The organism is Mycobacterium sp. GA-1199 (assembly GCF_001500045.1).
Taxonomy (GTDB): Bacteria; Actinomycetota; Actinomycetes; order Mycobacteriales; family Mycobacteriaceae; genus Mycobacterium.
Genome location: NZ_LQIX01000007.1, coordinates 57,672 through 114,686 on the forward strand (window position 1 = coordinate 57,672; position 57,015 = coordinate 114,686).

The window sequence follows — 57,015 nt, forward strand, 5'->3', positions numbered from 1 at the left end:
AGAATGCGCCTCCGTTGCCGGGCACCCGCGCCTTGTTGACCCCCATCACGACCGCATGAACGTACTGCGGGATCTGGAGATTCTCGGTACCGCTCGCCGGGTCGGTGTCGAACGGGCACTGCGCCTTCTTGCAAACCTGCATGGTGTTGTAGGTCGGGCTCTTCATGTCGCCGTCCCACCAGTGGTCCGGCCCGACCTGCACGTACGGTAGGCCTCCGCCGGGGTTGGGCGCCGTGCCGAAGGCGAAGTCGAGCGTGAAAACACCCATCGGCGTTTTCATTTCGCCGTCGTGGCTCTGCGGAGTCATACCGTTGGCGCCGATCCAGGCCGGTATGCCCGCAGCGACCGGTTGCCAGCCCGCCCCGGTCCGCTGGTAGACGTCCACCTTGGCCTTCGAACCACCCACGCCGACAACGGAAATCACCTGAGTGGCCGAACCCACCGACCTTGCGAACCACGGAACGGTCTGCGCCTGGCCGACGGGGGCGACCACGAGAGCCATCAGGCCCACGCACAGCAGGGTCAGCAGTCGGCGCACCGACACATGCTAGGTCGCGGCTCGCTGTGATCCCCGTATGCCACGCGGCCCCGTGACCGATCTGCGATGACACGATTATTTTCCGACGCCGGTGGATACGTTGGGGAGATGGATGTTGCGCAGGTGGTCGGCCGGCCCGCAGGTCTACGGCGAATCACGCACGGTCTCGGTGCGCTGGATCGGGAGATCTTCGAGGCGATCGCCGAGTCGCCGACCCCGCTGCTCGACACCGTGATGCCGCCGCTGACCCGCGCGGCCGACCACTCCAAACTGTGGTTTGCGATCGCCGCTGCCCTGGCCGCCACCGGTAAGCCCAGCGCGCGCCGCGGCGCGGTCCGCGGGGTGCTCACGCTGGCGGCGACGAGCCTGATCACCAACCAGGGCGCCAAACGCATCCGGCGACGGCCCCGCCCGCTGTTCGACTCCGTACCCCTGGTGCGCCGCACGCGCCGCCGACCCACGTCCAACTCACTTCCGTCCGGGCACTCCGCCAGCGCCGCCGCCTTCGCGGTGGCCGTCGGCCTGGAGAGCGCTTCGCTCGGACTCCCCTTGGCGCTTCTGGCTGGCCTCGTCGGGTTGTCCCGCGTGGCCGTCGGCGCGCATTACCCCGGGGACGTGATCGCCGGTTTCGGCCTGGGCGCGGCGGTCGCGGTGCTGGGCGGGCGGGTGGTGCCTCCACTGGCGCCGACGAGGCTTCCGACCGCCGACCCGCTGCGGGTGGAAACCCCGCCGCGGCCGGACGGAGCCGGTGTGGTGCTGGTCGTCAACCCTGCGTCCGGCAGCGGAACCGGAGCAGACATCATCGAAGAGGTCCGAGAGGCGTTGCCACGTGCCGAGATAGTCGAGCTCTCCGATGACGATGACTTCGACGCGGCGTTGCGCTCGGCGGCTCAGCGCGCGGAGGTTCTGGCGATCGGCGGCGGAGACGGAACGGTGTCGTGCGCGGCGGCCGCGGCAATCGAGGCGGGTGTGCCGCTGGCGGTGTTCCCGGGGGGTACCTTCAACCACTTCGCGAAGGACATCGGTTGCGACACGGTGGAAAAGACCATCGACACGATTCGGCGGGGCAGTGTCGCCTGCGTCGACATGGTGTGCCTGAACGAGAAGCAGATGGTGGTCAACACCGCGAGTATCGGGGCATACCCGGCGTTCGTCCGCACACGAGAGAAGTACGAACGCAAGATCGGCAAGCCGCTGGCCGGGCTCTACGCGATGTATCACACCTTGCGTCACGAGGATCCGGTCCGCATCCGTTACGACAACAAGACGTTGCAGACGTTCCTGTTCTTCCTCGGCAATTCGGCTTATCTGCCTTCGGGATTCGCGCCGTCGCGGCGGGACCGGATGGACGACGGCCTGATGGACGTCCGGATCCTCGAGACGGGTCACCGGTTCAGCAAGCTACGCATCCTGGTCGACGTCGCACTCGGCAGGCTCGAGCGCAGCCCGTTCTACCACGAGATGCGGGTACCCGAGTTCGAGTTCACCGCGGTCGACGGTCCGACACTGTTGGCGCACGACGGTGAGATCGGAACCGAGTGCGAAACGGCCAGCTTCAGCGTGCGATACCGGGCGCTTCCGGTGTTTCGTCCGCTTCCGTGACCCGCGGCGACGGCCGCACGGTCAGCAGGCAGAGCACGAAATAGGCGTAGCCCAAAGCCCATCCGGCCACGACGTCGGTCGGATGGTGGACGTTGAGCACTACACGCCCGACGCCGATGAGGACGACGACGCCGATGCCCGCGACGATGAGCCACGCGCGGGCGGGTGGACGCACGGCAGGCAGAGCGACTGTCAGCAGAGCGAGAACCGCGACGAGCACCCCGAGGGCATGGCCGGAGGGAAACGCTGTTCCCAGCGCGTCGACGAACGCGGTATCCGGGCGCGGACGATCGGCGGCTCCCTTCGCGATCTCGGTGACGAGTCCGGCCAGTTCCACCGTCACGATCAGGAATATCGCGATGCGGATCCGGCGGCGCACGAACGCGACAATGATGAGGACAACGGTCATCACGCGGAACATCCCGGGCCCCAGAACGGTGCAGAAGGCATCCCATCCCAGCACCCACCCCGGATGGTCTGCGCCCAGCGGGTAGAAAGCGTCGAGCGCCGCCGAATCGATGTCGGCCAGCCATGCCCACTGCTGCGCGGAACCGATCCACAGCAGGGCATACACCGCGACCGCGGCCAGCGCCGACACCACCAGCCGAGGCGTGTGTGATGCCATCGTCCACCTCTACCACGCGGGTCGCCGGGCCGTTAGGGTGGCTGCTCATGGCCGTGTTCCTGCGCAAGCTGCTCCGTATCGGCGGTATGCCAGACGATTTGCGGGCCGAGGTGGAAGCCGAGGGTGTGCTCTTCCTCGCCGAGTACATCGCGGTGACCCGACGGTTCAGCGGCAAGATCCCGGGGCGACGTGCGAACGCGAACGTAACCAGTTACGTGGGCTCGCTGGCGCTGACCAACCAACGCGTACTCGCCACGCTGTCGACCGTGCCGAAACTGGCCGGCCGCACTATCGATCAACGATGGGACGCTACGCAGTCCGGAACCGTCACCGCCCAGCTCTCGGAGACCGGCGTACAGCTCGATGTCGACATCGCCGGTGTCGATTCGCGCTTCACCGGCGAACTTTCGATGCATTACAAGGTCTCCATTCCCGAGGACGTCCTCTCGCGCCTCCCCCGGCGATCGGTGTCCTTCGATGTCCCGCCTGAATACGTGTTCCGGGCCGTGGGAGTGCCCTACGACCCGTAGGTGGCTGCTGCAACTATCGCCCGTCGCTCTTAGAAGGGTGGGGTTTGTTGCGTTCGGCGAGTTGTGCGTCGACGATCGGTTGGTTGTGGCGGCGTTCGTCGTTGATGGCTTGGGTTCGGGCTTGGGCTCGGGTTTGTTTGCGGCGCGGCATTTTCAGGGTGCGCGCGTCGTCGGATGCGGTGTCGATGTTGGGGTCGATCAACGCTGGGGCGGTGGGGCGGCACAGTTCGGGAAACAGCAGCCGGCTGCCAGGGTGGGTGATGTAGGTCTGGCCGTGTCGCGAGGTCCATTCGATCATGCCGTCGCGGTGCTGTACTTCGCGCCAGCCGGCGAAGGTTTTGAGCAGGTGGTGGTGTCGGCACAGGCATTTGAGGTTGGAGGCTTGGGTGGGCCCGACCGGATAGGCCACGCTGTGGTCGATGTCGCAGTCGGTGGCCGGGACATCACAGCCGGGGAACCGGCACGTCATGTCGCGGCAGCGCACAAACCACGCCAGCGGCTCTGAGGGGCGGTAGCGCGGTTCAGGCCCGGCGTCCCCGGGATGAATGACGGGTTGGATCGTGGCGGTGCCGGCCAGCTTGGCTGCCAGCAGCGGGGCCGGTAGCAGGCCCTTGCCCATCAAATAGCCCGGGTCGGTGCCCGCCGGAGCGGACGGTGGCTCCTCCTCGCTGGAGGGCACGCGCCCTTCCAACGTGGCCGGGGTGTCATCGGTCAGTGACTCTTCGCGCGCGATCATGTGCATGACCACCGCACTCGGTGTCGGCGCCGCGGCGCCGCAGTCGGGGCGTCCACAGCCACAGGCCAGGCGGTCGGCGCCCTGGCCGAGGGCGCCCAACGCGTCAGAGCGGCGTTGGTCAACGGTACGTGGGTCGTGGGCACATACCGCGGCGGCCATCGCATCCAGGCGGGTGTCGAGGGCTTGGCCGTCGGTGGCCAACAATGTGGCTTCCAGCGCGACGGTGCCCGACCCGTCGCGGGGGTCGTGGATATCGACATGGCGCCCGCGTGCGGCGTATTCGGTGCGCCGCACCGCGGCGGGGTCATAGCGGTCCACGCAGGTGTCGATGGCGGTGTGCAACCGCTCGGTGGACAGGGTGCCCCACTGGGTCAGCTGGGCGGCCAGCTCGGCGTCGAGTTTGGCCAGGGCGCCCGCATCGCGCACCAGGCGGCTGCGGTGTGCCACTGCGGCCACGGTGCGGTAGGAGATCGCCCCGGTGGCGAACACCGCGCTCACCGCCGGCAGGCGCCGGCGCAGGTCATCGGCGAGCAGCAACTGGTGGGAGGCCACCCCCAGCGAGACGCCTTGGGCGGCGGCGACCTCGGCGGCCGCGATCGCCCAGTTGTCGATGCACCACTGCTCACGATCGACGGACCCGGCTTCACTGATCAGGCGATCGAGCACGTCAGCGGCGGCCGCCAGCCGGTATGCGCTGGCGGCGTTTTCCACCCGCGCCCACGCCCCGACCGCACCCGCACCCCGGGCACTGCCGGCCGCGGCCACCAATTCATCGAACATGTGCTCGAACCTTTCGACCCGCTGGTGGTGTGACCAGCGGTCAACACCCATCTGTGGATGAATCCCAACTTGGGGATAACGCGCCGACCGAGCCGAAGGCTTGCCCGATCGGCCCCCGCACGCTGGAGTGGGGATGTCGACGACGAAAGGATCCGCAGTGACAGACCGGCGCCGAGACAACGTGCTGATCGTTCACTGGCACGACCTCGGCCGCTATCTCGGCGCCTACGGCCACCACGATGTGTCGAGTCCGCGTCTCGACGAACTCGCCGCCGAAGGCATTCTGTTCACCCGCGCGCACGCGACTGCGCCACTCTGCTCGCCATCGCGGGGATCGTTGTTCACGGGCCGCTATCCCCAGAGCAACGGACTCGTCGGCCTGGCCCACCACGGATGGGAATATCGCGCGGGCGTCCGTACGCTGCCGCAGATTCTGTCCGAATCTGGTTGGCACACCGCGTTGTTCGGTATGCAGCACGAAACCTCATACCCCGCCAGGCTTGGCTTCGATGAGTACGACGTCTCGAATTCCTACTGTGAATACGTCGTCGAACACGCGACGCGGTGGCTGACCGAGCCGCCCGAGAAGCCGTTCCTGTTGACGGCGGGCTTCTTCGAGACACATCGACCGTACCCGCGCGACAGGTATGAACCGGCCGATGCCACCGGCGTCGACGTCCCCGAATATCTGCCCGACACTGCGGAGGTCAGGCAGGACCTCGCCGAGTTCTACGGATCGATATCGGTGGCCGACGCCGCGGTCGGCCGTCTGCTCGACACCCTCTCGGCGACCGGCCTCGACCGCACCACCTGGGTCGTGTTCATGACCGACCACGGCCCAGCACTTCCCCGCGCCAAATCGACGCTGTACGACGCGGGTACGGGGATCGCGATGATCGTGCGCCCACCGCGCGACGCAACCATCCACCCAAAGGTCTACGACGAGTTGTTCAGCGGCGTGGACCTGCTTCCCACACTGCTCGAAGTCCTCGGTGTCGAGGTACCAGCCGGCGTCGAGGGACTCTCGCACAAGGCCGCTTTGCTGGCCTCCCCCGAGCCGCCCGTGCGCACCGAGGTGTACACCACGAAGACCTACCACGACTCCTTCGACCCCATCCGCGCGATCCGAACCAAGGAATACAGCTACATCGAGAACTACGCGTCGCGCCCGCTTCTCGATCTACCGTTGGATATCGCCGACAGTGCGCCCGGGCGAATCGTCACCCCCCTCACCCGTACAGAGCGGCCGCAACGAGAGCTCTACGACCTGCGCGCGGACCCCAACGAGTCGAACAACCTTCTGGCCCAACGCGGCTCGGACGTGGCGGAATCCATCGCCGACGATCTGGCCCTGCTGCTCAACGACTGGCGCGTCAAGACCAACGATGTGATCCCGTCGGAGTTCGCAGGCACCCGGATATCGGAGCGCTACACCGAAACATATCTGCGTATTCAAGGTCAGCTGCCGAGCCGCTCCGCACTCGCGGCCGAACGCGGCGTCACGGACGACCACAGCGACCAATAGTTTCGCTCAACATGAACGAAAACTCCTGGGGTGTCGGATGTTTGCCCTGCGGGTAAGCTGCGCGCATGTCAGCCTCGAGGGCCTATCTCGTCCTGGCCTCCCAGCGCAGCGGCAGCACCCTGCTGGTGGAGTCCTTGCGCGCGACGGGTGTCGCCGGAGAACCCGGCGAGTTCTTTCAGTACCTGCCGAGCACCAGCCAGTCACCACAGCCCAGGCAGTGGTTCGAGGGTGTGACCGACGAGTCGATCCTGCGCCTCCTCGACCCGCTTGACGAGGGCAAACCCGACCTCGCTCCCCCGGAGATCTGGCGTGATTACATCCGCACGGTCGGCCGCACCCCCAACGGCATCTGGGGCGGCAAGCTGATGTGGAACCAGACTCCGCTGCTGCTCGATCGGGCCGGCGGGCTGCCCGACCGCTCCGGTACCGGCCTGTTGTCGGCCATCCGGGACGTCATCGGTAGCGACCCGTTCCTCATCCATGTCTTCCGTCCTGACGTGGTCTCACAGGCGGTTTCGTTCTGGCGGGCGGTGCAGACCCGGGTATGGCGGGGCCGGCCCGATCCGGCGCGCGATGCCCGGGCCCAATACCACGCCGGCGCCATCGCCCACGTCGTGACGATGCTGCGGGCCCAGGAAGAGGGCTGGCGCAACTGGTTCGCCGAGGAGGGAGTCGCGCCGATGGAAGTGCCGTACCCGGTGTTGTGGCGCAATCTCTCCCAGATTGTGGGCGATGTGCTCGAAGCGCTCGGACAGGACCGGCGGCTCGCGCCGGAACCGGTTCTCGAGCGGCAGGCCGACCAACGCTCAGATGCGTGGGTCGACCGGTACCGGGCAGACGCCGAAAGGGAAGGGCTTCCTACATGACAGTGGACACCCTGCACGTCGACGAGCTTCGACTGTTGGAGGCCGAGGCGGTGCACATCATCCGCGAGGTCGTCGCCGAACTGGAACGGCCGGTTCTGCTGTTCTCGGCGGGCAAGGACTCGATCGTACTTCTTCGCCTCGCGGAGAAGGCCTTTCGCCCGTCACCGCTGCCATTCCCGGTCCTGCACGTCGACACCGGCCACAATTTCGACGAGGTCATCGAGTTCCGTGACCGCCGAGTCACGGGCGAGGGGCACAAGTTGATGGTGGCGTCGGTGCAGGAGTCGATCGACAAGGGCCGCGTGCCTGATCCCGGCCCGGGGGCGTCGCGCAACCGTCAGCAGACCCGTACCCTGCTCGACGCGCTCGAAGAAGGGCGTTTTGACGCGGCGTTCGGCGGAGCCCGCCGCGACGAGGAGCGCGCCCGCGCGAAGGAGCGGATCCTGTCCTTCCGAGACGAGTTCGGCCAGTGGGATCCGCGGGCCCAGCGGCCGGAGCCGTGGTCGCTGTACAACGGACGCATCAGGAAGGGCGAACAGGTCAGGGTCTTCCCTCTGAGCAACTGGACCGAACTCGACGTGTGGCGCTATATCGAGTTGGAAAACCTCGAGCTGCCGTCGATCTACTTCGCCCACGAACGTGAGGTTTTCGAGCGCGACGGCATCCTTCTCGCGGTGTCCGAGTACTCCAAACCCGTCGACGGCGAGACAGCGTCCGTCGAAAGGGTCCGCTACCGGACTGTGGGCGACCTGACCATCACGGGTGCGGTGCGCTCCCGAGCCGTCGACATCGAGGGCGTCATCGCCGAGATCTCAGCTGCCACGGTGTCGGAGCGCGGCGAGACGCGAGCCGACGACCGCACCTCGGCAGCCGCCATGGAAGACCGCAAGCGCGAAGGGTATTTCTGATGAGCGAACGCGCGAAGAAGCAAGGAAACCGTCGATGACGCGCCAACTCCTCCGCATCACCACCGCCGGCTCGGTCGACGATGGTAAGAGCACGCTGATCGGTCGCCTGTTGCACGACACCGACAGCCTGCCGACCGACCACCTCGACGCCGTCACCGACGAGGAGGGCATTGCCGACCTGGCGGCCTTGTCCGACGGTTTGCGCGCCGAACGCGAACAGGGCATCACGATCGACGTGGCCTACCGGTTCTTCTCGACGGAGACTCGAAGCTACATCCTTGCCGACACCCCGGGGCATGAGCGCTATACCCGCAATATGTTCACGGGTGCCTCGAACGCCCATGTCGCCGTCCTGCTCGTCGACGCCCGCGCAGGCGTGCTGCGTCAAACCAACCGGCACGCCCGCATCGCGAAGTTGTTGGGAATCAAGCACTTCGTCGCAACGGTCAACAAGATCGACCTCGTCGAGTTCGACCAGTCGCGGTTCGCCGAAGTGCATACGCAGCTTCAACAGCTCTCCGCACGCCTCGGCAACATCGACATCGCGGTGGTCCCGATCGCGGCCAAGCACGGCGACAACGTGGTCCGCCGATCCCGCAACACACCGTGGTACGACGGGCCGACGTTGCTTGAATACCTCGAGAGCATCGAACTGAGCGCACCGCAGGCGCAATCGAGCAAGTTGCGCCTTCCCGTGCAGTGGGTGTCCCGCCCCACTGCCGACCAACGTCGCCGCTACACCGGAAGGCTCTCCGGTGGAACGCTCCAGGCGGGGGATCCGGTCGTCATCCTGCCTGCCGGTACCCGATCCACCGTGACACTCGTCGACACTCTCGATGACGAGCGCACCGTTGCTGTTGCGCCGCTGTCTGTTTCGGTGGAGCTGGCCGACGACATCGATGTCGGTCGCGGAGACGTCCTCGTCAGCGGATCCGATGACGCCGTCCTGCCCGTCCTTGCCCGCGAGCTCGATGCGACGGTGTGCTGGTTCCGAGAAGCTCCGTTGCGGGCGGGTGACCGGCTGGCACTCAAACAAGGTACGAAGACGGTCCGCGCAACCGTTCAGTCGCTGCACAGCCGCCTAGATCCCGAGACGCTCGATGACCTGGACAACCCTGTCGAGCTGGTGCTCAACGACGTCGGTGACGTCACACTTCGCACGAGCTCGGTCGTGATCGCCGACCCCTACGCCGACAACAAGGACAGCGGCGCTTTCATCCTCATCGACGAGGCCACCAACGACACCGTCGGCGCGGGCACGATCATCGAACTGCGCGAGGTCAAGCCCGGCGAGCAGACACGCAACGACATCCGGTGGCACCCTTCCTCCCTCGACCGGGACTACCGGTGGTCGTCGACCGGTCAACGCGGGGCGACGATCTGGTTCACCGGCCTTCCCGCCTCGGGCAAGTCGACGATCGCGGTCGCCGTCGAACGCGCGCTCGTCGAATCCGGCGACGTGGCATACCTTCTCGACGGTGACAACATCCGACACGGGCTCTCCGACGACCTCGGGTTCTCGGCCGGTGACCGTGCCGAAAACATTCGCCGGGTCGGCCATCTCACGAGACTGTTCGCCGACGCCGGTGTGGTGGCGCTGGCGTCGTTGGTGTCGCCGTTGAAGTCGGATCGCGACACCGCCCGCGCCCTCAACGATGCCGCCAAACTGCCCTTTATCGAGGTGCACGTGGCCACCCCGGTCGGCGAGTGCGAACGTCGCGATCCCAAGGGCCTGTATGCCCGCGCCCGCGCGGGTGAGCTGAAGGGCCTGACGGGCATCGACGCACCGTACGAACCACCCGAGAATCCCGATCTGGTGCTTGACACCACCGAAGCGAATGTCGACGATCTGGTCAAGCAGGTGATCGATCTGCTCAAGGCCAGGCGGGACGCTCAGTTCACCTGAGCCACCGCGAAAATGCGCCGGAACGGGAAGAACGTCCTGCCATCCTTCCGCTTCGGATACGCCGCGTTCAGCAACGGGGTCAACTCGTTGCGGAACTCGTTCCACTCGGTGTCGGTGAGCCTATCGCGCACCGGGCGTAGCGCGGTTCCCGCGATCCAGTCCAGCACCGGGTCCTCACCGGTCAACACGTGCACATAGGTGGTCTCCCACGCGTCGACCCTGCAACCGGCGTCGGCGAGCAGGTCTGCATATTCGACCGGATCCTTCACCGGTGAGCCACGAAATGGAAAGTCGTGCAGTCGTTCCGCCCACCGGTCCCTTGAGACGAGTTCACCTACCGTGCGATGTGAGGGCGCGTCGAAGTTTCCCGGTACCTGCATCGCGATCCACGACCGCGCCGGCAACTGTGCGGCCCACCTCACGAGTAAGCGTGGATGGTCGGGCACCCAGTGCAGGGTGGCGTTGCTGATCACCACGTCGGTATCGGATCTCGGCACCCAGTCGCCGACGTCACCGATGTTCGCGTCGATTCCCCTGCCCCGCGCGGCCCGCACCATTTCCGGCGAGCTGTCCAACGCCTCGATGCTTGCCTGCGGCCAGCGTTGGGACAATGAGGCCGTCAGATTGCCCGGCCCACAACCCAGGTCCGCAACTCGCCGCGGCGCATCGGCGCCGATCCTCGACACCAGATCGAAGTACGGGCGTCCACGCTCGTCGGCGAACGTCAGATATGTGTCGGGGTTCCACATACCGACAGTTTGACATCGCCCGATCGGGATACCATGCGGAAGTGAGTCATACGGAGGCAAACCCGGTTGATCCGCCGATACCTGTTCCGGATGTTCCCGGAGCAGATGCCAGCGCAGGTCTGCCGCGGCGCGCCGACCTGACGCTGCGCCAGCGCTTCATCGTCGACTCGTCGGCCGTGGCGGATCTCGCCTTGCGCACCGCGATCGCATCGCTACTCGCGACGACGATGTTGCCGACGCTGGCCGGCGGCCTGCGCCGGTCGCAATCGCGCGCGGAACGCGAACAGCTGCAGTTCTACGCCGAATTGGCCTCGGCGAAGGATCCAGCGCAGTCGTTTCCCGCGCCCACTTCACCGCCCCGGGTCGCATCACGGGCAGCCAACCCGCTGGCCGAGTGGATCGCGAAGGGTCAGGTTCAGAACATTCGCTTCGAGAGCAGTTTCGAAGCGATCAACCCGGCCTTGCGCGCGCAGTGCAGCGGCTTGGAACGCAACAACGTCGTTCACGCCCAGCACTGGCGCCACGACGACGGGCCGCACCCGACCCTGTGCCTGATCCACGGGTTCATGGGTTCGCCGTATCTGTTCAACGGCCTGTTCTTCTCGCTACCGTGGTTCTTTCGTTCCGGTTACGACGTTCTGTTGTACACCATGCCCTTTCACGGTCCCCGCGCGGAAAGAGGCTCTCCTTTCAGCGGCTACGGGTTCTTCGCCAACGGATTCTCGGGCTTCGCCGAGGCGATGGCCCAGGCGGTGCACGACTTCCGCTCGGTCATCGACTATCTGGAGTTCACCGGCGTCGATCGCATCGCGTTGACCGGTATGTCGCTCGGCGGGTACACGTCGGCGCTGATCGCAGCCGTCGACGACCGGATCCAGGCCGTGATCCCCAATGTCCCTGTCGTCGCACCCGATCAGACGGTGGACGAATGGTTTCCCGCCAACAAGGTGGTCGGGCTGCGAAACCTGCTGACCGGAACCGACGCGAAACTCACCGGGGGCGCCACCTTGTTCTCCTCACCGCTCAACTACGCCCCGCTGGTCCCCAAGGACCGCCGATTGATCATCACAGGTCTCGGCGACCGGTTGGCTCCGCCGGAACAGGCCGAGATGCTCTGGGAACACTGGGACCGCTGCGCGTTCCACTGGTTCCCGGGCAACCACATCCTGCATGTCAGCCAGCCGGACTACCTGCGCAGGATGACCCGCTTCATGAAGGATTTCATGTTCGGCTGAGCTCGGCCTGATTTCCCGCGGGCCAGTCGATCCGAGACAACAGATCAACGGCAACCGGCTTAGCCGGAACTTCGAATGTGCCAACGGCTTTGGGATCCAACGCCGTCAGTAACCGCCGCTGAACCCCGCGATGCGGTGCCAGTCCCGGCACCGGGACCCCGCGTACCGGGTCGGGTGTCCGGAACGCGCACACCGCCGCGACGGTCGGGTGCGCCGCCGTACCGCTGAACTCGACGGCGGTCCACGTCTCCGACGACTGGGACCGCACCTCGTCGAGGCGTTCACCCAGCCGCTCGTCGACCGGAATCCCGTATGCCGACACGAATCCGTCTTCGTCGTGGACACCGCGCCACTTCTCGCGGCCCTTTCCGATCAGCGGCGCGTCCGCGTCGTCGACGGGCACCGCATCGAGACCCGCCTCCCGCAGGTGATCGGCTAGCCGACGACCGGCGATCTCGGCGGTCTCGCGCAGGGGCAGCTCGGGTGAACGGGCCTGCAGAGCAACCAGATTCGCCTCGGCATCCAGGGTCAGGCTCATCCAGGTGGTACGGACACCGTCCATATCGCGGTTGGTCACGCGAACCTTCTCGCTGCGGACGCCGAACCGCTCGACGTAGCTCGCCACCAGGGCCAACGGCACACCGAGTCCCGACGGGTCCTCGACCCGCAACACCACGGTGGTCTGCTTCGCACTCTGCGGCTTAGGCTTTGAGTGGTTGCGTCGAAACACCGCCAACCGCCGGCCGAACATGTTCGTCACGAACTGGCCCCGCCACCATGCGAACACGACGACGACCACGGCGACTGCGATGCCGAAGATCCACCAGTCCGTGGTCGTCTCCCACGGGTACGCCATGGCCGCCAGGACGACGGCCAACGACGCCAGCGCAATTCGAACGGTCACGATGCCTCCGCTTGGTTGTCTAGGTTCCTTCGCCGGTGGACCGCGACCGCGGCGGTGACGGCTGCGATCAGCGCCAGCACACCGGTTCCCACGAACGCGACCACCTTCGGGGTCTCATCAGGGGCGGCCGGTTGCGGCGGTGCGGCGACGGGCTGGGGCTCGAGCTCCCCGTGACCGGCGACGGCCGCCGTCACGTCCCATGTCAGGGCGGCGACGGGGTCGACGAGTCCGGCGCCGGTCAGGTTCGACGGCGCTCTCGCCGCCCCCTGCGCGCCGGCCGTGAGCCGATCCCTGACCTGTTCGGCGGTCAGCTCGGGAAACCGGCTGCGCACCAACGCCGCAACGCCGGACACGTAAGCGGCCGCGAAGCTCGATCCGTTCAGCGGATACAGCCGGCCCCTCTCATCGGGCAGCGCGTTGGCGAGGCCGCCGCCGTCACCGTTGCTCACCGAGGCGATGTCCTGCCCGGGTGCGGCGATTCCCACCCACGGGCCCGCCATCGTGAAATCCGATGGCCGCCCGGCCGTGTCGAGCGAACCCACCGAAAGCACATACGGCTGCCAGGACGACGGTATCGACACCGACGTCACCCCGGCCCAGTTGCGAGGGTCCTCCGGGCGGCCGGGATCCGACAACGGGTTCGACGGACATGCCGACCCCGGGTTCAGTCCCATCTTGTTGTTGCCCGCGGCCGCGACGATCACCGCATCCTTGTCCACGGCGGCATACCGCAAGGCCGCCCCGAGTTCGTTCTGGTCGAGGTTCTCCGTGGCGGGCAGACAAGTGACAGCGGAGATGTTGATGACCCGCGCACCCAGGTCCGCCGCACGGACAACCGCACGGGCCAGGGTGGCCACGTCGAGCGCGACACGTGCCGTCGCCGGATCCCCGCCGGTCTCGCGCGGGGAGAACCGCGACGACGTCGACCGGATAGCCAGCACGCGCGCACCGGGCGCCACCCCGGAGAACCCGTCGGCCCCCGGCTGGCCCGCGATCAGCCCGGCCACCAGCGTCCCGTGGCCGTCGCAATCGCTCAGCCCATCGGTCGACTCGACGAAATCTCCGCCGGGATCCACGTTCGGCAGCCGGGGCCCGGGTGTGACGCCGGTGTCGATGACCGCCACGAGCTGTCCGTCCCCGCGGCTGTACTCCCACGCGCCCTCGAGGTTGAGCAGTTGTTGATTGGGGCTGGGCGAACCGGGGTCGCTACCGGGCAACACACCCGCACTGACACACGGTCCGCGTTGTGACTGCGGCTGGACGGGCCCGGCGGCACCCGACGGGGGTGGCACCGCCGGATCCACCTGAGGTGGCGTCATCGCCTGTGCGACCGGGGAACTCATACCCACGACGGCCACCGAGGCCGTGGCGGCGAGTACAGTGCGCAACCGGTCGCGCATCACCGATGCCTCATCGGTTGAGCACCCAGGCGAACAGCCCGACGAGATAGGCCAGCACCGGGATCAGCGACGCGTCGACGCCGGAGGCCAGGAACCCGACCAGGCGACGCATGGGCAGCGAGTAGGTGTCCGGGGAGGCGACCCGCGGGAACGCCGCGACGATCACCCACACCACCGTCAAGCCGACGAGCGCCACCAGTGCCCACCATGCGGCGCTGATGCGGTCCTCGACGCTGAACACGACCATGAACGAGATCGCCAGCAGGAAAGGCTGGCTCAGCAACCACGCCTTGCACGGAGCGGAATCCCACACACGTGCCCGCAGCACCGATCCGAGTGCCACGGCAGCCACGACGTACCACGCCCACGGCGACACACCTTGGGGCGCAGCCAGTGTCAACGCCCCTGCGGTGGACAGCAACACACCGCCGGCGATGAAGCCGGTCTGATGCGAATCGCTGATCCGGACTCGGCGCGGCAGATCGGCGAGCACCTTCATCGGGTGCGGCGCCGGGGTTGGGTCGCCCGGAGCCGGAATGACCGGCATCGGCAGCCGCGCCCACAATGCCGAGAGTTGGGCCGCCTGGACCGTGACCACCAGCGCAAGCACCACAAGCACGGACCCGACGACGAGATGGTTCAGATGCCAGATCGTCGCGGCCCCCGCCGTGATCAGGGCACCGGCACCGACGACGGTGGCGGCCGTGAACACCGCGATGGCCCGTTGGGCGACAACGATGCTGACGATCGACCAGGCGGTCACGCCCGCGGCGGCGAGCAGCACATGTGACGGCCCGAACTCGCCGGGCACGCCGAGCGCGAGAGAAACCGCGATGGGCGCGAGCGCCGTCACGGCCAACGCCGTGCCGAGCCGGGGTGAACGGCCCCACGTCAGCAGGGCCGCCAGCACCGTGAGCGCCGCCGCGCCGCTTGCCACGGCGAGACCGGCGAAGCCACCGACGATTTCGCTGTGCACCGCGGCAAACCCAGTGGCGATCACGATGAGCGTGATCACCGCCGCGGCCGCACCACGCGCGATATGCGCCGCGCCCCAGGGCTTCTCGCGGGCAGCCGAGAAGATGACGGCCGCGTCGCCGATGTCCTCAACGATCCGCGGTGCCGCCGGGCCGGCCGGAAGCGGCTGCAGCGCCAAAAGATCACCGTCGACGACACCCACGGTGTCCAACGTCGCGTCGAGGCTGAACGGCGCACCGCCGACCGGTGCCAGTGACAGCACCACCGGGGTGGCATCGCCGTACTCCTCGTCGGCGGGCATCGCCATCCGCCGCACGGCGGGCAGGATCTCGCGCAGTGGGAGCTCGGTCGGTAACGCCATGTCGGTGACTCGACCGCCCGCCTCGCCCGCGGCGAGCACCGCGACGCGAACGATCGGCATCGACCGGGACGGGGCCGGGTCCGCCAACGACGCCGTCGCGCCGCTCAAACTGTCTGCCATTGGTGTTCCGTTCTCTGGTGGGAGTCGAAGTCTCGGGTCAATCTCAGGTCGGGGAACCACGCCCCGTCGGGCAGCGTTGCGGTGAGCCGCTCGACCGCGGTGGCGATGGCCATCGGCGTGCCGGGCGTAAAGGTCGAGACCCATTCGCCGTCGAACGCCTTCACCGGGTAGACGAGAACCCTGCCCTCGCGGGTGTCGACGACGCTGACGCCGACCTCGGTGCTCACGCGGTGGCCGTCTCGGTGGTCACCGGCCACGATCTCCACATAACTGCGGTCCGTCGCGTAGGCCGCCTCGACGACCGCACGTGCGCTCGGCGGGACGCCGAGGAACTCGATCACGTCGTCCAGCGTCGCGCCGTTGCGCAGCTGTTCGTCCGCGCGCGCGCCGATGCGCGCGGGAATCGCGAACTCGTCGAATCGGGCCGGCGGACGCCCCGACAGACCGGCGGTCAGGATGGGAACCAAGGCCTGCGGATGGTCCACCTCCAACGCGCTGAGGGTGACGAGGCCGCCGCCGCGCAGCGCGACGACGGTTTCGTCGCCGCGGCGCGCGACATGCCCGCGCAGCATCTTGCCCGAGCCGCGCACAAACCGGAGTTCGAGCCACCGCCGGGGCCGGCATGTCGCCGTAACCCATTGCCGAACATGGGGTTCGACGGCGCCGTCGGCCGTCATCACGCCCATCTCGACCAGTTCGGCCGACAACCTGTCCTCGAATGCCGCCCGCTGCGCGTGGTCGCTGTAGGGCGAGGTGATGGCCAGCACCCAGGGGTAACTTCCCGCCCCCGACGCGTCGGCGACGAACCAGGCCTGCTCCGCGGTCAGCTCGACTGCGTTAACTGCCACCGTCGGTTAGCCACCCCATTTGGCGCCTTCGGCCTGGTCCCGGGCGCTCATCGTCATGGTGTTCTGCTCGTGGGTGGCGGCCATCGCGCGGTATGCGCGCACCAGCTCCTCGAGGGCAAGGTTCCACTGCGCCTGCCACGCCTGATAGGTCGTGCCGGTGTCACCCTGCCAGGCCCCGGCCAAAGCAGCCTGCTCGCTGGCGATGTCGGCGCCGACGGCGTGCAGTGCGCCCGCATATCCGGCCATCTCACCCGAATGGGCCAGCATCGCCGGGTAGTTGTACATGATCTGAGACATCAGGTTCTCCCTTTAGGTCTAGGTCAGTTCGAAGTTCAGATACCGGTGTAGGTGCTGGCCGCCGCGGCGTCCTGCGCCACGTAGGTACCCGCCGCGTCGCCCAGGTTGGCCTGCGCGATGTCGAGCAGCATGTTGACCTTCGCGGAGACCTCGAGGAAGCGCGCGTGCGCTGCCTGGAAGGCCGCGGAGGATTCGCCCATGTGGAATGCCTGTGCAGACTGCGCTGCCTGCTCGGCCTGCGCCATGGTGCTGCGCATCAGCGCGGCCTTCGCCGAGAACGCCGCCTCGGATGACACGAGCTGTGGGATGTGAGCGTCCAGGAGGCTCATGGATGTTCCTTTCGGATTATGTTTTGCCGGAATGGGTTTCGGTCAGCTCGGTTCAGTCGTTTTCTCCCCCCTTGTGATCCCAGTCGCTGGGCAGCATGGGTTCGGTGGGTCCGCCGCCGAAGGAGTCGCCGGCTAGCTCGGTCAGCCCACTGGCCTGCTCGGCCTCGGACTTGGTCGCTGCGCCGGTGAAACCCACTGCGCCCGCGCCCTTTTCCGATGCTGCGACATGCGGGCGCCGGACCGTTTCGCGCGGCGGGGCCGCGTCCTCCGGCTCGTCGGGTTCGTAATCCATGTAGGCATCGGCGTACTGGCGTTGATGGACCGGCTCCGGTCGCTTGCGGCGCGCCTTGCGTTTGGCCAGCGACGACGCGGCGGCAGCGGCGGCGGCCGACGCCGCGATGTCCGATGCCGGCGCCTTCAAGCCGGTGCCCTCGCGGAAGGTCGGGGAGACACCGTCTTCGGGGTCCGGGCCGGCAACCGCGTACGGAACCACCGGAGCCGCAGCGGGCGCCGGGGCGGCACCCGCGGGAGCCGCGCCCGCAGCCACCGAAGCCGCGGGAGCAGCCGGAGCGGCCGGAACCGTCGGCGCCACGGCGGCTACCGGCGGAAGCGATTCCGCGCGCGGCTCCGCGACGGGCCGGATGGGCGCAGGGGCGGGGGCAGGCGCAGGCTCGGGTGCGGCGGCCGGAACCGGCTCCGGTGTCTGCGACTGGACGATGAGACCGATCAACAGCGGCAACCAGATCGGCGCGCTGAAGATCATCGACCACGTGGCCCAGCCGAGCGGCTGCGTGATCGCCTGATAGAGGACGAACAACAGGATCAGTCCCGACGACGGGTTGAAGAGCCACCCGAAGAAGCCGTTCAGGAAGTCGCTGAGGAAATCCAGGACGTTGCCGAAGAACTGTCGCGCGAAGTTGAGGATCGATTCGAAGAAGTCCTCGAAGAATCTCATGATCTCGCGCAACAGGTCCGCGATGGAGTCGGCGATGTTTCGTGCGCCACCGGAGTCGGCGGCGGTGGCCAGTGCCGCGGCCTGCTGCACGTCGGCGGCGGCGGACCCCGCCTCACCCATGCCCGGCTTCAACACGAAAGGCGCCGGCGACGTCATCGGCGTCGCCGCCACCGCTGCACCCGACACCGCCTGATAGGTGCTCATCGTCGTCGCGGCCTGAATCCACATCCGCACGTAGTCGGCCTCGTTCAACGCGATCGGAATCGTATTGATGCCCAAGAAGTTCGTGGCCAGCAATACGGCGTGGGTGGACTTGTTGAGCGTCAGCTCGGCCATCGTCGGCATGGTGGCCACCGCGGTGGTGTAAGCCGCGGCGGCGGCCCCGTGCTGCGCCGCGGCGGCCGCGCTGTTCGCGCTGGCCTGTGCCAACCACGCGAGGTACGGCGTATGCGCGGCCACATACTGGGCGGCGCTGGGCCCTTCCCATGCGCCGCCCTGGACCGAACCCAGCACAGCGGTCAACTCGGCTGCTGCAGAGGAGTATTCAGCCGCCAGCGACTGCCACGCCCCCGCCGCCGACAGCAGCGACCCCGGACCGGGTCCGCTGCTCAGCATCGCCGAGTGGACCTCCGGAGGGAGAGCCATCCAGATGGGAGCCGTCACGGTCAGCCTCCGGCGACCAGGTAACTCGCTGCGGCGGCCGCGTCACCGGTGGCGTAGCTCGTACCGGACTGGCCGACGCCGACTCCGGAACGACCCAGTTCCTCCACCCCCAGTGCGGCCATCGTGTTGTGCTGCGTGCCGTGAGCGCTCAAGCTCACGGCGGTCTGGATCGACACCGCGTCAACGGCGGGCGGAATTACGGCGGTGACCGCGGGTGCGGCGGCGGCGTGGGCCGCTGCCAACCGGGCCGTCAACGCCTCGACGGCGGACGCCGCCGCGGCGAGGCCTTCGGGAACCACGCGAAGAGTCATCAGTTGAACTCCCTTCCACTGTTGCCGTTGTTTCCGGTATATCCCGCGACCGCGTCCGCGAACGGGTTGACGAGTTGCACGAACGTGGGGGCATCGCCATCGTCCAGCAGCATCGCGCGGCCCGCAGGCAGACGACGGAAGCGATGTCCCCGGATCTTTCCGCTGTCCTGCGGATTGCCCGACAGCATGAGGATCGACGCCTGCAGCTCATTGAGCCGGCGCAGCAGGGGCGCGGTCATCAGCGCGTGTGCCGAACCGGTGGCCCGCGCGGTCACGACGACGCGCAGGCCCAGCTCGCTTGCCTGCGACAGCAATCCGATGATGCCGGTCCACGGCCGCTGGCCGACGAACGGTCCACTGACCGCGGGCGCGTCCGGGATCTGGTCGACGTCGTCGATGATCAGGTAGTGGGTGTGGCCGTCCTCGCCGGATCGGTAGTTCCACCTGCTCAGCTCCTGCGGTGTCAGGCCGGCAGGCGGGCGGCGCTTCTCGAGCAGGGCTGTCAGCCCCAGCATCGCCGGGGTGATCCGGTCGATGTTCGGGGTGTACTCGTTGTCCGGAAACAGCGGCTCGTCGACCAGATGCAGACGCCGGTCGATCACCGTGAACGCGACGCGGTCAGGAGTGGAGTTCTCCCGGATCGTGCGAATCACGTGACGCAGCAGCGTCGTCTTGCCCGACTTGGCATCTCCGAACACCATCAACAACGGGTTCTGGTCGAACGCCATCGCCACGGACGCGAGGTCCTCCTCGCGTTGGCCGATGACCACCTGCTCCGGCGCCGGATACAGGGGGGCCACAGCGCTGGGAGCCAGATCGTGGGGCAACAACCGCACCGGCGGTGCGGTGACACCCCGATGGCGGGCGTTGATCACCCTGATATCACGTAGCGCCGGCTCGGCGAACAAGAAGTGCTCGGCGGCCATGGTCAGACCGCGGCCGGGCTGTTCGGCGGGCACCGCTTCGGCGGGACGGCGCAACGCACCGGTGACCCGCACATTGCTGTCGCGCGGGTCCGACAGCTTCAGTTCGAGGCGCAGGCCCAGACCGTCGCGCATGGCCAACGGAACCTCGAGCCAGTTCGGTGTCGTGATGACGACATGGATGCCGTAGGACATACCGGTGTTCACCAACTCGGTTACCTTCGACAGCAACGGGTTCCGGGTGTTGAAGGTGTCGGTGTTGTCCCGGCTGAACGCGTAGAGGTTGTCGATGACCAGGAAAGTCTCGCCGTACTCGTCGCGTTGCCCGTTACCCGAGTGCCCCCGCGCCTGGCGGGAACGGAGCAACTGCTCGAGCTCACCGAAGGTGCGGCGGATGCGCTCGGGCTCCAGCGGAGAGGCAACGCTGCCGACATGGGCCAGGTCTTCAAGCGGGCGCAGTTGGCCGCCGCCGTAATCCAGGCAGTAGAACGTCACATCACGCGGCGAGTGCAAAGCGGCCGCGGACAGGATGAACGTCTGCAGCGCCGTGGTCTTGCCCGACTTCGGTCCACCGTGGATCAACAGATTGGCACCGGCGGACCTGGCGTCGAAGATCAACGGATCGCGGCGCATCGAGAACGGGCGGTCGATCTCGCCGAGCGGCCAACGCCATTCGCGCTCGGCCACATCGGCACGGGCGAGCAATTCGTCGAGCGGAATCGGCTCGTCCAGCGGAGGCAGCCACAGCGGTGGCGCCTTCGGACCGTAGTGGGACAGCTGATCGCCGATGGTGGCGACGAGTTTGCGCGGTGGACGCTCCTCGTGAGCGGCGGGATCGGAAACGACGACCGTGTCGGCGGGCGCTTCCACGTGACCCGCGGTGAACGGCTGCGGCACCGGAACCGACTGCACCACAACCGACCTCTCCGCCCGCGGCGGATCGTAGATGCCGTCGACGTAGGTGCTGCGGAACTTGACGGGCATCGCGCCCGGCGCAGGCACCAGGAATCCCTCCCCCTTGTGCTCGGGGCCGGCCTCGATGTGGAACGCGTCCTCCACACCGATGATCTGGCGACTGATGGCCGGGCTGGCCACCTTGAGCCCGATCCGGTACGAGGTGTTCTTGTCGATGTCCTTGATCCGGCCGACATCCAGCGTCTGCGAGGCGAACAGAATATGGATGCGGAACGAACGGCCCTTGCGCGCAACATAATCGAACAAGTCGGCGTACTCGGGATGATCGGAAAGCATCAGCGAGAACTCGTCGGCGACCACGAGCAGTGTGGGCAGCGGCGGCAGGTCGTGACCGGCCGCGATGGCCACCTCGTATTCGAGCACCGAGTTGAACGCACTGCCCTGGACCCGGCGGCCGGCCTCCATCAGCAGTTGCTCGCGTCGTGCCACCTCGCCGCGCAGCGTGTCGGCGAATCGGTCGGCAAGCGAACGCTTCTCGGCCATGTTCGAGATGACGGCGACCACCTGCGGGAAGTCCCGGAAGATGTCGGCTCCGGCCTCACCCTTGAAGTCCGCGTAGATCACGATCAGCCGGTCGGCGGAGTGAGTCGTCAACAGCGACAACAGGATCGACATCAACGTCTGCGACTTGCCCGAGCCGGTCATACCGATCATCAGGCCGTGCGGACCCATACCGCCTTCGGCCTCGTCCTTGAGGTCGAAGATCAGCGGCTCACCGGTGGCGGTGACGCCGATGGGCACGCGCAGCTCATCGGCGCGCGCCCGCGGCGCCCACAGGCTCGCCACGTCCAGCGCCGCGGCGTCCGGAATGCCGAGCAGCGTGGAGAAAGTCGCGACACCTGTGCTGCCGGTGCGCGCGTGGCTCGGGTTCGAATCCCACTTCGACAACCGGCGGGCGATGTGCCGCGCGGTCGCGACGTCGAGCTGATCGGCGGCGTCGACATAGGGCTGCCAGCCTCCGGTCTGCCAGCGCTGCAGTTTTCCGTCGGTCAGCTGCAGGATCGGCCGTTCCGGATCGGGGTACTGCTCGCGGTGCGGCGGCTCGGCGACGCGTTGGACCAGCGTCACACCGGCCAGCCCGCCGCGCGGGACCAGCGCCGTGGTGTCCACGTCGGGATCGTCGACGATGATGAGCAGGTGCTTGACCTCGGTGTCGTCGTCGCTGCCGAACGGGGACCGGTCATCGAGCGCGGAGGTGAGCTGCGCGCGCAGTTCGACGATGTCCGACGACAGGTAGCGGGCGGGGCCGGCACCGTCGACCGCACCGGGAATGTCGTTGTGGGGCAGCCACTTCAGCCACGACCAGTCGTCGCTCTCGATGTCGGGCGCCAGCAGAGCGACGCCGAGCACTGCGGGGTCGTGCCAGGTGACGGCCTGGGTGATCCAGGCGCGTAGCGCCCCGCGGACCTGGTCGGGCTCGCCGAGCACCGTGATCCGCGAGACCTTGCCGAGGTCGATACCGGTCGGCGCGGCCCGTACCGTCCGCTGCACGTCGAGCAGGGCGCGTAACGCGCTGTGCGACACCGGCTCCAGGTCGACCTCGTCGGCGCTGTCCTTCACCCGCAGCGCGGCGTTCAGCGGGGCGTCGTGCAATCCGGTGCGCACCACCAGGAAGTCGGGGTCGTGCGGATCGCGCTCCCACTGCCTGCGGGTTCCGGGGACGTCGATGAGCAGGCCCGGGTCCGGATGCGACCACTCCAGCGCCGCGCGCTGCTCGGCGGCATGTGCGCGCACGTTGTCTCGGACCACCGACAGGTAGCGCAGATAGTCGGCCCGCTCGGCGTCGACCTCCTCGGTGCGCATCTTGTTGTCGGTACCGCGGTAGAGCGCGGTCGCGGCGAGCAGCAGAACGAACGGAAAGAACAGCGTCGTCGGCGAGATCAAACGCATGCCGGTGGCGAACAGCGCCACGATCATGCCGACGATCAGGATGACGATCAGGAACGGCAGCACCCGCCGCAGCAGTGACGGCGGAATCACCCGCGGCAGCTCCGGTGGCGGTTCGATCGTGATGGTGCCTTTGCGTGTCGTCGGCACCGGGATGCGGCGACGCGCCTCGAATATGAGCCGACTCATTACGGCGTCTCCCTCACGACAGCGGGGCGGGGGTCGGCGGCCAGCGCGTCATGGGCCAGCAACGCATCGCCTCGCGACAGCGTCGGGCCGGGCGCGAACTGGCTCAGCATCGACCAGGGAATCGGTAGCGCGGGCGGGGTGAGGCCCAGCGCGGAGATGGCGTTCTCGTCACCGTCGACGTCGAGGCCGTAGCGGACCCCGACATCGCTGAGCCAGAAGGCTGCGCCGCCGACGGGTGACGTCGACGCGCCCCCGCCGTCCTGACCGACCGTCTGGACCAGGTAGCCGCGCCCCGGATTCAGCACGACCTGGTTTGCGGTCGTTCCGGATCCCGCACCGACGAGCGGCACGGGGCGCAGGTGATCGGACACCGGCAACGTGACACCGGAACGCAGGTCCAGTGAGGCGCTCGTGGCATCGGCGGGCCGCTTCCACTGGGCGCACGTCAACGGCGCGTCGGCGGAGTCGACGAGCGAAATCGGTTCGGCGGGATAGGCATCGGTGTCGATGACGTCCGCGACGGGCAGGCGTGCGATGTCGTCGGCGCCCAACCGCGGCGGCTGGTCGAGTCCGTACGAGTTCGCATTACGCATGATCGCGGCGACGACCGGTGAAATCGGTTGCAGCCCTTCGCCCAGCACCGCGTAATGACGCAGGGTGTTGTCGGTGGCGAAGGCCGTGACCACCGCGCCGACCGGCGCAGGCACGGGCAACGGGTATCGCGGCGGTTCCCCGGCGCCGGGGATGACCGGGGGAATCAACGCGGGAGCTTCCGGCACCGCATTGAACAAGCCGGGGGCGATGGGGCGCGCGTCGGCGCCTGCGGTACCCAGACCAAGTGCACTGGTGACCGCGCGGTCGTTCATGTCGATCGAGCTTCGGCGCCCGTTCCACAACAGCCAGGTGCCGGCATTGGGACCGCTCGGGTTGGAGACCAGGATGGCCTTGTCGTCGGGCAGCTGCGCCGCGCGTTCACCGCCGTCGGTCAGGGGACCCGCGATCATCGTGACACCGACGGCTGGCCCCGAAACCCCGTCGCACACCGTCCAATCGGCGTCACGGGCGGTGTTCTGCACCATGCGTTCGGGTGCACCCGGGATACCGATGAGATTGCCACGGGGGAACTGGTCGATCTCGCTGGTCTTGACCTGCGACGGGTTGTCCGGTCGGCCCGCGATCAGGCGCGCGGACGTCAGGTTCAGCACCGGGTGCAACTGCTCACCTAGGCGGACGTAGAGCGCGGAGGTGGTGCGGTCGGCCAGGATCGCGTCATTGCCCGCGACGCCACCTGGCCGGATGAGCGAGAACACGAAACACCCTGCCATCACGGTGATCAGCACCAGCGCGCCGACGAGCACCGAACGGGCTTGGGTGCGGAGCGGATCGACGAGCATGCGGGTGTCGTGCAGCGCGACACCGGATGCGATGCGCCGCATGATGAAGCGCCATCCGGTCACCTGGTGGCGGGTGACGAACCCGCGGCGGTACACGACCCGGTCAGGGTTCTCGTTGTCCGGTGTGCGCGAGGCGAACGCGCGGCGATCCGAATCGTCCGGGGTGCTCATTCGGACACCGTCAGACCGAGGCCACGCAGCAGCGGTATGGCGGATTTGGTGACGTCTTCATCGGTGATGGTCATCAGCTCGTCATCTGTGAAGTCTTCGCTATCGGAGTGATCGAGTCGGTACTCGCGCTCCTCCTCGGAACGCTCGACCAGGTTGCGGACGAAACGGCCGTTGCCGGCGATGTCGAGGTTGCGCCTCTCCACGCCGGTGGCGTCCGGCGTCGTCGCCGCCGCCAACTGCCCGAACAGCGATTCCATGTGGGCGAGCGCCGCCGGTTCGAATACGCTGTCGCGCTTCTCGGCCATCCGGACCGCGATCTCGACAAGCTCATGCGGTGTGTACGAGGGGAATTCGATGCTTCGGGTGAAGCGGGACCGCAGGCCTTCGTTGGTGTCGAGGAACGCGTCGAGGTCCTTGCGGTAACCGGCGACGATGACGACCAACCGCTCGCGGTCGTTTTCCATGCGTGCCAGCAGCGTGTCGATCGCGACCAGGCCGAAGTCGTTCTTGGCGCCGGTCGACACCAGCGCGTAGGCCTCGTCGAGGAACAGCACACCGTCGAGCGCGCTGTCGATGATCGCGTTGGTCTTGGCCTCGGTCTCACCGATGTGCTGACCGATCAGGTCGGCTCGGTGCACCTCGCGGACCGTCTCCTTCTTGAGAATGCCCAGGCCGCAGTAGATTTTGGCCACGACGCGCGCGATGGTCGTCTTACCGGTGCCGGGCGGGCCGGCGAACACCAGATGGTTGGTGCGCTGCGCCACGGTCAGGCCGCGCTCCTGGCGGCGGATCGCCATCGCGACCGAACTCTTCAGCCGCGCAACCTGATACTTGACCTCTTCCAGGCCGATGAACTCGGCGAGTTCGGCCTCGGCCTCGATCAGCAGGTGTGCCTTGCGTTCCTTGGCGCCGGGGTCGACGAACTCGGATTCGCTGGGCTCTGTGGCCGGATCCCACGGATCGGAGCGGCCCTCGATGCGCGCGGCCGTCGTTGTCACGATGCCGTACGAGGTGTCCGACAGCGCGATCTCGACCTGCTCGTTTTCCGGATTGGCGGCGTAGAGCTCGGCGAGTACGTCGGCCGCGTCGAGCTCCTCACCCTGCGCGCGGAGGCACAGCGCCTTGACGAGCGTGCCGTCCACGGTGGCGACATCGACTGGGCCGGAGGGGTCTTCGAGGTACGACAGCGCGGGCGCGTACATGCCCAGGCGGGCGAGCGACGTGCCGAGCGCGACGCGTGCCGCGTGTGCGTAGGTCTCGTCCAGCCGCGTGTCGTTGACGATCGGGGTGATCAGCCGGACGACGTCCGACCAGCGCTCGGCGCGGTAGTACATCGCGATCCGCACCCACCGCGCATCCAGCCAGCTAGGGCGCCGGTCGATCAAGGGCTCGACGAGCTTGTCCGCCTCTGCATAGTCACCGGCGTCGCACAGCGTGACCGCGTAGGCCAGCTGGAAGTCGTCGGGTGTCGCGGCCGAGAACTTGAGGTAGAGCCCGGCGTCGTAGGTGAACGCCAGGTCGCCCTCGCCGAGCTGTACGTGGCGCTGCAGCACACCCGCGGTGGGAACCGTCTGCCAGACGGCTTCGAGCACCCTGGGACTGGTGTCGCCCGCTGCCGCCAGTCCCGTCCACGCATCGCACTGTTCGCGGGCGATGCGGGTGAGCTCGGTGAAACCGGACAGGGCCGCGGCCGGATCCGGCGGACGCCGACGGTCGTGCACCGACAGCCCGAGGGCCCGGCAACACGTGGCGAACCGACTCACCACGTCGTGGTCGACGCGCGAAGTCGCAGCAAAATCGGTCTGTAGCGGCACGCGCCGTGATCTCCCCGTAGTTATGGCAGGCTAACTTTCCGCCCGAAGTTAGCATTGACTAAGCTAACTTGTACAGACGCACGTCGCCCCCTCACGGGGTGAACAAGCTCACGCCTTGACGGCGCTCACCAGGCTTATAGTCCCCGTCATCGTGGCCGCTTCCGATCCCCGCTCGGGCACCGGTCGGCCGTTTTCCCGCAACCAGTCCTCGAGGGTTATGGCCTCGGCGCGCCATCCGCGGGTGCCGAACCACTGGGCGGCGGGCGCGTGTTGTTCGTTGTAGACGAGGTTGAAGAAGGTGTCCTCGTCCCCGGAGGACCGCTCTTCTTCCCTCTTCGCCTCGAAGGCAGCCGCGTCCATGGGTGCCGCCTCCTCCACGGCGGCGTGGCTGCCGGCGGCGGCCAGCGCGTCGATTCCGGTGAACAGCTCGCGCTGGGCATCGGCCGGCAGGTAGATCAGTAGGCCCTCGGCGATCCAGGCCGATCGCTCGTTCGGGTTGAACCCGTGGGCGCACAATGCTTGGGACCAGTCGTCACGCAGATCGACCGGGACCTCGCGACGTTCTGCCCGCGGGGTGTGGCCTTCGAGGGCCTGCCGTTTGAACTCGAGCACGCCCGGCTGGTCCAACTCGAACGCCACGGTGCCGCCGGGCCAGTTCAGGCGGTACGCGCGCGAATCCAGGCCCGCGGCCAGCAGCACGATCTGCCGGACTCCGGCGCGGGTGGCGGCGCGGAAGTAGTCGTCGAAGTACTTCGTGCGGACGGCCTGGAAGTCGACGAAGGCCGAGCCGAAGTCGTCGGTTCGCAGGGGATGGTCGGGCGCTCCCCCGTCGAGCAGATCCGACCAGTCACCGCCCACCGCGCGGCAGAAGGTCTCGGCGAAGGGGTCGACGGCGATCGGGTCGGGCTTCTGCGCCTCCAGCGCACGGGCAGCGGCGACGAACAACGCGGTCGAACCGACGCTGGTGGTGATGTCCCAGGTGTCGTCGTCGCTACGCATGTACCTTTTGTACGCCGCGATTCTGACAGCACGCTGACAGGCCAGGTGCCACCATATTGACGTGGCCGACGGCCGGGTGCAGTACGCGCGCAACGGTGATGTCCGTCTCGCGTATCGAGTGTTCGGAGAATCGGGACCGGTGATTGTCTGGTCCGCGGGGTGGGCCGTGACCAATGTTGACTCCTTCGATGAGCCGGGCAGCCCGTATATGCGCATCATCGACATCGTCTCCCCCTCGTGTCAGTTCGTGGTGTGGGACAGACGTGGTACCGGTTTGTCCGACCCGGCCGGCGACATACTCACTTTCGACGAGCGGGTCGACGATTTGCGAGCGGTCATCGATGCGCTGGGCGCCGACAGACCCGTGCTCGTCGGGTCGACCGAAGGCGGCTCGATAAGCATCATCTTCGCCGCACGCTATCCAGAGCGCGTCAGCCTGCTGGCTCTCTACGCAACAGCGGCTCGATTCTCACAGGATCTCCCCGACTTCCCGTGGGGTTTCACGCCTGCGCAGATCAAGGCGCAACTCGACGAGATCGACGCCCACTGGGGTGAGGGAGCGCTCGCGGAATTGTTCTACGGACCGGCCGCCGAAACGCCGGGCGTTCGGCAGATGTTCGGCAAAATGCAGCGTTCGACCGCCAGCCCGAGCATGGCGCGGTTGCGCTGGCGCGCATTCGTGGACATCGACGTGCGCGGTGTCCTTGATTCGGTGCGCACGCCCACGCTGGTGGTTGCACGACCTGACGACCGGTTCGTCTCGATAGAAGCCGCGCAGGCCTTGGCATCCGGCATCCCCAACGCACGGTTCCACGCGCTGCCTGCTGGCGCGCATAGCGGCTTCGACGTCCTGGACGAGTTGTGCGGCGCCATCCTGTCATTCATCGGCCACAGCCCCAGCGGGCCTGCCGACGCACGATTACTGAAGACCGTGATGTTCACCGACATCGTCGGTTCGACGGAAACACTGAGCAGGCAAGGCGACACTCGCTGGCGCCACCGACTCGACATTCACGACTCGGTGACTGACCACGTCACCGCTGCGCACGGTGGAATCCGCGCCAACCACACCGGCGATGGCGTGTTCCTCCTCTTCGACTCACCCTCGAGGGCGGCGCGCTGCGCTCTGGAACTCGTTCCGGCCCTGGCTTCGCGCGGTATCCCGATCCGAGTCGGACTTCACACCGGAGAGTGTGAACGTCGCGGACAGGAGTGGAGTGGTCTTGCGGTGCACACCGGCGCCCGAATCGAGGCGATGGCAGCGACGGGCGAGATCCTTGCGAGCCGTACCGTTCGTGACCTGTCGGCAGGGTCTGGGCTGAGATTCGAATCGCTCGGCCTGCATCGGCTGAAGGGCCTACCTGAAGACACCGAAGTCTTCCGGGTGGCGGCGCCGGACTGACTACACCAACGGGCGACCCGTGCGTACGCGCCAGTCCAGGTCTTTGAGCAGCACGTTGAACGGGAACTGCCGAACGAACCGCGGCATCACGTTGTTGATGCGGCCGAGTACGCGCATCACCCGGTTGAATCGGCGCTGTTTTTTCGCGTCCCACGGCAGTCGCATCTCGTCGCGGAACCGCTGCGGCAGAAAGCCGGTCGTGATGAACAGGTTGATCGCGTCGGTGCGCTTCTGCAGCCACGCCGGAGCCTTCAGTTTCCCGATCCGGCCCGCGGCAAAGGGCCACAGGTATTCCCGCATCGCGTCGTCGATGTGGACCTTGTCCAGCGACTGCTGCCAGTACTCGTCGAAGGCCTTGCGGTCGGCGGGCCACATCTGGGGGGGAACCTGCAGCGTGGTTCCCAGCGCCGCACCGTCGCGGTAGTGGCGGTCGGCGGATTCGTCATCCATCTCGCCGACGAAGACCCGGTACACGTCGACGAAGCCCTTGTACAGACAGGCAGCCACCCACAGCTGCAGGTCCTTGTCGAACGCGTTGTACTCGACCGGGCTGTCCGGCAGCGAGTACACCTCGGCGTGCGACCGGTTGACCGCACGCCGGTACGTGGCCTTCTGCTCGTCGGTGCCCGCGAGGGCGACAGCGAGGTATGTGAACGTCGTCCGCGCCCGCTTGATGGGATGCCGGTCGGCACGGCCGCTCTCGACGCGGCTGTCCTTGACGCCGTATCCGACGCCTGGTCGCGAGAGCTCCATGATCACGTTGGCCGGACCCGACAGCAGGCCGATCCCGAGCATGGCGTCCTCGGGCGCGACGTTGCGACGCAGCTTGTGCCCGGGCAGCGGCGCGTCGTTGACCGGTCTTCCGACGTGGTCGATCGGCTGGGAAACCATCGGGGGACCCCTATCTCAAATGTGAGAACACGTGTTTCCTGATATTGCCCCCGCCCGGTGCCGGGTGTCAAGATGGCGGTCATGGCACAGGTCCGCCCCTACCGCGGCGTCGACGCGGCCCAACGCCTTGCGCAGCGCCGGCTGCGGCTGCTCGACGCCGGGCTCGAGTTGCTCGGCGCGGGTGCCGAGGATCTCGCGGACTTGACGGTGCGGGCCATCTGCACCAAGGCCGGCCTCGGTGTCCGCTACTTCTACGAGACGTTCCACGACAAGGACGACTTCGCCGCGCAGGTCTACGACTGGGTGATCGCCGATATCGCGGCGACGACCCAGGCGGCGGTCGCCGCCGCGCCGCCCCGCGAGCAGCCCCGTGCGGCGATGGCGAACATCGTCCACACCATCGCCGCAGATCCTCGCGTGGGCCGCTTGGTGTTCAGCGTTGAGTTGTCGAACACGGTGATCATGCGCAAACGCGTCGAGTCCACGGCCCTGTTCGCCCAGCTGCTGCTGCAGCACGCGGGTGCGAACGTCCCCTACGACAACGAACTCGACGAAGCAGCGGCGCATTTCGCGGTCGGAGGGGTGGGCCAGACGATCAGCACATGGCTGGCGGGCCGCCTGGACCTGGCCGCCGACCAACTCATCGACCGGCTCGCGGCGAACATCAACGCGCTCTCGGGTGTGCCGACGAGCGACCCCTGACAGGCTCAGGCGGTCACCCTCGGGCGCCGGTCCGCGGCGGTCCTCGGCGTGGCCCTCGCATCGCTCTCGCTGAATTCCTTCGTCCAGCAGGCGAATTCGAGCGTAATGCCGTCCGGGTCCAGGAAGTAGAACGACCTGACATAGACACCGGGGTGCACCGTCGGTGAAACCTGGGCCTCGCTGTCGTCGTGATTGAGCACCGGACCGACCCGCACCCCCTTGGCCTTGAGTCGCTGCCGGTATTCGTCGAACTTCTCGGCGGGCACGTGAAATGCCAGATGGTTCATCGTGCTGACGGCGCTGACGATGTCCCCGATTCCCGGAATGGCCTCGGGCGAGGAGATGCCCGCAACCCGGTCCGGCGCGTCGGCGAACCAGAAGAACGCGACGCAGTCGCCGTTGCCGGCATCGAAGAAGAAGTGCTGCCCCATGCCTCCGGGCAGATCGAGTGACTTGATCAACGGCATACCCAGGACGTTGCTGTAGAAGTCGACGGTTTTCGCCATATCCGAGCACACCAGCGCGACGTGGTTGATGCCGCCGAGTTCGAACTCGGTGTTGGGATTGTCGGGCCTGATCACTGGGCGCCTCCTAGCGCGAATCTCTGGCCAGAAACGCAAATCGAATTTAGCATCAGGGGCAATCACGAGCAATGACGAACGGACCGGCACCGCTATGACGATCGTCCCGCACGCCGCGCTGCCGGTCAAACCGATCATCAAGATCGCTGAACAGCCTGCAGCCCTTCGACTTTGGATGGGCGGGGGACGGTTCGAATGACGAGAACACCGTCGGGCAGCGTCACGCCGGGCGTCACCCGGGAGTTCGTCGGCCTCGACTCCCCCACGGCCCGGCGCGCGGGTGCGGGCGGACATCCGTGCCAGGGTCTCTATCACCGCGGCGTTGGCCGCAAACCGAAGGTCGCGATGATCGCCACGCACTACCAGATCGATTTCTCCGAGCACTATCTCGCCGATTACATGGCCACCCGCGGTATCGGCTTCCTGGGCTGGAACACCCGCTATCGCGGGTTCGAGAGCAGCTTCCTGCTCGACCATGCGCTCGTGGACATCGGCGTTGGGGTGCGGTGGCTCCGTGAGGTTCAGGGTGTGGAAACCATTGTGTTGCTGGGAAACTCCGGGGGCGGTTCGCTGATGGCGGCGTACCAGGCACAGGCCGTCGAGCCTCATGTGACACCGCTTCCAGGTATGCGTCCCGCGGCTGGCCTGACCGACCTGCCGGCCGCTGACGGGTACGTCGCGACGGCGGCGCATCCCGGCCGTCCCGACGTGCTCACCGCCTGGATGGACGGGGCCGTCGTCGACGAAACCGACGCGGTCGCAAGCGATCCCCAACTTGATATCTTCGATGAACGCAACGGACCCCCCTTCGATGCGGACTTCGTCGAACGGTATCGCGGTGCCCAGATCGCCCGAAACCACGCGATCACGGACTGGGCCGAGGCCGAACTGGAGCATGTGCGCGCGGCGGGGTTCTCCGATCGCCCGTTCACGGTGCTGAGGACATGGGCGGACCCGCGCATGGTCGACCCCGCCCTGGAGCCGACCAAGCGACCGGCGAACCTGTGCTATGCCGGAGTGCCGGTGCAGGCCAACAGATCCGCGCGTGGTATCGCCGCGGCCTGCACATTGCGTAACTGGCTAGGCATGTGGAGCCTGCGATACGCCCAGACCCGCGCCGAACCGCACCTCAACCGGATCACGTGCCCTGCACTGGTGATCAACGCCGATCAGGACACCGGGGTGTTCCCGTCGGATGCCCAGCGCATCTTCGACGCGCTTGCCAGCACGGACAAGGCACAGACCTCGATCGACACCGACCACTACTTCACCACTCCCGGGGCACGCAGCGAACAAGCCGATACCATCGCCAAGTGGATCGCGAAGCGGTGGCGTTAGACGCCGACTCGTCGCGCGGGCGCTCACCGCTGAGGGTCCTCGCTCACTTCACGCCCGGTTCGAAGGCCATCGATTACGTTGCACCGCAGTCCGATTGGCTCGACATCCGCTATTGCGCGGAGGACGACGACACCACCTTCTACCGTGAGCTCCCCGAGGCCGACGTGATCTGGCATGTGCTCCGGCCGATTTCCGGAGACGACCTCGCCAAAGCGCGGCGTTGCCTGCTGGTGCACAAGATGGGCGCCGGGGTCAACACCATCGACGTGGGCACCGCGACCGCCCTGGGCATTGCGGTCGCCAACATGCCGGGGGCCAACGCCCCGTCGGTCGCCGAGGGCGCCGTGTTGCTGATGCTGGCCGTCCTGCGCAGGCTGACCGAACTCGACCAAGCCACCCGCGGGGGGCGGGGCTGGCCGTCCGACCCGAGCCTGGGCGAGACCGTGCGCGACATCGGCGGCTGCACGGTCGGTTTGGTCGGCTACGGCAACGTCGCGACGAGGGTCGAGCGCATCGTGCGGGCGATGGATGCCGAGGTCCTGCACACCAGTACGCGCGACGACGGCCATCCCGGCTGGCGTGCGCTGCCCGACCTGCTGGCCACCAGCGACATCGTCTCGCTGCATCTGCCGCTGACCGATTCGACAGCGGGCATGATCGACCGCGCTGCGCTGAACCGGATGAGGCCCGGCGCCGTTCTGGTCAACACCAGCCGCGGACCCATCGTCAACGAGCCCGCGCTCGTCGAAGCGCTGCGGTCTCACAAGTTGGCCGGCGCGGGCCTCGATGTCTTCGCCACCGAGCCCGTGCCGGTCGACAACCCGCTGCTGTCGCTCGACAACGTCGTGCTCACCCCGCACGTCACCTGGTACACAGCCGACACGATGCGCAGATATCTGGAGCACGGTCTGGACAACTGCCGCCGACTCCGGGACGGCCGTGAACTGGCCAACGTCGTCAACGGTATCGTGGCTCCCAACCGACCGGTTAATAGGGATGGTCCGTCACAGTGAGGTGCGAGTATGCCCATCGCAATCAATCCTGAGCACAACGATCTGGCCGATTCGGTGCGGTCCTTCGTCGCTCGGGTGGCCCCCTCCGAGGTGCTGCACGAAGCCCTGGAGACGCCGATCTCGAATCCTCCGCCCTACTGGAGGGGCGCGGCCGATCAGGGCCTGCAAGGTGTGCACCTGTCCGAAGATGTTGGTGGACAAGGCTTCGGGATACTCGAGCTGGCCATCGTCGCGGCGGAGTTCGGTTACGGCGCGGTGCCGGGCCCGTTCGTTCCGTCGGCCATCGCCAGCGCGCTGATCGCCGCACACGACCCCAACGCCCCACAGCTAGGGGACCTGGCCTCCGGCGCGACGATCGCGACCTACGCCATCGACTCGAGCCTGACCGCCACCCGGCACGGCGAAGGCGACGCGGCCGGACTGGTCATCCGCGGCGAGGTGCGTGCCGTGCCCGCCGCCGCACAGGCGTCTCTGCTGGTGCTGCCGGTCGCCATCGAAAGCGGCGAGGAGTGGGTGATCCTCGATGCCGACCAGCTGGAGATCGAACCCGTCACCAGCCTCGATCCGCTGCGCCCGTTGGCGCACGTGCGCGCGAACGCCATCGAAGTGGGTGACGACCGTGTGTTGAGCAATCTGAGTCGGCCATTGGCACGCGCACTGATCTCGACGCTGCTGTCCGCCGAGTGCATCGGCGTGGCGCGGTGGGCCACCGACACCGCCGCGGCGTACGCCAAGATCCGCGAACAGTTCGGCAGGCCCATCGGCCAGTTCCAGGCTATCAAGCACAAATGCGCTTCGATGATCGCCGACACCGAGCGGGCCACCGCCGCCGTCTGGGATGCGGCCCGCGCCATCGACGAGTTCACCGCGCACGTGAGAAGCGGGCAAGACCCCGAAACCGGCTCCGCGGAAGCCGCATTCGAGTTCGCGGCGGCCGTGGCCGCCACGTTGGCACCCGAGGCCGCCCAACACTGCGCTCAGGACTGCATCCAGGTGCACGGCGGCATCGGGTTCACCTGGGAGCACGACACGAACGTGTACTACCGGCGCGCGCTGGTGCTGGCGGCCGGTTTCGGCAGGCACGCCGACTACCCGCAGCAGGTCGTCGACGTCGCGACCAGCACGGGGATGCGCAAGCTCAACATCGACCTCGATCCCGATACCGAGAAGCTGCGTGACGAGATCCGCGCGGAAGTGGCTGCGTTGAAAGCCATTCCACGTGAGGAGCGCAATGTCGCGATCGCCGAGGGTGGCTGGGTACAACCGCATCTGCCGAAGCCGTGGGGACGTGCGGCCGGCCCCGTCGAGCAGATCATCATCGCCCAGGAATTCGACACCGGCCGGGTCAAGCGTCCGCAGATGGGCATCGCGGCGTGGATCATCCCCTCGATCGTCGCGTTCGGCACGGACGAACAGCAACAGCGTTTCCTGCCGCCCACGTTCCGCGGCGAAATGATCTGGTGCCAACTGTTTTCCGAACCCGGTGCCGGTTCGGACCTGGCGAGCCTGACGACCAAGGCGACCAAGGTCGACGGCGGTTGGCGAATCACCGGCCAGAAGATCTGGACCACCGGTGCGCAGTACTCGCAATGGGGCGCCCTGTTGGCGCGCACCGACCCATCGGCGCCGAAACACAACGGGATCACGTACTTCCTGCTCGACATGGCCAGCGAGGGCGTGGAGGTCAAGCCGCTGCGTGAGCTGACCGGCAACGCGATGTTCAACACCGTGTTCATCGACGACGTGTTCGTGCCCGACGAGATGGTGCTCGGCGAGGTCAACCGGGGCTGGGAGGTCAGCCGGAACACGCTAACCAACGAACGGGTTTCGATCGGCAGCAGCGAGCCGCCGTTCCTGGCCAGTTTGGTCGACTTCATCACGTTCCTCCAGGACGGGCAGTTCGACCAGATCGAGCAGAACCACGCCGGCAGGCTCATTGCCGAAGGGCACGCCGCCAAGGTGCTCAATATGCGCTCCACGCTGCTCACGCTCGCCGGTGGCGATCCGATGCCGGCCGCGGCGATCTCCAAACTGCTGTCGATGAAGACCGGCCAGGGCTACGCGGAGTTCGCGGTGTCCTCGTTCGGCACAGACGGCGCGATCGGGGATCCGAAGCAGGAGCCCGGCCGGTGGGCGGAGTACCTGCTCGGCAGCAGGGCCACCACGATCTACGGCGGCACCACCGAGGTGCAGCTCAACATCATCGCCGAACGCCTGTTGGGACTGCCGCGCGATCCGTAAAGGCGCTCGCCGAAACGGCGTAGCCTGAACTCTGCGGTTGCGTTCGAGCGGTTGGCGGTGATCATGAGCGGCCAGCAATGAGTGGCCAGCAATGAGTGGCCTCAGCGTCCGGATCGCCCGCGTCGTTGTCGGCACCTCGGCGATGTTGGGGCTGTTGCTGACGCCTGCGGTCTTCACCGGTGATCCGGTGCCACGAGACCAGTCGGCGCCGTGCTATCCCGGCATCATCCCCGGGAACCCGTGGGCAACCTCGTGCAACTTCGGTAAACGTCCGCCGAAGATCCGCGGCGGTCCGCCCGACCAGACCGCGGTGATCGCGTGCCGTGACATCCCCGGATGCCTGTCGTGGTACATCAACGGACCCTGATGGGCGTTTAGCGATCGCACCGAAGGCAACAATTCAGTCATGACCAACGATGTCGAGAAGCGCTGGGACCGGCCCAAAGCGTTCCGGGCCGCCGCCACCTACACCGCGGTGGTGGTCGCAGTGGCCGCCGTAGCCTTCGTCATCTACGCCCTCGTGTCGAAGACTTCCGTCGTCGCCGCCTCGACCGTGCCCACAATTTTGTTCCTCGGCGGGTTGGGCGCGTTCATCAGGACCTACCGCGAGTGGAAGGCCGAGGGCGCCTGGGTGCAGTGGCAGGGCGCGGGATGGTTCTTGCTCCTGCTGATGCTGGTGTGCCTGTCGATTCCCGGTGCGGCCGCGATGGCCGACTGAGACACGATCGAATCCACGTACCTGGCGTCGGCGCGGATGCAGCGGCGTGACTACTCCGACCTGTTGGCGTCCGCTTTCTCGTCTGCCTTCTCGTCGGACTTCTTCTCAGCACCATCGGCCTTCGCCTTCTGTGCGCCGCTGCCAGCCTTCTTGTCGCCGCCGCCGTCGGCCTTTGCTTTCTCGCCGCCGCCGTCGGCCTGTGCTTTCTCGCCGCCTCCGTCGACGTCCATCTCCCGGAGCTCACGCTTGAGGATCTTTCCGGTTGGATTGCGCGGCAACTCGTCGAGGAAGACCACCTCGCGCGGCACCTTGTAGCGCGCCAGGTGCTCGCGCACGTAATGCTTGATGTCGTCCTCACTGATCGAGGCGCCGTCGGTCTTGACGACGAAGGCCCGCAACCGGTGGCCCCACTCCTTGTCCTCCACGCCCACCGCGGTGGCCTCGACGACCTCCGGGTGTCCGCTGATCAGGTCTTCCACCTCGGCCGGGAACACGTTCTCACCGCCGGACACGATCATCTCGTCGTCGCGGCCGCTGACGTAGAGCAGGCCGTTCTCGTCGAAATAGCCGACGTCGCCCGACGACATCAGCCCGTCGATGATCTGTTTGTGGCCGCCGCCGGTGTAACCCTCGAACGGGAAGAAGTTGCCGACGAAGATGCGCCCGACCTCGCCCTGCGGCAGTTCGTTGCCGTCGTCGTCGAGGATCTTGACCTTCACGCCCTTCACCACCGGCCCGACGGTGGCCGGGTTCTTCTCCAGGTCCTGGGGCCGCGCGATAGTGGCGAACGCGATCTCGGTCGACCCGTACAAGTTGTAGATGACGGGTCCGAGCATCTTGAGCCCGCGTTGCGCCATCTCCGCGCCCAACTGTGACCCCGATACGAACACGATCCGCAACGAGGACAGATCGGGCTTGCGCTCCATACCGTCGAGCGCATCGAGCATGCGCGACAACATCACCGGCACGACCACGACCGCGGTCACCTTGTGCTTCTCGATGTCCTCGAGCACCTTCTCGGCCTTGAACCGTCTGCGTAGCAGCAGCGTCGTGCCCAACATCATCGAGATCGTCGCGTGCAGGAAGCCCAACGCGTGGAACATCGGCGCCGGAAGCGCGGTGATCTCGCCGCCCCTGAACGGCACATGCGACAGCACGCCGCCGATAGGAGCGAGGGTGGGCGGTGTACTTCTGTTGGCGCCCTTGGGAGTTCCCGTCGTCCCACTGGTCAAGATGATCACCGACGAATGCTTGGTCGCCTTGGGCGCGGCCTTCCCCGAGTGGCGGGAGACGAAGTCCTCGAGCGTCTCGTCGGTGCTGTTCGACGGTTCATCCTTGTCGGGGTTCACGCCGAGCGCGCGCAGCTTGCCCAGCGGCGGATCCGCCTTGGACACGACCTCGCAGTACTCGTCGTCGTAGATGATCAGCTTGGCGCCTTCACGTTCGGACACCTCCTTGACCTGAGGACCGGAGAACTCACTGTTGAGCAGGATGATCCGCGCGCCGGTGCGGGCGGCGCCGTACAGCGCAACGAGGAACCACCGGTGGTTGCGGGCCAGGATCGCGACCCCGTCACCGCCCTTGACGCCCTTCTCCAGCAGGCCGTTGGCCACCGAGTGCGCGGCGTCGTCGAGTTCTTTGAAGGTCATCTCGCCGAAGTCGTCGATGATCGCGGTGCGCTTCGGGGTGCGGCGCGCGTTCAGGGCCGGGATCATCCCGAACTCGCCCCAGCGACGGATGTCGGCGAGCATTCCGGCGACGTTCTGCGGTGGTTCGATCTTGAACGCGCCCGCTCCGAACATCTTGGCGGCGTAGTGCAGCTCGGCCGACCCTCGTTCGACGAGTTGTTGTGCCTTGGCGAACGCTTGCGACGGGAGCTCGGAGAGTCTTGCCATGACCCCACCATATGTGACCCACGTCGCAGTGCGGCCGGGAAACTAGCATGACGCTATGGCCGCGCCCCAGAACCTGGAGGTCGAGGGTCACCAGGTGCCCATCAGCAATCCGGATAAGGTCGTGTTCCCCGATACCGGCGTCACCAAGTCGGACCTGATGCACTACTACCTCAGCGTCGCCGAGGGCGCCCTGCGCGGTGTGCGCGACCGGCCGATGATCCTCAAACGGTTCGTCAAGGGCATCACCGAGGAGGCGGTGTTCCAGAAGCGCGCGCCGAAGAAGCGGCCGGACTTCGTCGACGTCGCCGAGCTGAAGTACGCATCCGGGACGTCGGCGGCCGAAGCGGTGCTGCGCGATGCGGCCGGCCTGGTGTGGGCGGTCAACCTCGGCTGCGTCGACCTCAATCCCCATCCGGTTCGGGCGGACGATCTGGCGCACCCCGACGAACTGCGCGTGGACCTCGACCCGATGCCGGGCGTCGAATGGCCGCAGATCATCGAGGTCGCGCTCGTCGCCCGCGATGTGCTCGAGGACCACGGGCTGACTGCATGGCCCAAGACGTCAGGGTCGCGGGGCTTCCACATCTACGCCCGCATCCAGCGGCGGTGGCCGTTCAAGCTCGTCCGGCTCGCCGCGCAGACGGTGGCCCGCGAAGTCGAACGCCGCGCGCCCGAGATCGCCACCGCGCGCTGGTGGAAGGAGGAGCGCGAGGGCGTCTTCGTCGATTTCAACCAGAACGCTTTCGACCGGACCGTCGCCTCGGCCTATTCGGTGCGCGCGACGCCGGACGCCAGGGTGTCGACGCCGCTGCTCTGGAGCGAGGTGCCCGGCTGCCGGCCGGATGCGTTCACGATCGCGACGGTGCCCCAACGATTCACCGAACTCGGTGACCCATGGGAGGGCATCGACGATTCGGCGGGATCGCTGGACGCGCTGCTGGACCTCGCCGACCGACAAGGCCCGGCGGAAAGGGCACCGCGCGGGGCCAAACGTTCGAGCGGAGGAACCGGCCGCCGGGTCTCCTCGAAGCCGCTCATCGAGATCGCCCGCACGAAGACCAAGGACGAGGCGATGGCGGCGTTGGAGGAGTGGCGACGACGGCACCCGTCGGTAGCCGAAAAGTTGGAACCTGCAGACATTCTGGTCGACGGTATGCGCGGACCCAGTTCGATCTGGTACCGCATCCGGATCAACCTGCAGCACGTGCCCGAAGACGAGCGGCCCGCACAGGAGGAGCTGCTCGCCGACTACAGCCCGTGGGAGAACTACTCCGGGCCCCAGGGGATGCAGCGCGACTAGAATTTGCTAGCGAACGCAAAATCTGCTTCTTACCAAAGTATTAGCCGCCGTTGGCGCTTGCCTTAATCTCGCCGCATAAGTTGGGCTTCATCGAAGCTGAACAATCGAGGAGGCGGTGATGTACGGGAATCCGACATTCGACTGCGCCGGGGCCCAGCTTCATGCGGTGTGCCGCCAGCTGGCAACGGTCGTGACGGTCGACGGCATCATCGATGGCCGCAACATTGAACGGCTCACCGCGTTCGTCCGCCGCTTCGTATTGGCTGAGAAGCCGTTCATCCTCGATCTGAGCGGAGTGAGTTCGTGTGCAGAGCAACTCATTTCGTTGATGTACGACGTCGATGAGTGCTGCTATCACACCGAGGTGGACTGGGCCGTCATCGCCAGTGACGAAGTACAGCGAGTGCTGCACACCTCCGGCGTGAGCGTCCCGGTCGCCGAATCTGTACCCGATGCGCTTCATCACTTCGCGGAGAGCATCGAGAAACGGCGTCGGTTACTGCCGCTGTTGACCCAGAAGACCGCATAGCGGAAGGCGACCAGGTGCTACTCGACATTCGTTGGCTCGGTTACCTGCTTGGCCGTCGGCATCCGGCGGCCAAGCAGACCGGCCACGCCCACTGAACCCTTCACCGTCGGCCGAGGCGGCCCTCGACACGCGATGCGGTGGATCGTCGACGGTATGAACGTGATCGGGTCGCGCCCCGACGGCTGGTGGCGTAACCGTCATCGCGCCATGGCGACCCTGGTCGAGCGGTTGGAATCCTGGCGGCCGGACGGTGATGACGTCACCGTGGTGTTCGAACGCCCGCCCAAGCCACCGATCGACTCGTCGGCCGTCACCGTCGCCTATGCCCCGCGTCCGGCGCCCAACTCGGCTGACGACGAGATCGTCCGCCTGGTCCGGGCAGACGACCAGCCGGGCGACATCAGCGTGGCCACGTCCGACCGCACCCTTGCCGATCGGGTACGCGAAGCCGGTGCGTCCGTCGTACCGGCGGAGAGGCTGCGCGACCTCATCGATCCGCGGTGACGCCTTCGGCCCGCCAGCCGGGGAATCGGCCCAGGTGGCGTAGCACCCGATCGAGGTCGCTCTCCCCCGCCTCCGGCGCCACAGCGCGGGCGAACGGAGAGTTGTCAGCGTCGCGGATCTCACCGTCGGGAACCGCCATCGCCAGTGGCAGGACGGCCGCGACAACCTCGTCGGGCAACCCGAACGGCACATCGATGCTGCGTGCGACGTCCCACCCGTGTGCGACGTAATCGACGAAATGAAAACCGATCGCCATCGCACCCGCAACGGCGGCGTCCTCGCCGAACTCCGGTAACGCGAACGTCGCATTCAGTACTCCCTCGACAGCGAACGCGGCCAACACCTCTGCAGCCGCCGCGGCATAGGTCCCCCCGGGATCGGCGCGGACGGCGTCTGCGACGGTTGCGGGCGCCCACACCGCATGATCGCCGCCGGCGCCTCGAGCCGCAGCAGCAAATCCCTTGTGCTGCACGGTCATGTGGGTCAGCAGCTCGAAGAGGTCCCACCCCCGACACGGCGTCGGACGAGCGAGGTCGTCGGCCGTCACTTGCCAGACGACATCGACGGTTGCGTTGATCGCTGTTCGGTGGAACGGCCGCGGATCACTATTCATATGCATTCGCCTACGATATATGCCTGCTTATCATTGGTCAACGCTTAATATTCCTCCATGCCGCCCAAGCCGCGACGACGGGACCTCGCGGCGATGCTCGCACCGCTACTGCGCGGGCTGATAGCCCTGGAGACCCCCGTGCTCGCCGAGCACGGCGTCTCGATGTGGGGTTACAGCGTGCTGTCGGCGCTTGACGAGTCCCCGGTGCGCACCCAAGCCGCGCTCGCCGAGGCCATCGGCGCCGACAAAACCCGAATCATCCCCACGCTCGACGAGCTCCAGGAGCGAGGCTATATCGAGCGGAGCCCCGATCCGGCCGACCGGCGTGTGCGGCTGCTGGCGATCACCGAAGCCGGCCGCGCTCTGAAAGATTCGGTACAGGCCGACATCCAACGCGGCGAGGAGCGGTGGCTTTCGGTGCTGTCACCCGCCGATCGGCGAGCGTTCCTGCGGGCCCTGCACGAGATGACGGGTGTCGAGGACACCCCATAGGGTCTGAGGGGTGAACCGCCTCGACCGCTTCTTCGAGATCTCGGCGCGCGGAACGACGGTCGGCGCGGAGGCCCGCGGCGGCCTGGTCACCTTCATCGCGATGGCCTACATCATCGTGCTGAACCCGATCATTCTGTCCAGTTCCGAGGACGTCACCGGTCAGAGGCTGCAGTTCGCCGAGGTCTCGGCCGTCACGGCGCTGGCCGCGGGCGTGATGACGATCCTGTTCGGCCTCATCGCGCGGATGCCGTTCGCGTTCGCCGCGGGCCTCGGCATCAACTCGTTCGTCGCGACGACGCTCGTCGGCTCCCTCACCTGGGCAGAAGCCATGGGACTGGTGGTGATCAACGGGCTCATCATCGTCGTGCTGGCGGCGACCGGGTTGCGGCGGTTGGTCTTCGATGCGGTGCCGATGCAGCTGAAGCTGGCCATCACGGCCGGTATCGGGCTGTTCATCCTGTTCATCGGTCTGGTCGACGCGGGGTTCATCGGTTCGACGGGGGTAGCGTCGCCGCCGGTCGGCCTCGGCGGCAACGGCAGCGGCTCCATCAGCACCGTGCCCACCGTCGTCTTCGCCTTCACGTTGCTGCTGACGGGAATCCTGGTGGCCCGAAAAGTGCGGGGCGGCATCCTGATTGGGCTCGTCACCGGTACCGTCGTAGCGGTCGTGATCGAGTCGATCTGGCACCTCGGGTCCGCCGCCCAAAAGCCCGGTGGGTGGAGCCTGTCGGGGTCACCGTTCGCGCTTCCCGATCTCTCGCTGGTCGGCGCCTTCAGCATGGACAGCTTCGGGCGCATCGGGGTGATCGCCGCGACCATGTTCGTGTTCACGCTCGTGTTCGCGAACTTCTTCGACGCGATGGGCACCTTCACGGGGCTTTCACGCGAGGCCGGACTCGCCGACGACAAGGGCACCTTCCCCCGCCTGCGGGCGGCCCTGATCGTCGAAGGCGCAGGTGCCGTGGTCGGTGGCGCATCGTCGGCCTCGTCGAACACGGTGTTCGTCGAATCGGGAGCGGGTATCGGCGAGGGCGCTCGCACTGGGCTCGCCAACCTCGTGACCGGCGTTCTGTTCCTCGCCGCCATGTTCATCTCGCCGCTGGCGTCGGTGGTGCCGACGGAAGTGGCCGCCGCCGCGCTGGTGATCGTCGGGGCGATGATGGTGTCGCACCTGCGCCACATCGACATCTCCGAGTTCTCGGTTGCGCTGCCCGTGGTGCTGACGGTGGCCACGATGCCGTTCTCGTACTCCATCGCCAACGGCATCGGCGTCGGCTTCATCGCGTGGGTGGTACTGCGGTCGGCAGCAGGAAAAGCCCGCGAAATCAGCCCACTGTTGTGGGTGGTCGCCGCGGGCTTCCTGCTGTACTTCGCGCGAGGCTGGATCGAGTCGCTGCTCGGGATCTAGTCGGCTTGCCGCTTCTCTTTCTCGGCGTCGGCGAGATCGTCGATCTTGTCCGCCTGCGCACGCGTCGTCGCCGCATCGACGCGCTTGTCCTGCGCGTCGGCCATCTTGACGCTGGCCACCTTCGCGGCCGCGCGCTCGGCCGCGTCGATCTGCTCTTCTTCGCGGCGTTTGGCGGTCTCGACGTTCTTCTTGCGCTGCTCGGCGATCTCGTCGGCTCTCTTCTTGTCCTCGACGATCCTCTGCTCGGCGTTCTCGACCGCCGCGCGCTTGCGCTGCTGGGCCTCGGTGCGCGCCTGGCGCGCTTCGGCCTCGGTCTCCTCGAACGCCTTCTGCTTGTCCTGCAGCGCCTTCTCGCGGGTCACCTTCAGCTCTCGGCCCGCCTGCTTGACGTTCTCATCGGCGGCCGCGTCGAGTTCGGCCGCGCGGCGCAACGCGTCGCTGCGCTCGACGAGGGTGGCGCCACGCTTCTGGAGTTCACGATCGCCCAGCGCGGTGCCCACGGCAGTGTCGAGCATCCCCAGAGAACGCTCGTAGAACAGCCGGGCCGGCGCTTCGTCGTCCATCCGGGCGACGAACCGGTCGTCGATCAACTGCAGCGGCACGCGGGCCACCTGGTACTGAAACTTCAGCACCGCCTTCGGAATAGCGGTGAGGCTCATGGTCAAGCTCCTTCTGTGCCTGCTCAGGCGTCGTCGTTGAGGTTTTCGGCCTGCCGCCGGATACGGGCGGCTTCGGCTTTCGCGCTTGCCGACTCCTCGACGGCTCCGCGGTGTTCTTCGAGTGCGTCGGCGAGTTGGGTATCGGCATCGTGCACCTCCGCCCGCTGCTCGGCTTTGGCCTCCCGTGCCTTGCGCTCGGCGTCGATCTCAGCCTGGGTGCGCTCCCGCTCGAGCTGCTGGTGGGCGGCCGCTTCGGCGGCGCGCTTCTGAGCAGCCTTCTGGTTCTCCACCGCACCCTTTTCGGCGGCCGCCTCGGCGTTCGCCGCGGTGCGCTCCTTGGCACCTTCGCGCTTGGCCTCCACCACATCGTTGCGGGCCTCCCGCGCCTCGGCATCCGCGACCGCCTCGATCGTGTTGGCCTCTTTCCGGCGCTCGGCCTCGGCCTGCTGAAGTTGGCCTTCGGCGGTCAGCGAGTCGTTCCCGGTGATCGCGCCAAACATCTCTTTGGCCTTGCCCTTCACCGAGTCCATCAGGCCTTCGCGTGCCTGGCCGGCCTTGTCGTGGTCCGTCATTCGGGCCTCCTCTCAAGCCTCAAGGTTCCACGTCCGCGGGGGTCCGAAACCCCCTGTGGGCGGACGCACAGCTAATGGCTAGCCGCGCCGAAGATCAGGTGCGTCTCCGGTGCGGCCCAGCAGCAGACCCAGGGCGAGCATGCCTACCGCGAGCCCCAGGTGCAGCCAGTTGTCGGCCGTATTGACCGGCATGAAATTGGCCGGCGAATCGTGGTCGATCACCAGGCCGTACAGCCCTAACGCCGCGTAGACCAGACCCCCGCCGATCAGATAACCGCGTGCCGCGGTGAACGTTCCCGACAATGCGATGCCGAGGACACCGAAAACCAGGTGGACGATGTTGTGCAGCACCGAAACGTTGAACACGCCGAGAAGCTGGGCGCCCGAGTGGTGACCGGCGAACGTCAGTGCGTCGTAGTTGGTGGTCACACCGGGGATGAAGCCCAGCACTCCGACAAGCAGGAACACCGCGCCGACGGCCACCGCCGCCCGTTGCACGGGGGCGCGCCCCGCCGTCGGCGCCGCTTTGGGTGAGCCCTGAGATCCTGGAACAGCCATCGCCCGGCGGGATAGCCGTTCGAGCCCGATCGAAACGCTGCGATCATGTGTCGCGTGAGCGCGACGACGATTCCGGCCATCGCCCTGACCGGCTACCTCGGCGCGGGTAAGACGACGCTGCTCAACCACGTGCTGCGCCAGCCGGGTGCGCGCGTCGGCGTCATCATCAACGACTTCGGGGAACTCAACGTCGATGCGGCGCTGGTCACCGGGCAGGTCGACGAACCGGCCTCGATCGCCGGGGGATGCATCTGCTGCCTTCCTGACGAAGGTGGCCTCGACGACGCGCTGGCCAAGCTCGCCGACCCGAGGCTGGGTCTGGACGCCATCATCATCGAGGCCAGCGGCCTTGCCGATCCGATAGCGGTGTCGCGGATCATCCGATTCAGCGGGGTGGAGCGGGTGCGACCCGGCGGCATCGTCGACGTCATCGACGCCGCCGCGCATTTCGACACCGTCGACGATCACGCCACCCCGCCGGCCCGGTACGGCGCGGCCACCCTGGTGGTGGTCAATAAACTCGACCAGATTCCCGAGGACGCCCGCGAAGAGACTCTTGGTCGAATCGAAAAGCGTGTGCGCGAACGGAATCCGGATGCGCACGTCGTCGGCGCCACAGCCGGACGTATCGATCCGGCTCTGCTGTACGACGTGTCCGCGTCCGCCGACGTCGGTGAGCAACTCTCACTGCGGGAACTGATCGTCGACACCGAAGACGCACAGCACCACCCGCACGTGCACGCCGATTCGGTCACCGTGACCAGCGATGGTTGCGTCGATCCAGCAGCGCTGATCGACCTGCTCGAAACGCCACCCCCGGGTGTGTACCGACTCAAAGGCACGGTCGCCGTCCGATACCGAGAGCGCTCGCGCCTCTATGTGGTCAATGTGGTCGGCACGGCTGTCCACATCGCGAACGCACCGTCGACGGCCCGAGTCGACGGGAAGGCCAACGCCATCGTGGCAATCGGGACACACCTCGACGTCGACGACGTCCGTGTCCGCATCGCCGCGGCGCTGGCGCCGCACGACGGCGCGGTGCCGGCCGCGGGGGTGCGACGACTCCAGCGCTACCGCAGACTCAGCATCTAAGTGCTGCCCCGCGCTTATGGTGAGCTGATGAGCGCCGACGAGCAGCGCGCCGGGGTGGAGTTGACGAACCTGGATCAGCCGTTGAGTCCGGACGCCGGTGCCACCAAGCGCGATCTGATCGACTACCTCGACGCGGTGCGCGACCGGATTCTGCCCGGCCTCACCGGGCGTCCCCTGACGGTGTTGCGCGTGCTGCGCGGGCGGGCGCCGTTCATGCAGAAGAACGTGCCGAAGTACACCCCGGAGTGGGTGAGGACCGTCTCGATGTGGGCCGAGTCCTCGAACCGCGAGGTGCGCTATGCACTGTGCAACGATCGGCGCACCTTGCTGTGGATGGCCAACCAGCGCGCCGTCGAGTATCACCCCACGCTGGGTCTGGCCGGCGACATCTACCGCCCAACTCATCTGGTGCTCGACCTCGACCCGCCGCCGGAGAGCGACTTCGCGGTCGTCGTCGCCGCGGCTCAGCTTGTGCAACAGGCACTTTCGGACTGCGACCTGGCCGGAGCGGTGAAGACGAGCGGCGCAAAGGGAGTTCATGTTTTCGTGCCGGTCGACGACAGCGCACCGGTCGACGACGTCGCGGCTGCCACCCGCGCGCTGGCCGCCCGAGCCGAGGCACTCGACCCGTCCTGCGCCACAACGGCTTTCATCGTCGAGGACCGCGAGGGCAAGGTCTTCATCGACTCCACCCGCGCCGGTGGTGCGACCGTCGTCGCCGCATACAGTCCCCGGCTGCGCCCCGGCACACCGGTGTCGTTCCCGGTCGCCTGGTCTGACCTTGAGCGCGTCACGCCGGCGGACTTCACCGTGCACAACGCGATCGACGCCCTGGGAGGAGGCGATCCATGGGCGCAGGCGATGCCGCCACCGCAGACGCTGCCGCCCGACCTCATCGAGCACGGCCGCACCATCCCCGTGGGGCGGGTGGCCGCGATGCACGAGGGAAAGCGCCGGGCGCGGGCGCGACGCGCAGAGCGCGGCTGACGCCGGGATGGCGCTGACGCATCGCGGCAGTTGTTCGTAGTCTCGAACGATGACCCCGCCGCCCAAGGCTCGACGCCCCGATCGCCGTACCGCGTTGACGACCTCGAACATTCTCGACACGGCCGAGCGGCTGTTCACCGAACGCGGGTTTCACGCCGTCACGATGGATGCGATAGCCGACGCGGCCGACCTCGCGGTCGGCTCGATCTACCACCACTTCAAGAACAAGGAGCGGCTGTATCTCGCGTTGGTCGAACGCGCACTGGAAGTGAACGAGCAAGCAATGGCCGGGGCCTACGGCAACGGACGCTCACCGATCGAGGAATTGCGCGCGGCAAGCGACGCCTACTGCGGATTCCACCTGAGTAATCCCGGATACTTCCGGATGATCGCGCAGCGAACACTCGACGTTCCTCCCGGGGACATGGCCGGCGAGATAGAGCGCCGGATCGCCGACAAGGTCGAGCGGTTGGTCGGCGACATCGCCGACACCCTGCGCCGCGCCGATGCCGCCGGGCAGGTGCGCTGCGCCGATCCGCATCGCACCTCGATGTTCCTGTGGGGCGCGTGGAACGGCGTGCTGTCGCTTCGTCTCCGACCCGACCGGCTGCGCCTCGACGATTCCGAACTGCAGGCGGTGCTCAACCTGGGGCGCGACATCGTCGAACGCGGGCTGCGGCCGCAGTCTTGAAGTGCCGTTCAATTTTGTAGTAGCGTTCAATTGTGACTTTGGTGGCGGCGATCCAGCTGGAGGCGACTCTTGGTGACGTGAGCGCGAACCTGGCCGCCTGCGAACGCCTAGCCGACCAGGCAGGCCGTGCGGGCGCACAGATCATCGCGCTACCCGAGTTCTTCACCACCGGTATCGGCTTCGACGACTCACTCAAGGATGCCGCGCTGCCTGTGGACGGCGAAGCCACCGCGCTGCTCAGCGAGCTCGCGCGCCGGCACGGCGCGCTGGTCGGCGGCTCATTTCTGTGCCGAGACCCCGACGGTCACGTGCGCAACGCCTACATCGCAGTAGACGCCGACGGCGTCGTCGGCCGGCACGACAAGGACTTGCCCACGATGTGGGAGAACGCCTTCTACGTCGGCGGAACCGACGACGGCGTGTTCCACCGGGACGGATATGACATCGGTGCGGCGGTGTGCTGGGAGCTGATGCGCACCGGGACGGTCGAACGTCTACGCTCGCGCGTCGATGTGGTGATGACCGGGTCCGGCTGGTGGTCCATCCCTCCCTGGCCGCCCCGAGCCGTATCCGACCGCTGGGAACGCAGCAACGCGGCCACGGCCCGTCGGGCCGCGGCGTCGTTCGCGAAGTACGTCGGGGCACCAGTCCTGCACGCTGCGCATGCTGGCGAGTTGACGTGCGCGATGCCGTGGCTGCCGATGCGGTACCGAGGCCGCTTCGAGGGGTCGACACTCATCACCGACGCCCGCGGCGAGGTTCTGGCGGAACGCCGGCCAGAGGAGGGCCAGGGAGTTGTTCTCGCCGACATCGAGATCGGTCGCCGTGCACCCGCATTGGACCCGCCGCGACGGTACTGGTTGCACCCGCGGGGGCCGGTACCGACCGCGGCCTGGCATTACCAACGGTGGCACGGCCGCCGCTGGTACCGGCGTCATGTGATGGGCGCATGAGCACGATCGTGCGGGTCGGGCTGCTCGAATTGGCCTTCGGCGCAATGCTGGGTTGGGTGGTGGCCGGCAATTTCATTGCGCCACAGCTCCTTCGGCGCGCCGGTGTGAATCACGCCCGCAGAATCCTGCAGGCACACCTCGACTACGTGATCATGGGCATCATATTGATCGCGGTCGGTTTGGCGGTACCGCAGTTACCCGGCTGGATCGCAGCCGTAGTCATCTATGGCACCCTGATGAACCCAACGTTGTTCATTCCGTTGGCCTTCGACGAACGACTCAAGACGAATGCGATCTACCGCGTGGTGACGGTCAGTTCATTCCTTGCCACCAGCGTCGGGCTGACGCTGGTGGCCTTCCAATGACGACAAGAACCTGACCAGGCAGCTCGCGCGGTTGGCCGGGCCGCCCCGGGCTTCATCACCGCACCGATGACGGTCGAGGACGCCGCCGCGGCGGTGATCTCAGGCATCGAACGGCGGGCATCGCGCGTCACCGCCCCGGCCTGGGTCTCTCCACTGCTCGCGATGCGCAGCCTGACGACCGCGGTCATGGACGAGGTTCTGCTCACAAACCCGGAAGTCAATGACGCGATCGGCGCCGCGGAGGCCGACGCTCGGCGGCCGGTGCCCGATACGCCGGATTGACGCACTAGCGAAACGGGTATCGACCAGCCCATCAGCGAGGATCCATGCCGAGGGGGTCCCAACATGGTGGGCTGGCTGGACCGGCTGCAGCGACGCAACCGCCGCGTGGGGTTCGTCATCGCGGTGATCTACAAGTACGTCGACGACCAGGGCGGCTATCTGGCCGCGCTGATCACCTATTACGCGTTCGTCTCCCTGTTCCCGCTGCTGTTGCTGCTGACCACCGCGCTCGGGGTGATACTCGTCGGCCGCCCCGACATACAGCAACAGATTCTGCAGTCCACCCTCGGCCAGTTCCCCGTCATCGGTAGCCAACTCGAACGGCCGGAACAACTCAGCGGTGGCGCCACGGCCGTCGTGGTCGGGATCGCCGGTGCGCTGTACGGCGGCCTCGGCGTCGGGCAGGCGCTGCAAAATGCGATGGACTCGGTATGGGCGGTGCCCCGCAACAACCGCCCGGACCCGATCCGGTCGCGGTTGCGCAGCCTGCTGCTGTTGTTCGTGCTCGGTTCGGCCGCGGTCACCGCGACGGTGCTCTCGGCGGTCGGCCACGCGACAGCCAGCCTGGGTTGGTTCGGCAAGGTGGGTGTCACCGTCGCCACCGTCGCCATCAACGCGCTCATCTGCCTGGTGGCGTTTCGAGTCACCACAGCCCGATCCGTGTCGTACCGCGACGTGTTGCCCGGCGCCCTCACGGCGGCGGTGATATGGCAGCTGCTGCAGTGGTTCGGAGCGAACTACGTCTCCCACGTCGTCAGGTCGACCAGCGCGACCAACAGTGTGTTCGCGTTGGTTCTTGGCCTGCTCGCGTTCCTGTTCCTGGTTTCGGTGACGTTGGTGATGTGCGCCGAAGTCAACGTCGTTCTGGTCGACAAGCTCTACCCCCGTTCGCTGATGACGCCGTTCACCGACGACGTCGACCTCACCACGGCCGACCGGCGCACCTACACCCGCAGAGCGAAAGCCGAACGGGCGAAAGGTTTTCAGAAGGTCAGCGTGCGATTCGACGTAGACCGCGACGCGTCACCAGATCACCGCGGATCGCGCGATGGCCAGGGTTGATCCCAGTTGTCCACCACCGCCACCTCCGACAACGGCTTGCGACGAACGCCGTGGTGTCCGCCCGCGGGCCAACCGACGGTCACCAACGCCGCCGGCATCCAGTCGTCCGGGATGCCGACCAGCGAGCGCAGTTGCTCTTCACAACTGCTGTGCCACAACGTGATCGCCGCCCCGAGCCCCTGTGCGCGAGCCGCCAACAGGAAGTTCTGCACCGCCGGAAAGATCGAACCACCCTGCTGCAACTCAGAGGCCCCGGCCTGCGGGCGAACACAGAACAGAACGAGACCCGGTGCGGCGCCGCCAATCCGCATGTGTTCGGCCATCGACCGCAGCACCCGCGACCTCGGATCGTCCTCGCCGTCGCCAGGTGCCGAGACTCCGTAGAACCGCTGCAGCTCATCCCAGGTCCGATGAGCGGCCGCGGTGACAACCGCGCGCACCTGCTCGGAGCGCAGCACCACGAACCGCCACGGCTGTTGGTTGGCGCCCGACGGCGCCCAGCTGGCCGCCCGCAGGCACCTCTCGAGCGTCGCGTCGTCGACCGGTTCGTCGCGATACCGCCGCACCGCGGACGCCGTTTCCATCACCGTCCAGATGTCAGCGGACACGGCCGGGTTCACGAGGTCGTGCCGGGTAGGACGCCCCGCCACGTGCCACCCCGCACAGGTCCGGTGATCAAGGGCAGGTCCAGCGTCGACAGCACTCCAGGCGGGGCGGCCAGCACGGCCGGGATGGCGTTCAACTCACGCATCACGGTTGCATACGTCAAGCCCCGCATGTTGTTTCCGCGCCCGTGTATCTCGATGTCGACGGTGTAGGTAGGCAGACCGTCGACGATGACGCGGTAACCACCGTGCGGAGAAGGGTGGCGTGGCCAGTCCGGAGCCGACCGCTCACCCATGCGCGTGACGTGCTCGAGCACGACGCGCTCTTCGTCGTCCACCATGCCCGCCAGTTTGAACCGCATTCCGCCCATCGTGCCCGGCTCGATCCAGCCCGAGGCGACTTCGTAGCGTTCCGTGGCCAACCACTTGTCGATCGTGGTGACGACGCGGTCGAGAGGAAGGCCCACGCCGTCGGCGACGAGATGGACTGTCGGCGCCCACAGCGCCGCAAGGCGCTCGGTGTCGAACAGCGGCGCCGGATGGTCGGGCGGGTGACCGAAACCCATGAAGTCGAACATGATCTCGGGCTGGTTGATGGGACCGTAGTCGAGTAACTCGAGCATGGTGATGGTGTCGACTCGACTGCTGAATCCGGTCATGGTCAACGCGATGACGTCGTTGGCCCATCCGGGGTCCACGCCGCTGTTGAAGAAGCTTGTGCCACCTTCTTCACACGCGGACGCGATGAGGTCGGCGGTCTCCTTGTCGGCGGCGGGCGGGTAACACATCGGAACCAGGGATGTGCACACCACGTTCTTGCCCGCGCGCAGACATCGGGCGATGTCCTCGGCGGCCTCCCGGTAGCGGTAGTCGCCCGAGGCGAAATAGGCGACCACATCGGCGTCAGACGACAGCGCCGAGTCGATGTCACGGGTGGCGATCACGCCGGTTTCGGGCATGCCGCACAGCGCACCCGCGTCCATTCCATCTTTGGCCTCGGCGTGTACGACCACGCCGGCGAGGTCCAGGCCGGGGTGCGCGATCAGTGCGCGCAACGCGCCGACACCGACCTGACCCGGCCCCCAGAGGATCACCCGCGGGTTACCTTGGCAGTCCGACATGCACACCCTTTCCTACCCGCGCCCGCCACGCGTGAGAACATACCTTCTCAAATATTGATATCACCATTGTCGCAATCGAAGAACCGGAGGACACGATGAGCGAGTACCAGTTCCTGAAGTGGGAGACCTTCGACGACGGCCAGATCGTACGGATCTCGCTGAACCGTCCCGAGCAACGCAACGCGCAGAACCGCGGGATGCTGGTCGAACTCGATGAGGCGTTCACCCGCGCCGAAGCCGATGACAACGTGCGCGTGGTCATCCTCGCCGGTGAGGGACCGATGTTCTCCTCCGGTCATGACATCGGCTCCAAGCAGGCCCGTGCGGAGTTCATGCCGGGACCCGGACAACATCCGACGGCGGCCATCAACGGCGGCACGCGGGAGGGCGCTGAGAAGATCATGCTGCAGGAATGGCACTACTTCTTTCAGAACAACCTGCGCTGGCGCAACCTGCGCAAGATCACGATCGCCCAGGTACACGGCGACGTGTTCTCGGCCGGCCTGATGCTGATCTGGGCGTGCGATCTGATCGTCGGCAGCGAAGAGGTGCGCTTCGCCGACGTGGTGGGCACCCGGCTGGGAATGTGCGGTATGGAGTACTTCGGCCACCCGTGGGAGTTCGGCCCGCGACGCACCAAGGAGCTGATGCTGACCGGCGACGCCATCGACATCGAGGAGGCGTATCGCCTCGGGATGGTGAGCAAGATCTTCAAGCGCGACGAATTGGCCGACCGCACACTGGAAATGGCACGGCGCATCGCCACGGTGCCGACGATGGCGGCGCTACTCATCAAGGAGTCGGTCAATCAGTCCGTCGACAACATGGGCTTCTACAACGCGCTGCAGTCGTGTTTCACATTGCACCAGCTGAACCACTCACACTGGGTCGGGGTCCGCGACGACAAGCGTGCCACCGCAGGCGAGGAGCAGGGCGTGCCGAACTGGCGCACCGCTCCGCCGATCGTGTTGTCGGTCAAAGACCAGGTGCGCGCCGAAGCCTGACGAGTCCTTCAGCGGGCCGAACGTGGGTTACCGTCACACGTTCGGCAGTCTGAGCGTGCATTGATCCCACACTCGCGGAAGCCGGTTCAGCCGCTGGCGGCTCCGTAGCGGGCGTCAGCGACGCGGTCCAGCGCGACCGCCGGCTCGCCGAACGCCATGGCCCAGCCGCGCACCCGCCGGTAGTAGAGCTGGATGTCGCCTTCCATGCCGAAGCCGTAGCCGCCGTGGATGTGCAGGCTGCGATACGTCGCGTCACGCGCAGTCTCGTAGGCGAATGCGAAAGCCATCGCGGCCAGTTCGGTCGCACGGTGTGCTTCATCGGAGAACGCGCACGCGGCTTCGAACGCCAGCAGGCGCGCACCGTCGGTCGCGGTGGCACTGTCGGCAAGTGCGTGTGACACGGCCTGAAACGCCCCGATCGGGGTGCCGAACGCGTGCCGCTGCTTGGCGTAGTCGACCCCAATCTCGACGGCCTTCGCGGCGGCACCCACCAGAGCCGCGGCCGTGAGGGCAAGCCACAGGTCGACCGCGTTCGAGAACAACCGGCGGGCGTGCTCACCGTCGGCGAGCACGCTGACTTCGCCGGGGACGGCCACGTCCGCCAGCGGTAACGATCCGAGGTTCTGCACGTGGACACGGTTTGCCGTCGGCAACGCGACGAGACGCCCGCGGACCAACCCCACCACCGCATCGGCCACTGCACCGCCGGGCACGAGTGCCAGGACATCGCCGTCACAGGCGCGTGGCGCGAAGCTGACGAGCGTGCCGCCGCCCAGGGCCGAGCCCAACAGGTCGTCGCCACCGCAGGCGGCCAGCAGCCGCGCAGCGATCTGCGCCTCGATGACCGGTGCCGATGCGAGGGCCCGGCCGTACTGCTCGGCGATCAGCGCCAGCTCCAGCTCGGAAGCGCCCCAGCCGCCGTCGGATTCGTCCACCGCCATGTCGACAGCACCCGTCTGGACCAGTGCCTCCCATAGCTTCGGATCGAATCCCAGAGGTTCGGCCGCCCGCACCCGCTGCGACGTCGACTCGCGCGCGTACATCGCGGCGAAGGAGTCGACGAGTTGTCGTTGCTCGTCGGACAGGCTCAAGTCCACCGGAAGTTCCCTCACGTGCGAATATGATTACTCTCACTTTTGAGAGTAACATTATCGACCACGTTGGCCGTCCGCGCTGTGCGACAGATTGGTTCCCGCTCATGCACTTTCAGTCCGACGCCGCGACCGAAGCGTTCCGCGACGGTGTTCGAGAGCATCTCCACGGCGTGCTGACCCCCGACGTCGAAGAACGGATCTACCGCAGCGGTGTCGCGCACAACGACGACTTCGCCAAAGGCCTCGTCGAGAAGGGCTACTTCGCCCCCGGCTGGCCTACCGAATTGGGCGGGCAGGATCGCAACGCCTGGGAGGAGCAGGCACTCAACGAGGAGCTGATGCGATCGGACGCGCCGGTATACCTGTCCGAGACCACCCGGATGGTCGCGTCGATCATCCGGCAGATCGGCACACCCGCGATGAAGGAGCGCATCCTGCCCGGCGCTCTCACCGGCGACGTCACCATTGCGCTTGGCTTCACCGAACCCGAATGCGGCTCGGACGTTGCGGCCGCAGCGACCAGGGCGATGCGTGACGGTGACGACTGGGTCATCAACGGCTCCAAGATGTTCACCACGAACGGACACATCGCCGACTATGTCTTCCTGGTGGCCCGGACCAGCCCCGAGAAACCGAAGCACAAGGGGCTCACGATGTTTCTCGTGCCGACGTGCTCCGACGGCTTCGAGGCGCAAGCGGTGTGGACCCTGTCCGGCGAGCGCACGAACATCACCTTCTACAGCGACGTGCGTATCGGCGACGACTGGCGCATCGGCGATGTCGACGCCGGTTGGCAGGTGCTGGGCCTGTCGCTGCAGGACGAGCACGCATCAGGATGGGGACCGCACATCGCACGCCTGCTGCACCACGCCGAGCAGTGGGCGACCACCGCACGCGCGCCCGACGACTCACCTGCGATCGCGAAAACCGATGTGCGGCGGCGGATCGCACGGGTGGCGATGGAACTCGAAGTGGCGATGCTGCTACAGCGCCGATGCGTGTGGATGACCCAGGATGGGCAGACACCGGTCGCCGAGGGGCCGATGTCGAAGGTGTTCTCGACCGAGGCGCTCGTGCGCGCGAGCCAGGACATCGTCGAACTCGTCGGGCCGGATGCGATGCGGTCCTATCTCGATCCGACGGCACCGCAGCGTGGCCGCTTCGAGCATCTCATGCGCTTCTCGCTGGGGACCACGATTTACGCCGGCACCAGCGAGGTGCAGCGCACCATCATCGCCCAGCGGGGGCTCGGCTTACCCCGTTAGGTCCTTGGGCTTGCGGGTTGTCCGCCTGCGCGGCGCCGCCTTGGCTGTCAGAGCCTTCTTGGGCGTCGTCGCGGGCGGCGTCAACGCCTGCAGGCACCACGCCCACAACTGATCCTCGGTGAGTTCGGCCCCCTTGACACCCAGGTGGAAAACGCCGATCTGGGCGAGCGCGATGAGCGTCGAGTTCAGCAGCGTGGTGAGCTGGGCGGGCGTCAGATCCTTGCGGACCAGCCCGGCACGTGAGCACGCGGTGAGGATCTTGGTGAGCAGTTTCTGATGGGGTTCCCAGATCTTGGCGAAATCCGCGGGGCGCTCGATCTCCAGGCTCAAGTTGTAGATCGTCATCACCCGGCCGCCGATGGCCTCGGACGACTCGGCGCGCGAGAGGAATCCTCGGCAGAACGCTTCGAGCTGTTCCATCGGACCGTCGGCGGCCGCCACCTCGTGGCGGATCGCTTCGATGAATTGGCTGGTGGCGTTCTCGTACAGCGCCAGCAGCAGTTCTTCCTTACCGGCGAAGTGCTGGTAAAACGCGCGCAAGCTGAGGTTCGAACGGTCGATGAGGGTTTGGATCGTGAAGTCGGCGCGACCGGATTCCTCGACCAGTTCGAGTGCGGTGGCCAAGAACCGCGAACTGCGCGCGAGCGCACGGGCACGCGCCTGACTCAGTCGCCGCTCGATCGTTCGCTCCTGCCAGCTGCCCGGCATCTCGACGTCGGTCTCGACGAGTTCCAGATCGGGTTCCGAGTCGCGGGCGCCCCGCTTCTTAGCAGTCATGATCACCTGAGAATACGCGTTCCCGTCCCCCGATTGCGATTCGCTGGTGCGCTACTCTTGGAAACGAACATTCTCGCCATACGGGAATGGGTGTTGTCGCAAGCCGTCCCCGAAGGAGTGCAGCGTTGAGCGCAGACATTCTGATCGTCTCGCCGGACGACCATTTGGTGGAACCGGCCGATCTGTGGACCAGCCGGTTGCCCGAGCGTTATCGGGATGTCGGGCCCCGTATCGTCCGGCACCGGGGGCGCATGGACCCGTCGGTGACCTCCGATGTCGCGTTCATCGAGGATGAGGACGGGCGCGACGCCGACATCTGGCACTACGAAGATTCGATCATCCCGATTCCGCTCATCAGCGCCGCCGCCGGTTACGAACTCGACGAACTCTCCACCGACCCGATCACCTACGACGAGATGCGCCCCGGGTGCTATCGACCGGCCGACCGACTCGCGGACATGGACGTCGCCGGCATCGAGGCCTCCGCCTGCTTCCCCAATACGCTGGTCCGCTTCTGCGGTCAGCGATTTCTCTACGCCAAGGACAAAGAGCTCGCGCTGCTGTGCGTCCAGGCCTACAACGACTTCCAAATCGACGAATGGGGCGGCAGCTCGAACGGCAGGCTCATTCCGCTGGGCATCATTCCGCTGTGGGATGTCGAGCTCGCCGTCAAGGAGGTGGAGAGAGTTGCGGCCAAGGGAATGCCCGCGGTGTGCTTCTCGGAACTGCCTGCGCGACTGGACCTGCCGTCCATCCACAGCGGTTACTGGGACCCGTTCTTCGCCG

At 67.0% G+C, this 57,015-nt stretch carries 56 protein-coding genes (2 of these 56 running past the window's edge); 29 read left to right on the forward strand and 27 right to left on the reverse strand.

What is annotated here, in order from left to right; all coding sequences use genetic code 11:
* Positions 1-538: the 5' portion of a L,D-transpeptidase family protein gene (locus tag AU198_RS06610; RefSeq protein WP_064346945.1), read on the reverse strand. It extends 116 nt beyond the left edge of the window; 538 of the gene's 654 nt are visible here — the first part of the coding sequence; the start codon lies at positions 536-538; its stop codon lies beyond the left edge, outside the window.
* A gap of 108 nt (positions 539-646) precedes the next feature.
* On the opposite strand from AU198_RS06610, the gene AU198_RS06615 reads away from it, so the two are divergent.
* Positions 647-2,140 carry a bifunctional phosphatase PAP2/diacylglycerol kinase family protein gene (locus AU198_RS06615; protein ID WP_064346834.1) on the forward strand — a complete coding sequence of 498 codons (1,494 nt, stop codon included), beginning with the start codon at positions 647-649 and terminating at the stop codon, positions 2,138-2,140.
* Here AU198_RS06615 and AU198_RS06620 read toward each other — a convergent pair.
* On the reverse strand, positions 2,094-2,765 hold the full coding sequence (locus tag AU198_RS06620; protein WP_064346835.1) for a phosphatase PAP2 family protein: 672 nt from the start codon (positions 2,763-2,765) through the stop codon (positions 2,094-2,096). The genes AU198_RS06615 and AU198_RS06620 overlap by 47 nt on opposite strands.
* A 47-nt stretch (positions 2,766-2,812) precedes the next feature.
* Here AU198_RS06620 and AU198_RS06625 point away from each other — a divergent pair, with 47 nt between their 5' ends.
* Entirely contained in the window at positions 2,813-3,295 is a 483-nt protein-coding gene (locus tag AU198_RS06625; protein WP_064346837.1) for a hypothetical protein, read from the forward strand.
* A 13-nt stretch (positions 3,296-3,308) separates the two neighbouring features.
* Here AU198_RS06625 and AU198_RS06630 read toward each other — a convergent pair whose 3' ends face one another.
* Entirely contained in the window at positions 3,309-4,811 is a 1,503-nt protein-coding gene (locus AU198_RS06630) for an HNH endonuclease signature motif containing protein (RefSeq protein WP_064346947.1), read from the reverse strand.
* 157 nt (positions 4,812-4,968) lie between these two features.
* On the opposite strand from AU198_RS06630, the gene AU198_RS06635 reads away from it, so the two are divergent.
* The 4 genes from AU198_RS06635 to cysC all read left to right on the forward strand — a co-directional run bounded on the left by AU198_RS06635 (position 4,969) and on the right by cysC (position 10,016).
* Entirely contained in the window at positions 4,969-6,336 is a 1,368-nt protein-coding gene (locus AU198_RS06635; RefSeq protein WP_064346839.1) for a sulfatase family protein, read from the forward strand.
* A gap of 65 nt (positions 6,337-6,401) precedes the next feature.
* The gene (stf0, locus tag AU198_RS06640; RefSeq protein WP_064346840.1) at positions 6,402-7,202 is read left to right on the forward strand and encodes a trehalose 2-sulfotransferase; all 801 of its coding nucleotides are present in this window, start codon (positions 6,402-6,404) and stop codon (positions 7,200-7,202) included.
* On the forward strand, positions 7,199-8,110 hold the full coding sequence (gene cysD, locus AU198_RS06645; RefSeq protein WP_064346842.1) for a sulfate adenylyltransferase subunit CysD: 912 nt from the start codon (positions 7,199-7,201) through the stop codon (positions 8,108-8,110). Before stf0 ends, cysD begins: the two co-directional genes overlap by 4 nt.
* Positions 8,103-10,016, forward strand: coding sequence for an adenylyl-sulfate kinase (gene cysC, locus AU198_RS06650; RefSeq protein WP_286141441.1), 1,914 nt, complete (start codon positions 8,103-8,105; stop codon positions 10,014-10,016). The genes cysD and cysC overlap by 8 nt, the downstream gene beginning before the upstream one ends.
* Here the strand turns inward: cysC and AU198_RS06655 are convergent.
* Complete coding sequence (locus AU198_RS06655) at positions 10,004-10,765, reverse strand: trans-aconitate 2-methyltransferase (protein WP_064346845.1); 762 nt, start codon at positions 10,763-10,765, stop codon at positions 10,004-10,006. The genes cysC and AU198_RS06655 overlap by 13 nt on opposite strands.
* A 41-nt stretch (positions 10,766-10,806) precedes the next feature.
* Between AU198_RS06655 and AU198_RS26105 the strand changes: the two genes are divergently transcribed.
* Complete coding sequence (locus tag AU198_RS26105) at positions 10,807-12,000, forward strand: alpha/beta hydrolase family protein (protein WP_064346848.1); 1,194 nt, start codon at positions 10,807-10,809, stop codon at positions 11,998-12,000.
* On the opposite strand, the gene eccE is transcribed toward AU198_RS26105, so the two are convergent.
* The 12 genes from eccE to AU198_RS06720 form a co-directional block, all read right to left on the reverse strand.
* A complete protein-coding gene (gene eccE, locus AU198_RS06665; protein ID WP_064346849.1) occupies positions 11,987-12,904 on the reverse strand; it encodes a type VII secretion protein EccE in 918 nt (305 codons plus the stop codon). The genes AU198_RS26105 and eccE overlap by 14 nt on opposite strands.
* Entirely contained in the window at positions 12,901-14,304 is a 1,404-nt protein-coding gene (mycP, locus tag AU198_RS06670) for a type VII secretion-associated serine protease mycosin (protein WP_064346851.1), read from the reverse strand. Before mycP ends, eccE begins: the two co-directional genes overlap by 4 nt.
* Before the next feature lie 10 nt (positions 14,305-14,314).
* On the reverse strand, positions 14,315-15,760 hold the full coding sequence (gene eccD, locus AU198_RS06675; protein WP_286141439.1) for a type VII secretion integral membrane protein EccD: 1,446 nt from the start codon (positions 15,758-15,760) through the stop codon (positions 14,315-14,317).
* The gene (locus AU198_RS06680; RefSeq protein ID WP_064346853.1) at positions 15,745-16,608 is read right to left on the reverse strand and encodes an ESX secretion-associated protein EspG; all 864 of its coding nucleotides are present in this window, start codon (positions 16,606-16,608) and stop codon (positions 15,745-15,747) included. Before AU198_RS06680 ends, eccD begins: the two co-directional genes overlap by 16 nt.
* 6 nt (positions 16,609-16,614) lie before the next feature.
* Positions 16,615-16,905, reverse strand: a complete 291-nt coding sequence (locus tag AU198_RS06685; protein ID WP_064346860.1) for a WXG100 family type VII secretion target — start codon at positions 16,903-16,905, stop codon at positions 16,615-16,617.
* 35 nt (positions 16,906-16,940) lie between these two features.
* Entirely contained in the window at positions 16,941-17,234 is a 294-nt protein-coding gene (gene esxG / locus AU198_RS06690) for a type VII secretion system protein EsxG (protein ID WP_064346865.1), read from the reverse strand.
* A 52-nt stretch (positions 17,235-17,286) separates the two neighbouring features.
* Entirely contained in the window at positions 17,287-18,852 is a 1,566-nt protein-coding gene (locus AU198_RS06695; protein WP_064346867.1) for a PPE family protein, read from the reverse strand.
* Positions 18,853-18,854: 2 nt separating this feature from the next.
* A complete protein-coding gene (locus AU198_RS06700; protein ID WP_064346871.1) occupies positions 18,855-19,163 on the reverse strand; it encodes a PE family protein in 309 nt (102 codons plus the stop codon).
* Positions 19,163-23,137, reverse strand: coding sequence for a type VII secretion protein EccCa (gene eccCa / locus AU198_RS06705; protein ID WP_064346872.1), 3,975 nt, complete (start codon positions 23,135-23,137; stop codon positions 19,163-19,165). The genes AU198_RS06700 and eccCa overlap by 1 nt, the downstream gene beginning before the upstream one ends.
* Positions 23,137-24,702, reverse strand: coding sequence for a type VII secretion protein EccB (gene eccB / locus AU198_RS06710; protein WP_064346874.1), 1,566 nt, complete (start codon positions 24,700-24,702; stop codon positions 23,137-23,139). Before eccB ends, eccCa begins: the two co-directional genes overlap by 1 nt.
* The gene (eccA, locus tag AU198_RS06715) at positions 24,699-26,516 is read right to left on the reverse strand and encodes a type VII secretion AAA-ATPase EccA (protein WP_286141440.1); all 1,818 of its coding nucleotides are present in this window, start codon (positions 26,514-26,516) and stop codon (positions 24,699-24,701) included. The genes eccB and eccA overlap by 4 nt, the downstream gene beginning before the upstream one ends.
* Before the next feature lie 108 nt (positions 26,517-26,624).
* Positions 26,625-27,515: an SAM-dependent methyltransferase gene (locus AU198_RS06720; protein WP_064346877.1), complete on the reverse strand. Its 891-nt coding sequence runs from the start codon at positions 27,513-27,515 to the stop codon at positions 26,625-26,627.
* A 61-nt stretch (positions 27,516-27,576) separates the two neighbouring features.
* Between AU198_RS06720 and AU198_RS06725 the strand changes: the two genes are divergently transcribed.
* The gene (locus tag AU198_RS06725) at positions 27,577-28,917 is read left to right on the forward strand and encodes an adenylate/guanylate cyclase domain-containing protein (protein ID WP_064346879.1); all 1,341 of its coding nucleotides are present in this window, start codon (positions 27,577-27,579) and stop codon (positions 28,915-28,917) included.
* Here the strand turns inward: AU198_RS06725 and AU198_RS06730 are convergent, their stop codons facing one another.
* Positions 28,918-29,808: an oxygenase MpaB family protein gene (locus tag AU198_RS06730; RefSeq protein ID WP_064346881.1), complete on the reverse strand. Its 891-nt coding sequence runs from the start codon at positions 29,806-29,808 to the stop codon at positions 28,918-28,920. It lies immediately after the preceding gene.
* Positions 29,809-29,889: 81 nt separating this feature from the next.
* On the opposite strand from AU198_RS06730, the gene AU198_RS06735 reads away from it, so the two are divergent.
* Positions 29,890-30,510 (forward strand): TetR/AcrR family transcriptional regulator, encoded by a 621-nt coding sequence (locus AU198_RS06735; RefSeq protein ID WP_064346952.1) that lies wholly within the window; start codon positions 29,890-29,892, stop codon positions 30,508-30,510.
* Positions 30,511-30,515: 5 nt separating this feature from the next.
* On the opposite strand, the gene AU198_RS06740 is transcribed toward AU198_RS06735, so the two are convergent.
* A complete protein-coding gene (locus AU198_RS06740) occupies positions 30,516-31,091 on the reverse strand; it encodes a VOC family protein (protein WP_064346883.1) in 576 nt (191 codons plus the stop codon).
* A gap of 195 nt (positions 31,092-31,286) precedes the next feature.
* On the opposite strand from AU198_RS06740, the gene AU198_RS06745 reads away from it, so the two are divergent.
* From AU198_RS06745 to AU198_RS06765, 5 genes are all read left to right on the forward strand, one after another.
* Positions 31,287-32,429 (forward strand): alpha/beta fold hydrolase domain-containing protein, encoded by a 1,143-nt coding sequence (locus AU198_RS06745; protein ID WP_064346885.1) that lies wholly within the window; start codon positions 31,287-31,289, stop codon positions 32,427-32,429.
* On the forward strand, positions 32,405-33,442 hold the full coding sequence (locus AU198_RS06750; RefSeq protein WP_082690896.1) for a 2-hydroxyacid dehydrogenase: 1,038 nt from the start codon (positions 32,405-32,407) through the stop codon (positions 33,440-33,442). The genes AU198_RS06745 and AU198_RS06750 overlap by 25 nt, the downstream gene beginning before the upstream one ends.
* 9 nt (positions 33,443-33,451) lie before the next feature.
* Positions 33,452-35,683 (forward strand): acyl-CoA dehydrogenase family protein, encoded by a 2,232-nt coding sequence (locus AU198_RS06755; protein ID WP_064346886.1) that lies wholly within the window; start codon positions 33,452-33,454, stop codon positions 35,681-35,683.
* A gap of 91 nt (positions 35,684-35,774) precedes the next feature.
* The gene (locus AU198_RS06760) at positions 35,775-36,050 is read left to right on the forward strand and encodes a hypothetical protein (protein ID WP_197416040.1); all 276 of its coding nucleotides are present in this window, start codon (positions 35,775-35,777) and stop codon (positions 36,048-36,050) included.
* Between the two features lie 39 nt (positions 36,051-36,089).
* Entirely contained in the window at positions 36,090-36,401 is a 312-nt protein-coding gene (locus tag AU198_RS06765) for a hypothetical protein (RefSeq protein ID WP_064346888.1), read from the forward strand.
* A gap of 50 nt (positions 36,402-36,451) precedes the next feature.
* On the opposite strand, the gene fadD2 is transcribed toward AU198_RS06765, so the two are convergent.
* A complete protein-coding gene (fadD2, locus tag AU198_RS06770) occupies positions 36,452-38,296 on the reverse strand; it encodes a long-chain-fatty-acid--CoA ligase FadD2 (protein WP_082690897.1) in 1,845 nt (614 codons plus the stop codon).
* Between the two features lie 55 nt (positions 38,297-38,351).
* On the opposite strand from fadD2, the gene AU198_RS06775 reads away from it, so the two are divergent.
* The 3 genes from AU198_RS06775 (at position 38,352) to AU198_RS06785 (ending at position 40,629) form a co-directional block, all read left to right on the forward strand.
* Positions 38,352-39,596, forward strand: a complete 1,245-nt coding sequence (locus AU198_RS06775; protein ID WP_064346889.1) for a DNA polymerase domain-containing protein — start codon at positions 38,352-38,354, stop codon at positions 39,594-39,596.
* A 118-nt stretch (positions 39,597-39,714) separates the two neighbouring features.
* A complete protein-coding gene (locus AU198_RS06780) occupies positions 39,715-40,125 on the forward strand; it encodes an STAS domain-containing protein (RefSeq protein WP_064346891.1) in 411 nt (136 codons plus the stop codon).
* A gap of 132 nt (positions 40,126-40,257) precedes the next feature.
* Complete coding sequence (locus AU198_RS06785; RefSeq protein WP_064346893.1) at positions 40,258-40,629, forward strand: NYN domain-containing protein; 372 nt, start codon at positions 40,258-40,260, stop codon at positions 40,627-40,629.
* On the opposite strand, the gene AU198_RS06790 is transcribed toward AU198_RS06785, so the two are convergent.
* A complete protein-coding gene (locus tag AU198_RS06790) occupies positions 40,613-41,248 on the reverse strand; it encodes a TIGR03086 family metal-binding protein (RefSeq protein ID WP_064346895.1) in 636 nt (211 codons plus the stop codon). The two genes, AU198_RS06785 and AU198_RS06790, sit on opposite strands and share 17 nt — an antisense overlap.
* Positions 41,249-41,299: 51 nt before the next feature.
* Here AU198_RS06790 and AU198_RS06795 point away from each other — a divergent pair, with 51 nt between their 5' ends.
* Positions 41,300-41,734, forward strand: coding sequence for a MarR family winged helix-turn-helix transcriptional regulator (locus AU198_RS06795; protein ID WP_064346896.1), 435 nt, complete (start codon positions 41,300-41,302; stop codon positions 41,732-41,734).
* Between the two features lie 10 nt (positions 41,735-41,744).
* Entirely contained in the window at positions 41,745-43,142 is a 1,398-nt protein-coding gene (locus tag AU198_RS06800; RefSeq protein WP_064346898.1) for an NCS2 family permease, read from the forward strand.
* Here AU198_RS06800 and AU198_RS06805 read toward each other — a convergent pair.
* The 3 genes from AU198_RS06805 to AU198_RS06815 all read right to left on the reverse strand — a co-directional run bounded on the left by AU198_RS06805 (position 43,139) and on the right by AU198_RS06815 (position 44,931).
* Positions 43,139-43,801 carry a hypothetical protein gene (locus tag AU198_RS06805; RefSeq protein WP_064346900.1) on the reverse strand — a complete coding sequence of 221 codons (663 nt, stop codon included), beginning with the start codon at positions 43,799-43,801 and terminating at the stop codon, positions 43,139-43,141. The two genes, AU198_RS06800 and AU198_RS06805, sit on opposite strands and share 4 nt — an antisense overlap.
* Positions 43,802-43,824: 23 nt before the next feature.
* Positions 43,825-44,373: a CsbD family protein gene (locus tag AU198_RS06810; protein WP_064346901.1), complete on the reverse strand. Its 549-nt coding sequence runs from the start codon at positions 44,371-44,373 to the stop codon at positions 43,825-43,827.
* A gap of 78 nt (positions 44,374-44,451) precedes the next feature.
* Positions 44,452-44,931, reverse strand: a complete 480-nt coding sequence (locus AU198_RS06815) for a DUF4383 domain-containing protein (RefSeq protein ID WP_064346904.1) — start codon at positions 44,929-44,931, stop codon at positions 44,452-44,454.
* 45 nt (positions 44,932-44,976) lie between these two features.
* On the opposite strand from AU198_RS06815, the gene AU198_RS06820 reads away from it, so the two are divergent.
* From AU198_RS06820 to AU198_RS06850, 7 genes are all read left to right on the forward strand, one after another.
* Positions 44,977-46,023, forward strand: a complete 1,047-nt coding sequence (locus tag AU198_RS06820) for a CobW family GTP-binding protein (RefSeq protein WP_064346906.1) — start codon at positions 44,977-44,979, stop codon at positions 46,021-46,023.
* A 27-nt stretch (positions 46,024-46,050) separates the two neighbouring features.
* Positions 46,051-47,010, forward strand: coding sequence for a DNA polymerase domain-containing protein (locus tag AU198_RS06825; RefSeq protein ID WP_064346957.1), 960 nt, complete (start codon positions 46,051-46,053; stop codon positions 47,008-47,010).
* A 49-nt stretch (positions 47,011-47,059) separates the two neighbouring features.
* Entirely contained in the window at positions 47,060-47,701 is a 642-nt protein-coding gene (locus tag AU198_RS06830) for a TetR/AcrR family transcriptional regulator (protein WP_064346907.1), read from the forward strand.
* Positions 47,702-47,733: 32 nt separating this feature from the next.
* Positions 47,734-48,654: a carbon-nitrogen hydrolase family protein gene (locus AU198_RS06835; RefSeq protein ID WP_064346908.1), complete on the forward strand. Its 921-nt coding sequence runs from the start codon at positions 47,734-47,736 to the stop codon at positions 48,652-48,654.
* A complete protein-coding gene (locus tag AU198_RS06840; protein ID WP_064346909.1) occupies positions 48,651-49,019 on the forward strand; it encodes a hypothetical protein in 369 nt (122 codons plus the stop codon). The genes AU198_RS06835 and AU198_RS06840 overlap by 4 nt, the downstream gene beginning before the upstream one ends.
* 66 nt (positions 49,020-49,085) lie before the next feature.
* Positions 49,086-49,301, forward strand: coding sequence for an SDR family oxidoreductase (locus tag AU198_RS06845; protein WP_064346911.1), 216 nt, complete (start codon positions 49,086-49,088; stop codon positions 49,299-49,301).
* A 63-nt stretch (positions 49,302-49,364) separates the two neighbouring features.
* Complete coding sequence (locus AU198_RS06850; protein ID WP_064346913.1) at positions 49,365-50,363, forward strand: YihY/virulence factor BrkB family protein; 999 nt, start codon at positions 49,365-49,367, stop codon at positions 50,361-50,363.
* Here the strand turns inward: AU198_RS06850 and AU198_RS06855 are convergent.
* Both AU198_RS06855 and AU198_RS06860 read right to left on the reverse strand, forming a co-directional pair.
* On the reverse strand, positions 50,333-50,947 hold the full coding sequence (locus tag AU198_RS06855; protein WP_064346959.1) for a nitroreductase family protein: 615 nt from the start codon (positions 50,945-50,947) through the stop codon (positions 50,333-50,335). The genes AU198_RS06850 and AU198_RS06855 overlap by 31 nt on opposite strands.
* A gap of 32 nt (positions 50,948-50,979) precedes the next feature.
* Positions 50,980-52,062 carry an NAD(P)H-dependent amine dehydrogenase family protein gene (locus AU198_RS06860; protein WP_064346914.1) on the reverse strand — a complete coding sequence of 361 codons (1,083 nt, stop codon included), beginning with the start codon at positions 52,060-52,062 and terminating at the stop codon, positions 50,980-50,982.
* Positions 52,063-52,184: 122 nt separating this feature from the next.
* On the opposite strand from AU198_RS06860, the gene AU198_RS06865 reads away from it, so the two are divergent.
* Entirely contained in the window at positions 52,185-53,093 is a 909-nt protein-coding gene (locus tag AU198_RS06865) for an enoyl-CoA hydratase (protein WP_064346916.1), read from the forward strand.
* Positions 53,094-53,179: 86 nt separating this feature from the next.
* Here AU198_RS06865 and AU198_RS06870 read toward each other — a convergent pair whose 3' ends face one another.
* Positions 53,180-54,190: an acyl-CoA dehydrogenase family protein gene (locus AU198_RS06870; RefSeq protein WP_064346918.1), complete on the reverse strand. Its 1,011-nt coding sequence runs from the start codon at positions 54,188-54,190 to the stop codon at positions 53,180-53,182.
* 101 nt (positions 54,191-54,291) lie between these two features.
* On the opposite strand from AU198_RS06870, the gene AU198_RS06875 reads away from it, so the two are divergent.
* Positions 54,292-55,452 carry an acyl-CoA dehydrogenase family protein gene (locus tag AU198_RS06875; RefSeq protein ID WP_064346920.1) on the forward strand — a complete coding sequence of 387 codons (1,161 nt, stop codon included), beginning with the start codon at positions 54,292-54,294 and terminating at the stop codon, positions 55,450-55,452.
* On the opposite strand, the gene AU198_RS06880 is transcribed toward AU198_RS06875, so the two are convergent.
* On the reverse strand, positions 55,441-56,229 hold the full coding sequence (locus AU198_RS06880; protein ID WP_064346961.1) for a TetR/AcrR family transcriptional regulator: 789 nt from the start codon (positions 56,227-56,229) through the stop codon (positions 55,441-55,443). The two genes, AU198_RS06875 and AU198_RS06880, sit on opposite strands and share 12 nt — an antisense overlap.
* 125 nt (positions 56,230-56,354) lie before the next feature.
* Here AU198_RS06880 and AU198_RS06885 point away from each other — a divergent pair, with 125 nt between their 5' ends.
* On the forward strand, positions 56,355-57,015 hold the 5' portion of the coding sequence (locus tag AU198_RS06885) for an amidohydrolase family protein (protein WP_064346922.1). 527 nt of this gene lie beyond the right edge of the window; only the first 661 of its 1,188 coding nucleotides appear in the window; its start codon is at positions 56,355-56,357; the stop codon falls past the right edge of the window.

Bases quoted from the DNA above. Each gene is read 5' to 3' on its own strand.
- AU198_RS06615 (WP_064346834.1), top strand. From the start codon at position 647: ATGGATGTTGCGCAGGTGGTCGGCCGGCCCGCAGGTCTACGGCGAATC.
- AU198_RS06625 (WP_064346837.1), top strand. From the start codon at position 2,813: ATGGCCGTGTTCCTGCGCAAGCTGCTCCGTATCGGCGGTATGCCAGAC.
- AU198_RS06810 (WP_064346901.1), bottom strand. From the start codon at position 44,373: ATGACGGACCACGACAAGGCCGGCCAGGCACGCGAAGGCCTGATGGAC.
- AU198_RS06855 (WP_064346959.1), bottom strand. From the start codon at position 50,947: ATGGAAACGGCGTCCGCGGTGCGGCGGTATCGCGACGAACCGGTCGAC.
- AU198_RS06700 (WP_064346871.1), bottom strand. From the start codon at position 19,163: ATGACTCTTCGCGTGGTTCCCGAAGGCCTCGCCGCGGCGGCGTCCGCC.
- AU198_RS06780 (WP_064346891.1), top strand. From the start codon at position 39,715: ATGTACGGGAATCCGACATTCGACTGCGCCGGGGCCCAGCTTCATGCG.
- AU198_RS06745 (WP_064346885.1), top strand. From the start codon at position 31,287: ATGACGAGAACACCGTCGGGCAGCGTCACGCCGGGCGTCACCCGGGAG.
- AU198_RS06865 (WP_064346916.1), top strand. From the start codon at position 52,185: ATGAGCGAGTACCAGTTCCTGAAGTGGGAGACCTTCGACGACGGCCAG.
- AU198_RS06830 (WP_064346907.1), top strand. From the start codon at position 47,060: ATGACCCCGCCGCCCAAGGCTCGACGCCCCGATCGCCGTACCGCGTTG.
- fadD2 (WP_082690897.1), bottom strand. From the start codon at position 38,296: ATGGCAAGACTCTCCGAGCTCCCGTCGCAAGCGTTCGCCAAGGCACAA.
- AU198_RS06685 (WP_064346860.1), bottom strand. From the start codon at position 16,905: ATGTCTCAGATCATGTACAACTACCCGGCGATGCTGGCCCATTCGGGT.
- AU198_RS06815 (WP_064346904.1), bottom strand. From the start codon at position 44,931: ATGGCTGTTCCAGGATCTCAGGGCTCACCCAAAGCGGCGCCGACGGCG.
- eccCa (WP_064346872.1), bottom strand. From the start codon at position 23,137: ATGAGTCGGCTCATATTCGAGGCGCGTCGCCGCATCCCGGTGCCGACG.
- AU198_RS06630 (WP_064346947.1), bottom strand. From the start codon at position 4,811: ATGTTCGATGAATTGGTGGCCGCGGCCGGCAGTGCCCGGGGTGCGGGT.
- stf0 (WP_064346840.1), top strand. From the start codon at position 6,402: ATGTCAGCCTCGAGGGCCTATCTCGTCCTGGCCTCCCAGCGCAGCGGC.
- AU198_RS06850 (WP_064346913.1), top strand. From the start codon at position 49,365: ATGGTGGGCTGGCTGGACCGGCTGCAGCGACGCAACCGCCGCGTGGGG.
- AU198_RS06880 (WP_064346961.1), bottom strand. From the start codon at position 56,229: ATGACTGCTAAGAAGCGGGGCGCCCGCGACTCGGAACCCGATCTGGAA.
- AU198_RS06875 (WP_064346920.1), top strand. From the start codon at position 54,292: ATGCACTTTCAGTCCGACGCCGCGACCGAAGCGTTCCGCGACGGTGTT.
- AU198_RS06785 (WP_064346893.1), top strand. From the start codon at position 40,258: ATGCGGTGGATCGTCGACGGTATGAACGTGATCGGGTCGCGCCCCGAC.
- eccD (WP_286141439.1), bottom strand. From the start codon at position 15,760: ATGGCAGACAGTTTGAGCGGCGCGACGGCGTCGTTGGCGGACCCGGCC.
- AU198_RS06805 (WP_064346900.1), bottom strand. From the start codon at position 43,801: ATGAGCCTCACCGCTATTCCGAAGGCGGTGCTGAAGTTTCAGTACCAG.
- AU198_RS06820 (WP_064346906.1), top strand. From the start codon at position 44,977: ATGTGTCGCGTGAGCGCGACGACGATTCCGGCCATCGCCCTGACCGGC.
- AU198_RS06790 (WP_064346895.1), bottom strand. From the start codon at position 41,248: ATGCATATGAATAGTGATCCGCGGCCGTTCCACCGAACAGCGATCAAC.
- AU198_RS06720 (WP_064346877.1), bottom strand. From the start codon at position 27,515: ATGCGTAGCGACGACGACACCTGGGACATCACCACCAGCGTCGGTTCG.
- AU198_RS06765 (WP_064346888.1), top strand. From the start codon at position 36,090: ATGACCAACGATGTCGAGAAGCGCTGGGACCGGCCCAAAGCGTTCCGG.
- AU198_RS06775 (WP_064346889.1), top strand. From the start codon at position 38,352: ATGGCCGCGCCCCAGAACCTGGAGGTCGAGGGTCACCAGGTGCCCATC.
- AU198_RS06825 (WP_064346957.1), top strand. From the start codon at position 46,051: ATGAGCGCCGACGAGCAGCGCGCCGGGGTGGAGTTGACGAACCTGGAT.
- eccB (WP_064346874.1), bottom strand. From the start codon at position 24,702: ATGAGCACCCCGGACGATTCGGATCGCCGCGCGTTCGCCTCGCGCACA.
- mycP (WP_064346851.1), bottom strand. From the start codon at position 14,304: ATGCGCGACCGGTTGCGCACTGTACTCGCCGCCACGGCCTCGGTGGCC.
- cysD (WP_064346842.1), top strand. From the start codon at position 7,199: ATGACAGTGGACACCCTGCACGTCGACGAGCTTCGACTGTTGGAGGCC.
- esxG (WP_064346865.1), bottom strand. From the start codon at position 17,234: ATGAGCCTCCTGGACGCTCACATCCCACAGCTCGTGTCATCCGAGGCG.
- AU198_RS06620 (WP_064346835.1), bottom strand. From the start codon at position 2,765: ATGGCATCACACACGCCTCGGCTGGTGGTGTCGGCGCTGGCCGCGGTC.
- AU198_RS06795 (WP_064346896.1), top strand. From the start codon at position 41,300: ATGCCGCCCAAGCCGCGACGACGGGACCTCGCGGCGATGCTCGCACCG.
- AU198_RS06845 (WP_064346911.1), top strand. From the start codon at position 49,086: ATGACGGTCGAGGACGCCGCCGCGGCGGTGATCTCAGGCATCGAACGG.
- AU198_RS06730 (WP_064346881.1), bottom strand. From the start codon at position 29,808: ATGGTTTCCCAGCCGATCGACCACGTCGGAAGACCGGTCAACGACGCG.
- AU198_RS06735 (WP_064346952.1), top strand. From the start codon at position 29,890: ATGGCACAGGTCCGCCCCTACCGCGGCGTCGACGCGGCCCAACGCCTT.
- AU198_RS06755 (WP_064346886.1), top strand. From the start codon at position 33,452: ATGCCCATCGCAATCAATCCTGAGCACAACGATCTGGCCGATTCGGTG.
- AU198_RS06655 (WP_064346845.1), bottom strand. From the start codon at position 10,765: ATGTGGAACCCCGACACATATCTGACGTTCGCCGACGAGCGTGGACGC.
- AU198_RS06840 (WP_064346909.1), top strand. From the start codon at position 48,651: ATGAGCACGATCGTGCGGGTCGGGCTGCTCGAATTGGCCTTCGGCGCA.
- AU198_RS06760 (WP_197416040.1), top strand. From the start codon at position 35,775: ATGAGTGGCCTCAGCGTCCGGATCGCCCGCGTCGTTGTCGGCACCTCG.